General features: G+C 63.6%; 50 protein-coding genes (2 of these 50 running past the window's edge). 16 read left to right on the forward strand and 34 right to left on the reverse strand.

Translation table 11 applies throughout. The annotated features are described in order from the left end of the window. Together bioD and htpX are read left to right on the forward strand one after the other, a co-directional pair. Positions 1-493, forward strand: partial view of a dethiobiotin synthase gene (gene bioD / locus C3418_RS01710; RefSeq protein WP_010674069.1) — the 3' portion only. The gene continues 188 nt to the left of window position 1, outside the view; 493 of the gene's 681 nt are visible here — the last part of the coding sequence; its start codon lies off the left edge, out of view; it ends in the stop codon at positions 491-493. Positions 494-606: 113 nt separating this feature from the next. After that, a complete protein-coding gene (gene htpX, locus C3418_RS01715) occupies positions 607-1479 on the forward strand; it encodes a protease HtpX (RefSeq protein WP_010674070.1) in 873 nt (290 codons plus the stop codon). Positions 1480-1559: 80 nt separating this feature from the next. On the opposite strand, the gene C3418_RS01720 is transcribed toward htpX, so the two are convergent. Continuing rightward, positions 1560-3362: an MOSC N-terminal beta barrel domain-containing protein gene (locus C3418_RS01720; RefSeq protein WP_010674071.1), complete on the reverse strand. Its 1803-nt coding sequence runs from the start codon at positions 3360-3362 to the stop codon at positions 1560-1562. 350 nt (positions 3363-3712) lie between these two features. On the opposite strand from C3418_RS01720, the gene C3418_RS01725 reads away from it, so the two are divergent. Both C3418_RS01725 and nifJ read left to right on the forward strand, forming a co-directional pair. Further along, complete coding sequence (locus C3418_RS01725; protein ID WP_010674072.1) at positions 3713-5359, forward strand: NAD(P)-binding protein; 1647 nt, start codon at positions 3713-3715, stop codon at positions 5357-5359. Next, positions 5356-8931 (forward strand): pyruvate:ferredoxin (flavodoxin) oxidoreductase, encoded by a 3576-nt coding sequence (gene nifJ / locus C3418_RS01730; RefSeq protein WP_010674073.1) that lies wholly within the window; start codon positions 5356-5358, stop codon positions 8929-8931. The genes C3418_RS01725 and nifJ overlap by 4 nt, the downstream gene beginning before the upstream one ends. A gap of 162 nt (positions 8932-9093) precedes the next feature. On the opposite strand, the gene C3418_RS01735 is transcribed toward nifJ, so the two are convergent. From C3418_RS01735 to C3418_RS01760, 6 genes are all read right to left on the reverse strand, one after another. Then, on the reverse strand, positions 9094-9309 hold the full coding sequence (locus C3418_RS01735) for a YdcH family protein (protein ID WP_005313020.1): 216 nt from the start codon (positions 9307-9309) through the stop codon (positions 9094-9096). 276 nt (positions 9310-9585) lie between these two features. Further along, a complete protein-coding gene (locus C3418_RS01740) occupies positions 9586-10176 on the reverse strand; it encodes a hypothetical protein (protein ID WP_010674074.1) in 591 nt (196 codons plus the stop codon). 11 nt (positions 10177-10187) lie between these two features. After that, positions 10188-11534, reverse strand: a complete 1347-nt coding sequence (locus C3418_RS01745; protein ID WP_010674075.1) for an MATE family efflux transporter — start codon at positions 11532-11534, stop codon at positions 10188-10190. A gap of 122 nt (positions 11535-11656) precedes the next feature. Next, positions 11657-13480: a SulP family inorganic anion transporter gene (locus C3418_RS01750; RefSeq protein ID WP_010674076.1), complete on the reverse strand. Its 1824-nt coding sequence runs from the start codon at positions 13478-13480 to the stop codon at positions 11657-11659. A gap of 70 nt (positions 13481-13550) precedes the next feature. Next, positions 13551-14135, reverse strand: a complete 585-nt coding sequence (locus tag C3418_RS01755; protein ID WP_010674077.1) for a nucleotidyltransferase family protein — start codon at positions 14133-14135, stop codon at positions 13551-13553. After that, positions 14125-14382 carry a GNAT family N-acetyltransferase gene (locus C3418_RS01760; protein WP_010674078.1) on the reverse strand — a complete coding sequence of 86 codons (258 nt, stop codon included), beginning with the start codon at positions 14380-14382 and terminating at the stop codon, positions 14125-14127. Before C3418_RS01760 ends, C3418_RS01755 begins: the two co-directional genes overlap by 11 nt. 154 nt (positions 14383-14536) lie before the next feature. Here C3418_RS01760 and cysM point away from each other — a divergent pair, with 154 nt between their 5' ends. Continuing rightward, a complete protein-coding gene (gene cysM, locus C3418_RS01765; RefSeq protein ID WP_010674079.1) occupies positions 14537-15427 on the forward strand; it encodes a cysteine synthase CysM in 891 nt (296 codons plus the stop codon). Positions 15428-15442: 15 nt separating this feature from the next. Here the strand turns inward: cysM and C3418_RS01770 are convergent, their stop codons facing one another. From C3418_RS01770 to C3418_RS01785, 4 genes are read right to left on the reverse strand one after another with little or no spacing between them, the layout of a single operon-like run. Further along, positions 15443-16627: an iron-containing alcohol dehydrogenase gene (locus tag C3418_RS01770; RefSeq protein WP_010674080.1), complete on the reverse strand. Its 1185-nt coding sequence runs from the start codon at positions 16625-16627 to the stop codon at positions 15443-15445. Positions 16628-16643: 16 nt separating this feature from the next. Continuing rightward, positions 16644-17171: a hypothetical protein gene (locus C3418_RS01775; protein WP_010674081.1), complete on the reverse strand. Its 528-nt coding sequence runs from the start codon at positions 17169-17171 to the stop codon at positions 16644-16646. Then, positions 17161-17751 (reverse strand): TetR/AcrR family transcriptional regulator, encoded by a 591-nt coding sequence (locus tag C3418_RS01780; protein WP_010674082.1) that lies wholly within the window; start codon positions 17749-17751, stop codon positions 17161-17163. The genes C3418_RS01775 and C3418_RS01780 overlap by 11 nt, the downstream gene beginning before the upstream one ends. Before the next feature lie 8 nt (positions 17752-17759). Next, complete coding sequence (locus C3418_RS01785) at positions 17760-19190, reverse strand: coniferyl aldehyde dehydrogenase (RefSeq protein WP_010674083.1); 1431 nt, start codon at positions 19188-19190, stop codon at positions 17760-17762. 212 nt (positions 19191-19402) lie between these two features. Here C3418_RS01785 and C3418_RS01790 point away from each other — a divergent pair, with 212 nt between their 5' ends. Next, positions 19403-19696: a hypothetical protein gene (locus tag C3418_RS01790; RefSeq protein WP_010674084.1), complete on the forward strand. Its 294-nt coding sequence runs from the start codon at positions 19403-19405 to the stop codon at positions 19694-19696. Between the two features lie 54 nt (positions 19697-19750). Here the strand turns inward: C3418_RS01790 and C3418_RS01795 are convergent, their stop codons facing one another. The 8 genes from C3418_RS01795 to C3418_RS01830 all read right to left on the reverse strand — a co-directional run bounded on the left by C3418_RS01795 (position 19751) and on the right by C3418_RS01830 (position 27773). Next, positions 19751-20200, reverse strand: a complete 450-nt coding sequence (locus C3418_RS01795; RefSeq protein ID WP_029314241.1) for a C40 family peptidase — start codon at positions 20198-20200, stop codon at positions 19751-19753. A gap of 106 nt (positions 20201-20306) precedes the next feature. Continuing rightward, complete coding sequence (locus tag C3418_RS01800) at positions 20307-21221, reverse strand: hydrogen peroxide-inducible genes activator (RefSeq protein WP_010674086.1); 915 nt, start codon at positions 21219-21221, stop codon at positions 20307-20309. Between the two features lie 299 nt (positions 21222-21520). Next, a complete protein-coding gene (locus tag C3418_RS01805) occupies positions 21521-22486 on the reverse strand; it encodes an alpha-L-glutamate ligase-like protein (RefSeq protein ID WP_010674087.1) in 966 nt (321 codons plus the stop codon). A gap of 3 nt (positions 22487-22489) precedes the next feature. Continuing rightward, positions 22490-24028, reverse strand: coding sequence for an inactive transglutaminase family protein (locus C3418_RS01810; RefSeq protein ID WP_010674088.1), 1539 nt, complete (start codon positions 24026-24028; stop codon positions 22490-22492). A 3-nt stretch (positions 24029-24031) separates the two neighbouring features. Continuing rightward, positions 24032-24790 carry an ATP-dependent zinc protease gene (locus C3418_RS01815; RefSeq protein ID WP_010674089.1) on the reverse strand — a complete coding sequence of 253 codons (759 nt, stop codon included), beginning with the start codon at positions 24788-24790 and terminating at the stop codon, positions 24032-24034. An 82-nt stretch (positions 24791-24872) separates the two neighbouring features. Beyond that, complete coding sequence (cmoB, locus tag C3418_RS01820) at positions 24873-25850, reverse strand: tRNA 5-methoxyuridine(34)/uridine 5-oxyacetic acid(34) synthase CmoB (protein ID WP_010674090.1); 978 nt, start codon at positions 25848-25850, stop codon at positions 24873-24875. 3 nt (positions 25851-25853) lie between these two features. Then, entirely contained in the window at positions 25854-26591 is a 738-nt protein-coding gene (cmoA, locus tag C3418_RS01825; protein ID WP_010674091.1) for a carboxy-S-adenosyl-L-methionine synthase CmoA, read from the reverse strand. Between the two features lie 333 nt (positions 26592-26924). Beyond that, positions 26925-27773 carry a DUF72 domain-containing protein gene (locus tag C3418_RS01830; RefSeq protein WP_010674092.1) on the reverse strand — a complete coding sequence of 283 codons (849 nt, stop codon included), beginning with the start codon at positions 27771-27773 and terminating at the stop codon, positions 26925-26927. Between the two features lie 428 nt (positions 27774-28201). Here C3418_RS01830 and aspS point away from each other — a divergent pair, with 428 nt between their 5' ends. The 3 genes from aspS to C3418_RS01850 all read left to right on the forward strand — a co-directional run bounded on the left by aspS (position 28202) and on the right by C3418_RS01850 (position 32782). Next, a complete protein-coding gene (gene aspS, locus C3418_RS01840) occupies positions 28202-29968 on the forward strand; it encodes an aspartate--tRNA ligase (RefSeq protein WP_010674093.1) in 1767 nt (588 codons plus the stop codon). Positions 29969-30068: 100 nt separating this feature from the next. Then, entirely contained in the window at positions 30069-30809 is a 741-nt protein-coding gene (locus tag C3418_RS01845; RefSeq protein ID WP_010674094.1) for a YebC/PmpR family DNA-binding transcriptional regulator, read from the forward strand. Positions 30810-31156: 347 nt separating this feature from the next. Further along, on the forward strand, positions 31157-32782 hold the full coding sequence (locus C3418_RS01850; protein ID WP_029314244.1) for a phosphoethanolamine transferase: 1626 nt from the start codon (positions 31157-31159) through the stop codon (positions 32780-32782). A gap of 69 nt (positions 32783-32851) precedes the next feature. On the opposite strand, the gene C3418_RS01855 is transcribed toward C3418_RS01850, so the two are convergent. Genes C3418_RS01855 through nagB form a run of 3 tightly spaced genes read right to left on the reverse strand, consistent with a single transcriptional unit; the run spans position 32852 to position 36026 of the window. Continuing rightward, a complete protein-coding gene (locus C3418_RS01855) occupies positions 32852-34066 on the reverse strand; it encodes an ROK family protein (RefSeq protein ID WP_010674096.1) in 1215 nt (404 codons plus the stop codon). Between the two features lie 4 nt (positions 34067-34070). Beyond that, positions 34071-35216, reverse strand: a complete 1146-nt coding sequence (gene nagA / locus C3418_RS01860; RefSeq protein ID WP_010674097.1) for an N-acetylglucosamine-6-phosphate deacetylase — start codon at positions 35214-35216, stop codon at positions 34071-34073. A 9-nt stretch (positions 35217-35225) separates the two neighbouring features. Beyond that, positions 35226-36026, reverse strand: coding sequence for a glucosamine-6-phosphate deaminase (nagB, locus tag C3418_RS01865; RefSeq protein ID WP_010674098.1), 801 nt, complete (start codon positions 36024-36026; stop codon positions 35226-35228). Between the two features lie 272 nt (positions 36027-36298). Between nagB and nagE the strand changes: the two genes are divergently transcribed. The 3 genes from nagE (at position 36299) to glnS (ending at position 42543) form a co-directional block, all read left to right on the forward strand. Then, positions 36299-37753 (forward strand): N-acetylglucosamine-specific PTS transporter subunit IIBC, encoded by a 1455-nt coding sequence (gene nagE, locus C3418_RS01870; RefSeq protein ID WP_010674099.1) that lies wholly within the window; start codon positions 36299-36301, stop codon positions 37751-37753. Between the two features lie 122 nt (positions 37754-37875). Then, positions 37876-40539, forward strand: coding sequence for a beta-N-acetylhexosaminidase (locus C3418_RS01875; protein ID WP_010674100.1), 2664 nt, complete (start codon positions 37876-37878; stop codon positions 40537-40539). A 342-nt stretch (positions 40540-40881) separates the two neighbouring features. Continuing rightward, positions 40882-42543, forward strand: coding sequence for a glutamine--tRNA ligase (glnS, locus tag C3418_RS01880; RefSeq protein WP_010674101.1), 1662 nt, complete (start codon positions 40882-40884; stop codon positions 42541-42543). A gap of 99 nt (positions 42544-42642) precedes the next feature. Here the strand turns inward: glnS and fur are convergent, their stop codons facing one another. Continuing rightward, complete coding sequence (gene fur / locus C3418_RS01885) at positions 42643-43071, reverse strand: ferric iron uptake transcriptional regulator (protein ID WP_010674102.1); 429 nt, start codon at positions 43069-43071, stop codon at positions 42643-42645. 231 nt (positions 43072-43302) lie between these two features. On the opposite strand from fur, the gene C3418_RS01890 reads away from it, so the two are divergent. After that, positions 43303-43776: a DUF4442 domain-containing protein gene (locus tag C3418_RS01890; protein WP_010674103.1), complete on the forward strand. Its 474-nt coding sequence runs from the start codon at positions 43303-43305 to the stop codon at positions 43774-43776. 68 nt (positions 43777-43844) lie between these two features. Here C3418_RS01890 and fldA read toward each other — a convergent pair whose 3' ends face one another. The 4 genes from fldA to C3418_RS01910 are packed head-to-tail and all read right to left on the reverse strand — an operon-like array spanning position 43845 to position 45768. Next, positions 43845-44369: a flavodoxin FldA gene (gene fldA / locus C3418_RS01895; RefSeq protein ID WP_010674104.1), complete on the reverse strand. Its 525-nt coding sequence runs from the start codon at positions 44367-44369 to the stop codon at positions 43845-43847. 40 nt (positions 44370-44409) lie between these two features. Further along, positions 44410-44706: a LexA regulated protein gene (ybfE, locus tag C3418_RS01900; RefSeq protein ID WP_005325670.1), complete on the reverse strand. Its 297-nt coding sequence runs from the start codon at positions 44704-44706 to the stop codon at positions 44410-44412. Between the two features lie 20 nt (positions 44707-44726). Next, positions 44727-44948 (reverse strand): DUF2788 domain-containing protein, encoded by a 222-nt coding sequence (locus C3418_RS01905; protein WP_010674106.1) that lies wholly within the window; start codon positions 44946-44948, stop codon positions 44727-44729. 55 nt (positions 44949-45003) lie between these two features. Further along, complete coding sequence (locus C3418_RS01910; RefSeq protein ID WP_010674107.1) at positions 45004-45768, reverse strand: alpha/beta fold hydrolase; 765 nt, start codon at positions 45766-45768, stop codon at positions 45004-45006. A 290-nt stretch (positions 45769-46058) separates the two neighbouring features. Here C3418_RS01910 and seqA point away from each other — a divergent pair, with 290 nt between their 5' ends. After that, the gene (gene seqA / locus C3418_RS01915; protein ID WP_010674108.1) at positions 46059-46568 is read left to right on the forward strand and encodes a replication initiation negative regulator SeqA; all 510 of its coding nucleotides are present in this window, start codon (positions 46059-46061) and stop codon (positions 46566-46568) included. 53 nt (positions 46569-46621) lie between these two features. After that, positions 46622-48271: a phosphoglucomutase (alpha-D-glucose-1,6-bisphosphate-dependent) gene (gene pgm, locus C3418_RS01920; RefSeq protein ID WP_010674109.1), complete on the forward strand. Its 1650-nt coding sequence runs from the start codon at positions 46622-46624 to the stop codon at positions 48269-48271. 74 nt (positions 48272-48345) lie between these two features. Here pgm and C3418_RS01925 read toward each other — a convergent pair whose 3' ends face one another. Further along, positions 48346-49227, reverse strand: coding sequence for a DMT family transporter (locus C3418_RS01925; protein ID WP_010674110.1), 882 nt, complete (start codon positions 49225-49227; stop codon positions 48346-48348). A gap of 94 nt (positions 49228-49321) precedes the next feature. Between C3418_RS01925 and C3418_RS01930 the strand changes: the two genes are divergently transcribed. After that, a complete protein-coding gene (locus C3418_RS01930; protein WP_010674111.1) occupies positions 49322-49804 on the forward strand; it encodes a MarR family winged helix-turn-helix transcriptional regulator in 483 nt (160 codons plus the stop codon). Positions 49805-49849: 45 nt separating this feature from the next. Here the strand turns inward: C3418_RS01930 and mltB are convergent, their stop codons facing one another. The 6 genes from mltB to C3418_RS01960 all read right to left on the reverse strand — a co-directional run. Beyond that, complete coding sequence (gene mltB / locus C3418_RS01935) at positions 49850-50947, reverse strand: lytic murein transglycosylase B (protein ID WP_010674112.1); 1098 nt, start codon at positions 50945-50947, stop codon at positions 49850-49852. A 94-nt stretch (positions 50948-51041) separates the two neighbouring features. Then, entirely contained in the window at positions 51042-51644 is a 603-nt protein-coding gene (locus tag C3418_RS01940; protein ID WP_010674113.1) for a CDP-alcohol phosphatidyltransferase family protein, read from the reverse strand. Further along, positions 51637-52299 carry an ATP-binding cassette domain-containing protein gene (locus tag C3418_RS01945; RefSeq protein ID WP_010674114.1) on the reverse strand — a complete coding sequence of 221 codons (663 nt, stop codon included), beginning with the start codon at positions 52297-52299 and terminating at the stop codon, positions 51637-51639. Before C3418_RS01945 ends, C3418_RS01940 begins: the two co-directional genes overlap by 8 nt. 4 nt (positions 52300-52303) lie before the next feature. After that, positions 52304-53941, reverse strand: a complete 1638-nt coding sequence (locus C3418_RS01950; RefSeq protein WP_010674115.1) for an ABC transporter permease — start codon at positions 53939-53941, stop codon at positions 52304-52306. 6 nt (positions 53942-53947) lie between these two features. Beyond that, positions 53948-55117, reverse strand: coding sequence for an ABC transporter substrate-binding protein (locus C3418_RS01955; RefSeq protein ID WP_010674116.1), 1170 nt, complete (start codon positions 55115-55117; stop codon positions 53948-53950). A 19-nt stretch (positions 55118-55136) separates the two neighbouring features. Then, positions 55137-56210 carry the 3' end of an FAD-dependent oxidoreductase gene (locus tag C3418_RS01960; RefSeq protein WP_010674117.1) on the reverse strand. Its footprint extends 1083 nt past the window's final position, so the window shows 1074 of its 2157 coding nt (coding positions 1084-2157); its start codon lies beyond the right edge, outside the window — the gene reads right to left on this strand; it ends in the stop codon at positions 55137-55139.

Raw genomic sequence — 56210 nt, forward strand, 5'->3', positions numbered from 1 at the left:
CACGGTTGCGCTGCCCTACGAGCAGGTCAATCCCTATGCCTTCGAGCCGCCCATCGCCCCCCATATCGCCGCCCGTGAGCGGGGGGTGAGCATCCCCTTCGAGGGGCTGTCCGCCGGCTTGCGGGAGATTGAGGGAGCTGGGGCCGATCTCGTCATTGTCGAAGGGGCGGGGGGCTGGTTCCTGCCGCTGGATCATCAGCGTCTGCTCTCGGAGTGGGTCGCCCAGGAGCGGCTGCCGGTGATCCTGGTGGTGGGGGCCAGGCTGGGCTGCCTCAACCATGCCCTGCTCACCGTCAGCGCAATTCGCCAGCAGGGGTTGACCCTGGCGGGCTGGGTCATCAACCGGGTGGATCCGCACATGAGCCGCTACGAGGAGAACCTGGACACCTTGAAAGCCATGTTGCCGGCCCCATTTCTGGGGGAGCTCCCCTTCGTGGACGCGGTGAATGAGGTGGATTTGCACCACTGTCTCGATGTGTCGCCCTTGCTCTGAGGCCAGACATTCAGCAAACATTCATCGAGTCTGTCTATTATTTGGGGCAAGTGTGGCATCGGTCGCCCCTGGGGTGCCCCGAACCATGCATCCATATCTCACAAGGAGTCAATATGAAGCGAATTATGCTATTCCTGGTGACCAACCTGGCCGTCATGCTGGTGCTGGGGGTGGTACTCAATATCCTGTTCTCGGTTCTGGGGATCAACAAGTCCAGCATTTCCGGTCTGTTGGTGTTCTGCGCCGTGTTCGGTTTTGGGGGTTCCTTTATCTCCTTGCTGATGTCCAAGTGGATGGCCAAGCGTAGCTATGGCGTCCAGGTCATCGAGCAGCCCCGCAACGAGACCGAGCACTGGCTGGTGAGCACTGTTGCCCGTCAGGCCCGTGAGGCTGGCATCAAGATGCCGGAAGTGGGGATCTACGACTCCCCCGAGATGAACGCCTTTGCCACCGGCGCCCGCCGTGACGACTCCCTCGTCGCCGTCTCCTCCGGTCTGCTCTACAGCATGAGCCGCGACGAGGCGGAAGCCGTGCTGGCCCACGAGGTGAGCCACGTGGCCAACGGCGACATGGTGACCCTGACCCTGATCCAGGGGGTGGTGAACACCTTCGTGATGTTCTTCGCCCGCATCGTGGCCGGCGTCATCAGCAACTTCTTCAGCTCCAACAACGAGGAAGAGAGCAGCAGCACCGGCGGTTTCGCCTACATGATCACCGTGTTCGTGCTGGAGATGGTGTTCGGCGTGCTCGCCTCCATCATCGTCATGTGGTTCAGCCGTCAGCGCGAGTTCCGTGCCGACGCCGGTGCCGCCAAGCTGGCCGGCCGCGACAAGATGATTGCCGCGCTCCAGCGTCTCGCCCGCGGTGCCGAGCCGCAGATGGAGGGTTCCATGATGGCGTTCGGCATCAACGGCAAGCGCTCCATGAGCGAGCTGTTCATGAGCCACCCGCCCATCGAGCAGCGCATCGCCGCCCTGCGTGGCTGATAGCCAGTCATCTAAATAAAACGGCTGCCCTCGGGCAGCCGTTTTGCATTCCGGGGACGGGGTTTTGTCCCCCGATCACCCTATTTGATCACCAGATCCGTCAGGGGCACGGCGCAGCAGGTGAGGATCTTGCCCTCGGCCCGCTCGGCGGCGCTGATGGCGGGGGCATCGGGGTGATCCACCTCGCCCGAGACCAGGGTCTGCTTGCAACTGCCGCAGATGCCGGCACGGCAGCTCCAGGGCAGCTCTACCCCCTGCTTGTTGGCCTGATCCAGCACGGTGCCCTGGTTGTTGCCCGCAAACTCCCGCTCGCCGATACGCAGTTGCACCGCCTGATGGGGGCGGGCTACCGAGAGCAGGGCCCCGCCAAAGCTCTCCTGGCGGATGCGCCCGGCCGGTACGCCGAGAGCGGTCAGCCGGTTGGCTGCATCGGCCATGAAGCCGTGAGGGCCGCAGATGAACACCTCCCGCTCCTGCAAATCCCGGATCCGGCCCAGATGATCGTCATTCAGACGGCCGCTGAGCCCCTGCCAGTGTTTGTCAGGCTGGCTCAGGATCAGGGTGAGGGTCATTCCCTGCTGCGCCATGGCGTGCAGCTCGCTGGCGGCAGGAATGTCTGCCTCGCTGCGACACAGGTGCATGAAGTGGACGTCATCGAGTTCCCCCCGTAGTGCCAGAGTGCGGGCAATGGAGAGCATGGGGGTGACACCGGATCCCGCCGAGAGCAGCAGCAGCCTGCGCTCGGACCCTAAGTGAAACTCGCCGGCCGGGGGGGCGGCCAGCAGGTGATCGCCCACGCGCAGCTCATGGTGCAGCCAGGGGGAGAGGCGGCCATCGGCCAGCTTCTTGACGCTGATGCTGTAACGCTCGGGCCGCTCCGGCGTGGAGCTCAGGGTGTAGCGGCGTTGAACCCGTGTGCTTTTGATATCGAGGCTGATGGGCAGGTGCTGGCCAGGCAGGTAGTCGGGCAGGGGCTCGCCGTCGGCGGCCTCGAACCAGAAGGTTTCCAGATCCCGGGCCAGGGGTTCCCGGGCGACGCACACCAGCTCCCGCTTTTTCGGGGCCGCGTTGGGGTAGACCGGCGCCCGGGCCCGCTCCAGCACCTCGATCTCGCTGCCTGCGTCAATCCAGCCCTCGTTCAGGGCCACCAGATTCTGGCCGAAGTAGACCTCACCATCTTCGCCACGGCGGTAGTGGGTGAGGGTGGCCAGCGGCTCTTTCAGGGCATTGAAGCGCTCCGTGCCTGCCTCCACCGTGGTCATGATGCAGCGGCTGCACGGCTTGTCCACCCGAAACTCCACCTCGCCGATGCGGATCCGCTTCCAGCCATCCTCTTCAAAGGGGCGGGTGCCGCTCGCCACCAGGTTGGTACGAAATTGGCTCATCTGGTGCAAGGCATCGGATCTCAGGTTGAGATCCTCAAGGGAAGCCTGGCTGATGAGCAGCAAGGGGTAGCCGTCCGCAAAGCTCACCCGGGTGCCGGTCTTCTCCCGAAAACGATCGGATGCCTCCCCGAGCCAGAGCAGGCGCACCGGCTCCCTCGCCACCCGGCTCAGCCACTCATCGGCTTCGGGCCCGGTGTGCAGGGCGGTAAAGCGATCCCCCCAGACACCGGTGTGCTGAGGGGCGCGACTGAACGCCGCCTCCATGAGGGCAAGGGGGGGCAGACCCGGATAGCGCAGTTGCAGCCCCCCCTCGACGGGGGTGGCCACCACCTGCTGCAACTGGGGATGGGTGCGGGCGGTGATAAAGGTGCCATCCGGTTTGACCACCATGTAGCGGCGATCCCCGGCAAGTCCCTCCTGGGTCACCCGGACGCGCTCCAGCGGCATGCCTGCCGTCGATTTGATGGGGTAGAGATGTATGCTGGCGAGGGTCGGCATGTCCTGGTCCTTGTGCTGTGGCGATTCCTGTGAAGAGGGGAAGATAACGATTCCTGTCCCGGGCGGCAATCTTCTCCTGCTGCCCACATCGAGGGCGGCGAGGGGGCTCGGGCGACAGGCCCGAATGGCTGCGGGGTGTGACGGGGATCCGGTTGTGAAGGGGGCGACCCATAAAGCGCAACATTTATTGATCCTGATCCACCATGTCGTACAAAAAACGGCCCATCATCGGGCCAGCTTCCAGTTTCTGACGCTTTCGCTTCTTCCCTCTCCGGCCACCGTCTGCCCAGGCAAAACGGTATCAAGCGCATTCGGATGGGGCCTGTCACACAAAAAGAAGAAAGCAATGTATGAGCAAACAACTGGATATGACCCCACAGCCGGATCTCTCCCAGAAAACGGAAACAGGCCCGGTCCGCACCCGGCTGCCCGTTTGGCGGCCGGCCCTGCCACCTTGCAACCATGCCTGCCCGGCTGGCGAGAACATCCAGGCCTGGCTTGCACTGGCCGAAGCAGGCCGCTTTGAGGCGGCCTGGCAACGACTGATCGAAGAAAATCCCCTGCCTGCAGTCCACGGGCGGGTCTGTTATCACCCCTGCGAAACGGCCTGCAACCGTGCCCAGGTGGATGATGCCGTCTCCATTCACGCCATCGAGCGCTTCCTCGGCGACGAGGCGCTGGCCCGTGGCTGGCAGCCTGCGCCGCCTGCCCCTGCTAGCGGCAAGAAGGTGCTGGTCATTGGCGCCGGTCCCTCCGGCCTCTCCTGCGCCTGGCACCTCAACCGGCTCGGCCATCAGGTGGAGATCCGCGAAGCGGGCCCGCTCGCCGGCGGCATGCTGCGCTTCGGTATTCCCGCTTACCGCCTGCCCCGCGATGTGCTGGATCGGGAGGTGGCCCGCATCGTGGCGGCCGGGGTGACGCTGACTCTCAACCACAAGGTGGAAGACGTGCTCAAAGTGCGCGACGAGGGTGGCTTTGACGCCGTCTTCATGGCCATCGGCGCCCATCTGGCCAAGCGGGTCGATATTCCGGCCCGGGAAGCGGGCAAGATCCTCGATGCGGTGAGTTTCCTCGAACAGGCGAGTCTGGCGGAGGAGAAAGGCTTGCCGCCGCCAAAACTGGGACGGCGGGTGGCCATCTACGGCGGTGGCAACACCGCCATGGACGCGGCCCGTACCGCTCGTCGCCTCGGGGTCGAGGAGGCGATGATCATCTACCGCCGCGACCGGGACCATATGCCGGCCCACGCCTTTGAAGCCTTTGATGCCGAGGAGGAGGGGATCAAGATCAACTGGCTGCGCACCATCCGCCAGCTCGACAGTACCAACATCGAGGTGGAGGTGATGGCGCTGGATGCTGAGGGCAAGCCGGTGCCCACCGGCAAGTTTGAAACCCTGGAAGCGGACTCCCTTATTCTGGCGCTCGGTCAGGAGGTCGACCTCTCTGTGCTGGAGAGCATTCCCGGCGTGCGGGTCAACAAGGAGGGGGTGGTGCAGGTTGGCGAGAACCTGATGACGGATGTGCCGGGTCTGTTTGCCGGTGGCGACATGGTGCCCTCCGAGCGCACCGTCACCATCGCCACCGGCCACGGCAAGAAGGCGGCGCGCCACATGGATGCCTGGCTGCGCGGTCGCCACTACCACAAACCGCTTTCCTATTCATTGGTGGGGCCGGAGCAGTTGCAGCTCTGGTTCCAGACCCACGCCCCGGCCAGCAGCCAGCCGGTCAAACCGCCCTCGGCGCGGGATGACTTTGGCGAGATCATCGGCGGACTGGACGAGACGGCGGCCCGCTACGAGGCGGCGCGCTGCTACTCCTGCGGCAACTGCTTCGAGTGCGACGGCTGCTATGGCAGCTGCCCAGAGCAGGCCATCGCCAAGCTGGGGCCGGGTCTGGGGTATCAGGTGGATGCCGAACGCTGCACCGGCTGTGGTGCCTGCCATGACCAGTGCCCCTGCCACGCCATCGAGCTGTGCCAACCGGAGGAGTCCCAATGAAACATGAACTGATCATGGTTGACGGCAACGAAGCCGCGGCCCGGGTGGCGTACCAGCTGAGCGAAGTGTGTGCCATCTATCCCATCACCCCGAGCTCGACCATGGCCGAACTGGCCGACGCCTGGGCGGCACAGGGGCAGACCAACCTCTGGGGCAACATCCCCACCGTGGTAGAGATGCAGAGCGAAGGGGGGGCGGCCGGCACGGTGCACGGCGCCCTGCAGGCGGGGGCGCTCGCCACCACCTTCACCGCCAGTCAGGGGCTGATGCTGATGCTGCCCAACATGTACAAGATCGCAGGCGAATTGACCTCGGCGGTGTTCCATGTGGCGGCCCGATCCTTGGCGGCGCAGGGGCTCTCGATTTTTGGCGACCATCAGGACGTGATGGCGGCGCGCAGCACCGGCTTTGCCATGCTCGCCTCCGGCTCGGTGCAGGAGGCGCAGGACCTGGCTTTGGTCGCCCACAGCGTCACCCTGCAATGCCGGGTGCCCTTCATCCACTTCTTCGACGGGTTCCGTACCTCCCACGAGGTGAACAAGATCACCGCGCTGCATCGGGATGAGATCCGGGCCCTTATCGACAACGACTGGGTGCGCGCCCACCGTGCGCGGGCGCTCAACCCGGATCATCCGGTGATGCGTGGCACCGCCCAGAACCCGGACACCTATTTCCAGACCCGCGAGAGCGTCAACCCCTTCTACGAGGCGGTGCCGGCGCGGGTGCAGCAGTGCATGGAGAGCCTCGGCGAGCTGACCGGCCGCCACTACCGGCTGGTGGAGTACCACGGCGCAACCGATGCCACCGATGTCATCGTGCTGATGGGCTCGGGGGCGGCCACCGCCCGCACGACGGTGGATTGGCTCAACCGGCAGGATCGCAAGACCGGGGTCTTGGTGGTGCGCCTCTATCGCCCCTTCCCGGTGCAGGCGCTGCTCGATGCCCTGCCCGCGAGCGTTCGCCGCATGGCGGTGCTGGATCGCACAAAGGAGCCGGGGGCCGGTGGCGAGCCGCTGCTGCTGGATGTGCAGAGCGCGCTGATCGACGGTTTGCAGCGCGGCCTTATCAAGCGGTTGCCCTGGCTGAGCGGTGGTCGCTACGGCCTCTCTTCCAAAGAGTTCACCCCCGCCATGTGCGCGGCCGTGTTCGAGGAGCTGGCCTCCGACGCGCCGCGTCCGCGCTTTACCGTGGGGATTGTCGATGATGTGTCGGGCCTCAGTCTGGCCTGGCACCCCATCGGCGATCTGGAGCCTGCCAGCCGGGTGCGGGCACTCTTCTTTGGCCTGGGTGCCGACGGCACAGTGGGCGCCAACAAGAGCAGCATCAAGATCATCGGCGAGCTGGAGGGCTTCCACGCCCAGGGCTACTTCGTCTACGACTCCAAGAAGTCGGGCTCGCGTACCGTCTCCCACCTGCGCTTTGGCCCCGAGCCCATAGACGCCCCCTGGCTTATCGAGCAAGCGAGCTTTATCGGCTGCCACCAGTGGGGCTTTGTGGAATCGGTGGATCTGCTGGAGCACGCCGCCGAGGGGGCGACCCTGCTGCTTAATGCCCCTTATGAGGCTGACCGGGTGTGGGACCAGCTGCCCGAGCGGCTGCGCGCCCGCATCCGCGCCCTCCATATCCGGCTCTACTGCATCGACGGGGATCGGGTGGCCGAGCAAAACGGCATGGGCAATCGCATCAACACCATCATGCAGACCTGCTTCTTCGCCCTGGCCGGGGTGCTGCCGCGGGACGAGGCCATTGCGCTTATCAAGGAGAGCATAGATAAGAGTTATGCCCGCAAGGGGCCTGAGGTGGTCGCGCGCAACTTCGCGGCGGTGGACGACACCCTGGCCCATCTGCACCAGGTGGCGATCCCGGCGGGTGAGGAGCAGATCAGCGACTATCCGCTGCCACTGGCTCCCGGCGGCAGCGAGTTTGTCCAGCGGGTCACAGGCCCGATGCTGGCGGGGCGGGGCGATCTGATCCCCGTCTCCATGCTGCCGGTGGATGGCACTTACCCCACCGCCACCAGCCGCTTCGAGAAGCGGGACATCGCCCGCGAGATCCCGATTTGGCAATCCGAACTCTGCATCCAGTGCGGCAACTGCGTCTTCGTCTGTCCCCATGGGGCGCTGCGGGCCAAGTTCTACCATCAGGACTGGCTGGCAACCGCCCCGGAGGCGGCACAGTCGGTGCCTGTCACCGCCAAGGGCTTCCCCGACAGCCGCTACACATTGCAGCTCTATTCGGAAGATTGCACCGGCTGCGGCCAGTGCGTGCAGGCCTGTCCGGTGCGGGCTGGAGCGGATGCCCGCCATCAAGGCGAGCGCGCCATCGCCATGATGGACAAGGCGCCGCACCTTGCTGGCCAGAAGCAGGCGCTGCGCTGGTTCGAGAGCCTGCCCTGGCCCGCCCGCGAGCGAGTGGATTTCTCCACCGTGCGCGGTGCCCAGTTCCTGGAGCCCCTGTTCGAGTTCTCCGGTGCCTGCGCCGGCTGTGGCGAGACGCCCTATCTCAAGCTGCTGACCCAGCTGTTTGGTGACCGCATGCTGGTGGCCAACGCCACCGGGTGTTCGTCCATCTATGGCGGCAACCTGCCGACCACCCCCTGGGCCAAGAACGCGGAAGGGAAGGGGCCCGCCTGGTCCAACTCATTGTTCGAGGACAACGCCGAGTTTGGCTTTGGTTTTCGTCTCACCGCCGACCAACACCACGGTCAGGCGGTGGCCGCCCTCGAAGCGATGAAGGGGGAGCTGGGCGCAGAGCTGGTCGAGTCGCTGATCAGTGCCCCGCAGCGGCTGGAGTCGGAGATCCGCGCCCAGCGCACCCGGGTGGCGCAAGTGCGGGAGCGGCTGGAAGAGGTGAAATCCGGCAAGGCCCGCGAGCTGCTCTCGCTTATCGATCAGCTGGTGCGCCGCTCGGTCTGGATAGTGGGCGGCGATGGCTGGGCCTATGACATAGGCTCGGCGGGGCTCGATCACGTGCTCGCCTCCGGGCGCGATGTGAACGTGCTGGTGATGGATACCGAGGTCTACTCCAACACCGGCGGCCAGATGTCGAAATCGACCCCGCTCGGCGCCGTCGCCAAGTTCGCGGCGGGAGGCAAGACGCTGGCCAAGAAGGATGTGGCGTTGCAGGCCATCTCCTACGGCAACGTCTATGTTGCCCGCATCGCCTTTGGCGCCAACCCGCAGCAGGCGCTGCAGGCCTTGCGGGAAGCGGAGGCCTATCCGGGCCCGTCGCTGATCATCGCCTACAGCCACTGCATCGCCCACGGCATCGACATGGAGCAGGGATTGGCCCAACAGAAGCGTGCGGTCAATTCGGGCCACTGGCCGCTGATGCGCTACAACCCGGTACTGCGCAGCGCCGGGCAGAACCCCTTCAGCCTCGACAGCCTGCGACCCTCCATCCCGCTCGCCGAATACCGGCAGGAGGAGACCCGTTATCGGGTGCTGGCCCAGAGCCATCCACAGGAGGCCGAGCGGCTGATGCAGGTGGCGCAACAAGTGGCGTGGCAGAAGTGGGCTACCTACGAGGAGATGGCCACCCGCGAAGCCAGCCATTTCCATCCGCTGGTGTGATCATGGGGTGAAACAGGTATGACAAAGCGGGCCATTGGCCCGCTTCGTTTTCCGGTGCCAAGGGAAGTGGCCGTTACCGCGCCTCGTGAGCAGCCAACAAAAAGCCCGGCGTCGGGCCGGGCTGGCAGGATAAGTTGCTTATCCAGGTATTCGTCGAGGCGTCTAGTGTGGATGTTGTTTGAGGATGTCGTATATCTCCTCTTTCAGTTTAAGTTTCTGTTTTTTCAGATCCTTCACCTCGGAGCTGTAGTCGCTGGCGTGGTGTTTCTCCAGCTTTCTGATCTCCGCATCCAGGTCGTTGTGCAAGTCAAACTTCTTCTGGAAATGGACATCACTGCTCTTCAGTTTCGAGATGAGATCTCTGTACTCCGGAAACATGTAATGAAGCCTCCTTGTTGTCGTTTGATTGTGCCTGCAAGACCAAAGTACCCCTTACTGCCGGGGAGAAACGTGATCCCGATCCAATTCGGGGCCACGGATTTGCTGCATAAGAAGGGTGATTTTTAACTGTTTGAATTACAAGATGATTGCCTACTGACCCTGGGGAAGCAGAGGAAAGAAGCGGGATCCGGTTCACATTCGGGAGAGGGAGTCTGCAACGGGGCGGGCAACAGAAAGGGGCGCGAGGCCCCTGACTGGAAACGGGTGAGCCGTTTACTCTTTTTTCTTTTTCTTCTCGGGCAGGGGCTTGCCGTCTCTGGCAATCACCTTGCCTGCCTCGAAACCGATCTGCGCCGCCAGCTCTTCCAGATCCGGCGCCTTGGCCTCGTTGCCGATGGCGTACTGGTAGTTGGCGATGGAGATCTTCTCCGCCACCGGTGTGCCCGGCACGATGGGTTCGCGCCAGCCCTGACCGATGTGGGCCACCAGGGTGCCGTTCATGATGAGCTCGCCGACGATCTCCTGGGTGGGGATGCCTTTGCCGTAGGTGAGGCCCTGCGGGTGCTTCTTGCCTACCAGGGGCTCGGTGCTGGCGGGCATCAGCTTGGTGCGGATCAGCCACTTGGGCGATTTGGTCTTGCCCACCGCCTTGCCGGTCTGGTACTCGTTGATCTTGATGGTCTTGATCATCTGGGCCGTGAACTCCTTGGTCAGGGCCTTCTGGGCTTCGCTGGTCTCGTCGATGACGATGGGGGCCACATACCAGGTCTGGGGAGCCTGCGCCTTGGGGGTCGCCGGGGCGGTTTGCGCCATGGCGAGCGGGCTGAGCAGGATGGCCGTCAACAAGAGTCCGATTTTCTTCATGGTGATTCCGCTTATGTTTCGACAAGAATTTTGTTTTGCCAGCGACGACTGCGCCAGCGCCAGAACATGGCCAGACCGCGCACCCACTCGTCGCAGGCGAGGGCCAGCCAGATGCCTACCAGGCCATAGCCCTGCATGATACCAAGGAAATAGGCCAGGGGAACGGCAATGCCCCACATGGAGACGAGCGCCATGTAGAGCGGGAAACGGGCATCCCCGGTGGCGCGCAGGGCGTTGATCACCACCAGATTGAAGGTGCGACCGGGTTCGAGGATGAGGCTGATGAGGAAGAGCTGCGCCACCTGGGTGATGATGTCGGCGTCGTCGGTGAACAGGCTGATGATGGCGCGGCCGTTGAGGGCGGCGGCGATGGCGATGGCGGCGGTGACGATGAGGCCGAGTTTCAGGCTCTTCATCAGTTGGCGATAGGCCTGATCGAAGCGTCGGGCTCCCGCCAAGTGGCCGATGATGATCTCGTTGCCAAGGCCGATGGAGAGGCCGAACAGCAGGATGAACAGGCAGATCTGGAAGAAGTAGGACTGGGTCGCCAGCGCCTTGTCGCCGAGCAGGCCGACGAAGGCGGTCACCACCATGAACTGCAGCATCCAGGAGAGGTTCTCCCCCGCCGCCGGCAGACCGATGTGCAGCACCTTGTCCAGCATGGCGCGGCTTGGGCGGACGATCTCGGGCAGACGCAGCCGGATGCCAGTCTTGCGCGCCACCAGCCATACCAGCAGCACCACCCCGACGATGCGCCCCGCCACCGTGCTGATGGCGACCCCGGCGACCCCGAGCTGGGGCAGGCCGAACCAGCCATAGAGCAGCAGCAGGTTGCCGACGAAGGTGATGAGGTTGACGATGAGGGTCACGTACATGGCCTGGCGGGTGTGGCCGTGGGCACGCAGGGTGGCGGCCAGGCAGAGGGCCGCCGCCTCCGGCAGCAGGCAAAGCCCGATGATCTGCAGGTAGAGGCTGCCGTCGCTCATCAGGTGGGCAGGCAGGTTCATCAGCGCCAGCATGGTGCCGGCCCCCGCCATGACGCCGACCGCGGCCACCAGTCCCACCAGCAGGTTGAAGCCGATGGCGGTGTGGATGACGACGCGGGCTTTTTCCTTGTCTCCCGCCCCCAGATACTGGGTGATCACCACGCTGGTGCCGATGCTGACGAAGCTGAACAGGGTGATGGCGAGATCGAAGACCTGGTTGCCCACCGCGAGGGCCGCCACCCCCTGATAGGAGACATGGCCCACCATGAAGGTGTTGAGGGCCCCGGTCAGAAAGTGAAGGGCCAGATCGATGAACAGTGGCCAGGTCAGGGCGAAGAGGGAGCCCGGGCCCGCGTGGGATTGAGTCTGCATGGGATATCCAGGTGCTGGCGATGGCCCTCGTCAGGGCCAACTGGAGGGGCATTTAACACCAAGCGGGGGCGGGGTGCAATCCTGGTCGCAGGAGGAGGGGGCCTGTGACCAGGGGATGTGTCTCAGACCGGCGTGGCGCCGGCCTCCTGCTCGCTGGGGCGGGTGAGGCGCGCCGAGTCGGGCAGGTCGTCATCGTGCGGCCAGCGGGTGAGCAGGGCATCCGTGGTGCTCTCCACCCCCTCGTCGTCCCGGAACATCGGCTCCCGGTAGCAGCGGGTCATGCGCAGGGCCTGGTACATGTCGGGGCAGAGGATGATGCCATCCTCGCCGACCCGGATCCCCGCCTGTTTGAACCATTGGCTCATCTGGCCGTGCCGACCGGCCATCACCATGTGGATGCCGCGCCGCTTGAGCTCCTTGTGCAGCTCTCCCACCATGCTCATGACGCTGATGTCCTGATGGGTGAAGCAGGCCACCGCATCCACTACCAGGCACCTGGGATTGTGGGGATCCTGCACCAGCAGTGCCAGCACCCGCCGCTTGAAGTAGGGGGCGTTGAAGTAGGTGAGCGGGGAGTTGAAGCGATAGACCAGGATGCCGGGAATCGCCTTGGCCTGCTCGTTGTCCCCCAGGGTGCGCACCACGCCCTCGTCGTCCATGCCGAGCAGCTGGTCGGTGGGGCGCATCACGTTGCGCAGGAACTGGAACAGCCCCAGCAGCACCGCGAGGGTGATGCCCGGAATGACCCCCATGGTGAGCACGCTGACAAAGGTCACCAGGGCGAGCCAGAAGGCGGCGCGGTCCGAGTCGCGCAGGGCCCAGAGGCCGCGAAAATCCGTGAGCGACAGGGAGGCCATCACCAGCACCACGCCGAGGGCGGCGGTGGGAATGTACTGCAGCGGCGCCGTCAGGTAGAAGGTGACCAGGGCGATGACGGCGGCGGCGATGATGGAGACCAGCTGGCTTTTGCCGCCGTTGGCGTCGTTCACCGCGGTGCGCGAATCCGCCCCGCTGATGGCAAACCCCTGGGAGGCGGCGGCGGCCAGGTTCGCCATGCCCAGCGCCCTAAACTCCTTGTCCGCATCAATCTCGTAGCCGTTCTTGGCGGCGAAGCTGCGGGCGGTGAGCATCATGGAGACGAAGCTCACCATGGCGAGGTTGAGGGCGGGCAGCACCAGCTCACGGATAAGCCCGGGGGGAAAGTCCGGCATCTGGAAGGCGGGCAGCCCCGAGCCGATGGTCCCCAGGGTGGCGATGTCGACGCGGCCGAGATTGAACAGCCACACCAGGGCCGCCGTCACCACCATGGCCACCATGGAGGAGGGCCAGGCCGGTCTGTAACGCTTGGCCAGCAGCAGGGTGAGCAGAGCGGTCAGGCTCATGGCCAGGGTGGGCAGATGGGTCTGGGTAATGTAGCTGGTGCCGTTCAGGATCCGCTCTATCAGGTAGCGCTCGCTGAAGGTGAAGCCGAAGATCTTGGAGAGCTGGCCCACCATGATGGTGATGGCCACCCCGTTGAGCAGCCCCATCAGGATGGGGCGGGAGAGAAAGTCTGCCAGCACCCCCAGTTTGAAGCGGCTGGCTATGAGGCACCAGAAGCCGGTCATGGCGGTCATGGTCATCACCAGTTGCCAGTGACGGGTGGGATCCCCGGCGGCGAGCGGCGTTACCACGGCGGCGATCACCGCGCAGGTGGCGGCATCCGGACCGACGATGAGCTGACGGGAGGTGCCAAAGAGGGCGTACACCACCATGGGCAGGATGCAGGAGTAGAGGCCGACGATGGCGCCTACCCCGGCGAGCTCCGAATAGGCGATGGCCACGGGCAGGGCCACGGCCGCGACCGAGAGGCCAGCGCGAAGATCCGGCATCAGCCAGGCCCGCTGGTATTGCAGCAAGGCGGCGAGCCCCGGCAGCCAGCGCTCGAGAGAGAAGAAGTCGCGCATTATTTAACCCATTGAGTTACAAACATCTTTTTCTTAGTGTGCCCAAGGTTGTCGGCCCTTTGCAATCCGCTCATGGCCAGTTCACCACAAGGTCAGGCCAGATGCGTTGCCACCCCTTGGCCCTGACCCGTTCGCTAAAGATACGGCTCTCCTGGCGACAGCGCGGATTGGGGCTCACCACCAGGGACCAGTTGGGGGCAAAGCCGTAGGGGGCCAGCCACTCGAACGCATCATCTGCCAGCAGGCGGACCCCGATGCAGGTGGGCACCTCTACCCAGTGGCTGAGGGCCGAGAGCGAGCTGGCAAAAGGAGGCACCTGCTGGCGCAGATGCATGCGTGCCTGGTTGCGCACCTCCCACTGCTGGCCCGGCATCCTGGCGGCGAGCCAGGCTTCGTGATCGGCTTCCTTCAATCCAGTCGGATCAGCGTTGTCCAGATAGATAAGATCGATGTCGTTGAGCGGGGTGGGTTCGGCCTTGTCATGGAGGTGATCCCAGATGAGGTTGCGCACAAACCCCGCCCCCAGGGCCCAGTCGGGCAGGGCCAGCTCCCGCGCAGCCCGGAGGCAATCCATGCGCGGGTGATCAGCCCGCAGCAGGGCCTCGGTGCAGGCCCGCAGGTGCGCCTCCCGCAGCGCCGCGGCGTCAACCGGCATTGCGGCGCAACCAGACGTCGATGTAGCTGCAGCTCGGCACTATGGTGAGCCCCTCAGAGAGGGTCCAGTCGTAGAAGCGGCGGGCCAGCTTGTCGGCAATCCCCTGTCCGCGCAGCTCGGGGGGAACCTGGGTGCTGTAGGCGTCCACCTTGGTGGCGTCCAGCCTGCGATAGGCAAGGCGGGAGAGCTTGCCGTCCACGGTGCAGACAAACTGCTGCTGATCGGCCTGGTGAAGGATGTCGCTCATCGGGAGTCCTCTCTGGGTGAATGGGAAGATCAGAACATGGCGGACAGGGTTTGCCAACGCCATTCTTTGCGCCCATGGCGGGCTCGCTTACACTGGCCGGCCTGCGAATGGTCGCAAGGCAAGGTATAGAACATAGAGAGAGGATGGATCCGTCATGGCCTTCGCCACCCTGGACGATCTGATAGGCAACACCCCGCTGCTGGCGCTGCGCCGCATCAATCCGCACCCCGGCGTCACCCTGCTGGTGAAGCTGGAGGGCAACAACCCCGCCGGCTCCGTCAAGGACAGGGCGGCGCTGAACCTCATCAGGCAGGCAGAGGCGAGTGGTCACTTAGCGCCAGGAGCCCGGCTCATCGAGGCTACCTCCGGCAATACCGGCATCGCGCTGGCCATGGTGGCGGCGTCCCGGGGTTACCGGATGCGGCTCATCATGCCGAGCAACATGAGCCAGGAGCGGCGCGACGCCATGCAGGCCTACGGCGCCGAGCTGGTGCTGGTGGAAGAGGGCATGGAAGCGGCGCGAGACCTCGCCCTGGCCATGCAGGCGCGGGGGGAGGGGCTGGTGCTGGATCAGTTCAACAACCCCGCCAACCCGGATGCCCACTACCGCTCCACCGGCCCCGAGATCTGGCGCCAGAGCGGCGGGGCGGTCACTCACTTCGTCTCGGCCATGGGCACCACGGGCACCATCATGGGGGTTTCCCGCTACCTCAAGGAGCAGAACCCGGCGGTGGCGGTGATCGGCCTGCAACCGGCCGAGGGGAGCCAGATCCCCGGCATTCGCCGCTGGCCCGAGGCCTACCGGCCCGCCATCTTCGAGCCTGCGCGGGTTGATGGGGTGCTGGATGTGACACTGGAAGAGTCCCTCGTCATGATGCGCCGCCTGGCGCGGGAGGAGGGGATCTGCTGCGGTGTCAGCTCGGGTGGCGCCGTGGCCGGGGCCTTGCGGGTGGCGGCAGAGATCGGGCAGGGGGTGGTGGTGGCGATCATCTGCGATCGGGGGGATCGCTACCTCTCCACCGGGGTCTTCACCCCCGATGTCTGATGGGCAAGGGGCCCGCTACTCCCAGGCCCGCTCCAGCAGGACCAGCAGCTGGTCCCTGTCCGCATCCTTGCGGTTGTAGAGCAGGGCGCCATCGTTGATGGCGAGATCCCGGATCCCGGGCAGCAGCGCCTTGTCGGTGAGGCCCGCCTCCCGCAGGGTGCGTGGCAGCTTGACCGTCTGCCACAGGGTATCGCGCAGTGCCTGCAACGCCTCGATGGTGGCCTGGGGTCTCCCCTCGGCCGGGGTCGCGGCAAAGCGCTCCGGCCCCACCAGGGGCAGCAGCAGGCGGGCGAGCTCGGGGTCGATGTCGGGCCTGTTGTAGTCGAGCACGGTGGGCAGGAAGAGGTTCATACAGAGGCCATGGGGCAGGTGGCAGCGCGCCCCCAGACTGTGGCCGAGGGCGTGCACCAGCCCCACCATGGAGTTGGAAAACGCCATGCCCGCCAGGGTGGAGCCCTCTGCCAGTTGCAGCCGCAGGCCCTTGTCCGTCGGGTGGACCAGCACCCTGGGCAGGGCGGTGGCAATCTTCTCCACCGCCATCAGGGCCAGGGCGTCACTGACCGGGTTCTTGCCGTTGCCGATGAAGGCCTCGATGGCGTGGGTCATGGCATCCATGGCGGTGGCGGCGGTGATGGGCAGCGGCAGCCCCAGGGTGAAGCGGGGATCCAGCACCGCCAGCCGGGGCAGCAGGAAGGGGGAGGTGAAGGGCACCTTGCGCCCGCTCCCTTCGTCCTTGATCACCGCCACCAGGGTCACTTCGGAGCCGGTCCCCGCCGTGGTGGGGACCACCGCCAAGGGGTTGAGGGGACGGGTCAGGCAATCCGCTCCGGCATAGTCGAGCAGCCGCTCGCCCCCCAGGGTCGCCAGTATGTTCACCGCCTTGGCGGTGTCGATGACGGAGCCGCCGCCAAGGGCGAGCAGGCTGTCACAGCCCAGCTCCCGGTAGTGGCGGGCGATCCGCTCCACCACGGCGGTGGAGGAGTCCGCCGGGATCTCGTCCCAGATGGCGGCGACCGGCAAGGCCCCTTCGGCCATCACATCGGCCAGCAGGGTGGCGAGCCCGCTGCCGCTGACCCCCTTGTCGGTGAGCAGCAGCGGGCGGCCAGCCCCCAATCCCCTCAGGGCATCCGGCAACAGCTCCAGTGCCTGCTCCCCCGCCATCAGCTTGACCGGACAGAAAAAATCGTAATAACGGCTCATCCCGTTCTCCTCGTGTTCAACCGGTCAGCAGACCCAGATAGATGTGGCAGGCCCGCGCGAGCTTGCGATGCGGGTCCGGGTAGTGGCGAAGCAGGGGCCGCGCGATGAAGGCGGGCAGGATCAGGCTCTGCAACTGCTCAAGCGCCCGCACCAGGTGCATGGCCGCGTCGAGATCCCCCTCCACCAGCAGCCGGTTTTCGCAAAAAGCCTGGTTGATGCCGAGGCGAAAGCTGAGGGCGCGAAAGGCGACGGCGGGGTGCTTGAAGCGCACCCGCAGGGGGGGGGGGCCGTCATGGGCACAGGTCGAGTGCGCCTTGCCAGCCTCCTCACCGCAGTGCCAGCGCCCCGCGAACTTGTAGAGACTCAGCCCCCGGGTCATGCCGTTTACCTCCAGCCTGATGGTGAGGCCGTCCGGCAGGGGGGCAAGCTCGCGGCGCACCGCCTCGTCGACCCGGGCGGCGCGGCACAGAGTGCGGCCGATGATCCAGAGCAGGCTGCCAATCCAGAGGCGTCTGCCGGTGGCAAGCAGGGCGTCAGGGCGCATGGGAACCTCCGCTGATGGCGGACCAGAAGAGGGTGAAGGCGCTCTCCTGCCAGTGGGGGTCTTCTCCCAGTTCAGGCTGATCGACAAAGAGGGAGGCGCAGGCCAGAAACTGGCCCTGGCACACCTCCAGCATCAGGGCCGGCGGGGCCGACATCAGCTCGCCACTGGCCTGGCCCCGGGCGAGCAGGCTCGGCAGAAAATGCAAGGTCTCCGCCAGGATCTGGCTGCGCAGGGGCCGGGCCAGCAGGGGGGAGTGGAAAAAGCCCAGCACGAACCTGAGCTCACGGGGGTGGGCCTGCATCCAGCCCATGGCCTGGTGCCAGTAGTGGCGGGCCTGCTCCTGGAGCGGCAGGGCAGCATCGGCCTCGGTGATGGCGGCGCCAAGGCGCAGTTTGATGTCCTGGTAGAGGCTCTGGATCAGCACCTCCTTGCTGGGAAAGTGATGAAACAGGGTGCCATTGGCCACCCCGGCCGCCTTGGCGATGCGGGCGGTGGCGGCGCCCTGCAGGCCATCCTCCGCGCACAGGGCCAGGGCGGCATCCAGGATCTGGCGGCGTTTGTCGGTCATGGTCTCTCGCATCTCGCCTCCTAGCGCAGGAACAGGGCCATCATCAGCCGCTGGTACCAGCGCCGATAGGGGGGGTGAATGAGGGAGCCTGTGCTGAAGCGCCCACGGCGCAGCACGGTCTTGGCCTTGGAGAAGGTGAGAAACCCCTCGCGGCCGTGATAGTGGCCCATGCCGGAGGGACCGATGCCGCCGAAGGGGGCATCGTCCGCCGCCACCTGGAACAGACTCTCGTTGATGGCCATGCCCCCGGCGTGGGTCTCCCGGATGAGGCGGCGCTGCAGCGTCTCGTCCAGGCTCATCAGATAGAGCGCCAGGGGGCGCGGCCGGGCCGCTACATAGGCCAGGGCCTCCTCGATGTCGTCATAGGGCACCAGGGGCAGCAGGGGGCCGAAGATCTCCTGCTGCATCACCTGGCAGTGGCCGGGCACCTCGGTCAGCAGGTGGGGCACCAGCTTGCGGGTGGCGTCATCCCGGGCGGGCGTGACGCAGGGGTGGAGCTGGGCGCCGGCCTGCCTCGCCTCCTCCAGCCAGGCGGTGAGCCGCTCGTACTGGGGGGCGTTGATGATGGCGCCATAATCCGGGCTCTCGATCCCCTGGGGGTAGAGGCGGCGAAAATGGGCCTGATAGGCCTCGATGAAGGCCTGCTCCTGCCCCCTCGGCAGCAGCACGTAGTCGGGGGCCACGCAGATCTGGCCGGCGTTGAGGCTCTTGCCGAAGATCATCCGCTCCACCGCCAGGGCCAGGGGCATGTCGGGGGCGATGAGACAGGGGCTCTTGCCGCCGAGCTCCAGGGTGAGGGGGGTGAGCTGGGGGGCGGCCGCGGCCATCACCAGCCGACCCACCGCCGTGGAGCCGGTGAAGATGAGATGGTCGAAGGGGAGGGCGCTGAAAGCGGCCGCGATCCCCGCATCCCCCTCGATGACCACCACCTCGTCACCGCCGAGGGCCTCATCGAGCAGGGTGCGCAGCACGGCGTTGGTGTTAGGGGTGAACTCGGAGAGCTTGATCATGGCGCGGTTGCCGGCGGCGAGGGCGCCGATGAGGGGCCCGAGGCTCAGCATCACCGGGAAATTCCAGGGCACCATGATGCCGACCACGCCGAGGGGCTGATAGTGCACCTCGACCCTGGCGGGGGCCAGCAGCAGGCCGGAATGACGGCGCTCCGGTTTCATCCACCCCTTGAGCCGTTTCAGGGTGTAGTTGATCTGCATGACGCAGGGGAGCACATCGGCGATCAGGCTGTCGTAATCGCTGCGCTGGCCGTAGTCCCGGGCCAGGGCCTGACACAGTGCCTGCTTGTGGCGCAGCAGCCCCTGCTTGAGGGCATCAAGTCTGGCGAGGCGGGACGCCAGATCCGGCATGGGGGTGGCCTGGCTGGCCTGCCTGAGCCGATGCAGTTGCTCGGAGAGGGAGAACTTGTCCGGTGAGGCGGGGGTGACGGTGGTGTCCATGGCATGCTCCGCACGAAAAGTGACCGACTGATTAGTCGGTCCAAATCTAGCGATTCGTTGCCGACTTGTAAACCGGGCGAGGGCAGAGGGTGGCTGCCAGTGGGCAGCGTTGTCCGGAACTGTGTCCGGGCTCCCATTTTTGAGGCATCCGGATTGGTCTTATATCTAATAAGGGGTAATTGTGAGTCACCAACTCGGAGGGAGAACCGCACATGACCAGGGAATTGCATAGCCTGCTGGCCCGGCTGGATGACGTGATCGCGCGCATGCCGGACAGTTTCAATACCTATGAGTTTGCCCAGAAGCTGGCGCTGCAACATCAGCAGGAGTATTTCGCCGCGGGCCACTCCCTGGCGGGCCAGGAGAAGAACCTGCTGCGCCTGCTCCACGAGAAGATTGCCCTGGCGCTGGCGAGCCATGAGGGCGTCATCGAGGGGGCCCTGCTGCCCTGCATGACCCCCTGGGGAGAGCGCGCCACCTCGCCCCGCTGGCACCGCAAGCACTGACCAGGCAACAACATGAAAAGGCCCCTCGGGGCCTTTTCATGTTTGGGGTCGCGCCTACTGGACCAGCCTGCGGGCCTGCCAGTAGCGGCTGTTCCAGTAGACGTTGTCGAGGCGCGAGCGGATCACGCCCTTGCTGGTGGAGGCGTGGATGAACTCACCTGCCCCGGTGTAGACCCCGACGTGGTACTGCTGCCAGCCGGTCTTGAAGAAGACCAGATCCCCGTGCTGGAGACGGTATCTGTCCACCGGGCGGCCGAGGCTCGCCTGGGATTCCGTGGTGCGGGGCAGGGTGAAGCCCAGCACCTGGCTGTAGGCGAGCTGGGTGAAGGCGGAGCAGTCGAGACCGGCGCGGCTGGTACCGCCCATGCGATAGGGCACGCCGCGCCACTGCTGATAAAAGTTGTCGAATGCGCCGCTCTGGCGCACGGGAGGGGGAGGCTCCGGCGTGCTGGAGCAGGCGGCGAGAAGCAGGGCCAGCAGGGGCAGCAGCAAGGTGCGAAACATCTCAACTCCTTGATAGGGCACGGGGTTCATCATAGACGATGATCCTGCCTGGAACCTGAATGACAACGGCATTGAGGAGTGGTCGCCTGTGGGGGCAGCCACCGGATCACCCCGCCGGTTTGGGGGTAATGAGCGGCGTCAGCAGCTCGGCAATCTTGTAGAAGGTCTGCACCCGGGTGGTGCTGGGGCGCCACACCAGGCCTATCTCCCGATAGGGTTTCTCACCGGGCAGGGGAATGGCCACCAGGTCCGTGTTGTCGAGGATGCCCGCATCTATGGCCATCTGGGGCAGGAAGGTGGTGCCAAGACCGGCCCCCACCATCTGCACCAGGGTGTGCAGACTGGTGGCGGCGAACGGGTTGATCTTGCTCTTGTCCCGCAGCCGGCAGGCGCTCACCGCGTGCTCCGTCAGGCAGTGCTCCCGCTCCAGCAGGAAGATGCTCTGGTTGGGCAGCTCCTTGTAGTCGAACGGCATGTGCAGGCCCGCCGCCATGTGGGAGGGCATCACCATGTGGAAGGGATCCTGGCCGACGGTCTTGCTGTGGAAGCCGCCGATCTCCACCGGCAGCGCCAGGATCAGCAGATCGAGCTGCCCCTGCTCCAGCTGCTTGAGCAGATTGGTGGTGGTGTCTTCCCGCAGCAGCAGCTCCAGATCCGGATAGGCCTTGCCGCACACCTGCAGCAGCTTGCTCAGCAGGAAGGGGGCGATGGTGGGGATGCAGCCCAGGCGCACCGTGCCGTGCATGACGCCCCCCTGCTGCTGTCCCAGCTCCATCAGATCCCGGGCGTCGGAGAGCAGGTTGCGCGCCCGCGCCACGATTTCCATGCCGACCGGCGTCATGATGAAGCTCTTGTGATCCCGCTCCACCAGTTGCAGGTTCATCATGTCCTCCAGGGTCTGGATCCCGGTACTCAGGGTCGACTGGCTGACATGGCAGGCCTTGGCGGCGCGGTTGAAATTCTTGTGCTCGTCCAGAGCGACCAGATACTGGAGCTGCTTCAGGCTGGGCCAACGTTGCATAGGAGAAACCCGATCGATGCTATCTATTTGATTTGATTAATCTACCATCGAGAAGCCCCGTTGTCGCCGACAAATCGGTGCCCCCTGGCAGGCGCACTGCCTCACGCACATGGGGTGGCCTGCTCCGATGGGCAGGCCACCCCTCATCGGTCAGGAGCTTATCCCCTTGTACCGCGTCATTGAAGGGGCGCCGCCATGGGATGTGACGGGGATCGGCCTTCGGGCGGGGCGCCCTGCGAGCAGGAGCGGCCATAAAAAAAACGCGCCTGTGGGCGCGTTTTTGCAGAAGGGGGGGCGGACTATTCGTCGAAGATACCGAAGTGATCCTTGGCGAAGTTGACCCGCTGCTCCACGTTCATCTTGACCTGACCCAACTTCTCGATGGTCTTGAGGTTGGGCACCAGGCCGCGACCGTTGGCGATCTGGATGGCGAGGCCCGGACGGGCGTTGAGCTCCAGCAGCATGGGGCCGCGGAACTTGTCCAGCACCATGTCGGTCCCGATGTAGCCAAGACCGGACATCTCGTAGCAGGAGGCCGCCAGGTTGAGCAGGGTGTCCCAGTGGGGCACCTTCAGATCGTAGAGATCCAGGCCGGTGTCCGGGTGGTGGCGCAGCGGGTTGCCAAACTGCACCGCCCGCAGGGCGCGGCCGGTGCGCAGGCACAGGCCCACCCCCACGGCGCCCTGGTGCAGGTTCGCCTTGCCATCGGAAGCCGAGGTGGAGAGGCGCATCATGGCCATCACCGGGAACCCCTTGAAGATGATCACCCGGGCATCGGGGACCCCTTCGAAGGAGTAGCCGTCGAACACGTCGTCGAAGTTGATGAGCCCTTCCACCAGCGCCACGTCGGGCTTGCCGCCGAGGGAATAGAGCCCCGCCAGGATGTTGGAGACATGGCGCTCCAGATCCTGGCCGTTGGCGGCGCTGCCGTTGGGCTTGTAGAAGAGGCCGTCCTCCTGGCGCAGGATCACCAGGATCCCCTTGCCGCCGGAGCCGCGGGCCGGCTTGATGCAGAAGCCCGGCCAGTCCTTCACCAGCGCGGTGATGCGAGTCACGTCGTGCTGCTCGCGGATGGTGCCGATGAGTTCAGGCACCGTCACCCCCGCATCCAGCGCGATGCGCTTGGTCTTGAGCTTGTCATCCACCAGCGGATAGAGGCGGCGCGGGTTGTAGCGGCTGATGTAGGAGTGGTTGCGCTTGTTCATGCCGAGGATGCCAGCCTGGGACAGGCTCCACGGACTGGTGTATTTCTGCCAGAACCACATCTGTTACTTGTCCTTACCCGGGGTGGCACCAGACTTCATCTCGTCCACCAGCGGCTTGAAGCGCTTGAGCTCGCTCAGCTTGTAGCCGGTGTAGTTACCCATCAACAGCACGGTCGCCATCAGCACCAGCTGCAGGCCCAGGAAGTTGAAGGTGAGGTGACGAATGAGCTCGTTGTCCATGGCCAGGTAGGCGATGACCGCCACCAGCAGGGAGCCGCCGCCCTGGCGGAACACCTCTTTGGGACCCTCTTCTTCCCACAGGATGGACATGCGTTCGATGGTCCAGGAGAGGATGATCATCGGGAAGAAGGTGATCTTCATGCCGTCGGTCAGCCCCAGCTTGAAGGCGAACGCCGAGAAGATGCCGATCATCGAGATCACCATGATGATGATCGCCGATATTCGGGCGACCAGCAGCAGGTTCAGCCTCGAGAGGTAGGAGCGGATCACCAGGCCGGTGCCGACGATCAGCAGGAAGCCGATGAGGCCGGTGACCAGCGAGGTCTGGATGAAGGCGACCGCGATCAGCACCGGCATGAAGGTGCCGGAGGTCTTGATCCCCACGATGACCCGCAGGAACACCACCATGAGCACGCCGATGGGGATGAGCAGCAGACCCTTGAACAGGGCTTGCTCTTCCAGGGGCAGGCTGTGGATGGAGAAGTTCATCATCTCGGATTTTTCGAACTTCTGGGCCAGGGCCACGTTGACCGGTTGCTCCTGCTCGATCATCGAGAAGGTGACGCGGGAGTTGTGACCGCCGGTGACGTCCAGGAGGGCGCCGGAGTTGTACTCCCACAGCAGCAGGTTGGCCGGTTGACCCTGTTCACCGCTTTGCGGGTTGAACAGCTTGTAGTCGGTCGGGCTGTTGAAGACCTGCAGGTAATCCACCAGCTCCTGACGGCGACGGCCATCTTCCAGGCTGAGGGCGTGAACCACCCGGGCCGGGACGTCCGCGTTGTTGAGCAGCTCGGCAATCAGATTGGCGCGGCTCTTGTGGGACTTGAGCAGCTCGGCGTTCTGTTCCTGCTTCTCGATCTCCTTGATGATCTCGCGGGTCAGGGTGTAACCGTCGGCGGAGCGCTCCTGGGCGCGCTCCAGGATCTGCTTCATGGCCGTGGCGTAGGGCTCGCTCTCGATCTGCTTCTCGATGGCGGGCGGCTGCGGGTTGGCGGCGGGCTTGGCATGGGCATCGGCCATCATGTCGACCCGGTAGTAGAGCTCCTGACGGCCGGAGGCGGTGCGGATGGACCACTCGGCGCGGGCATCCCCGTCTTTTTCCACGAACGACAGGCCATAGCCCGGGCTCGCGGCGTTCTCGTTCATCAGGGTGAAGCCAGGCTGGGTGCCCGGAATGGCCAGGGAGGCGATCACCGGCTCGCCGGTGGCCTCGAACTCGAGCTTGGCTTCGATGGACCAGATCTGGCGCTTTTCACCCGGCGTGAGCGGGACGTCCAGCGCGATGTGATGATAGAAGGTCATCCCCAGGCCGACGATGTAGAGCAGGGCGACCAGCAGATAGAACGGCTTACGGGAAACCATGGATTATTTCACATCCTTGAGCTTGGGTTTGGGTTGGATATATTCGCGGGCCACGTCGACCACGGCGATGTCTTTGAGGAATTCACGGCCCAGCAGCACGGGGAAGGTCATGTCGCTGCGGTCCTTCAGGGTAAATTCGGCCTTCTCGGTCATGTCGCCGATGCGCACGGCGAGGCGAACCACGGGGCGACGGTCGAGATCGTCGGCGGAAGCCTGACGGACCCGCACGTGACGCACCAGGGGCGCTTCAATCTGGATCTTGTCGTCCATCTCCTGGTGGCTCAGGAAGAAGCGCACCCAGTTCTTGCCGTTGCGCTCGAAGATGGTGATCTCCTGGGCGCTGATGGAGGAGGTGGTGGCGCCGGTGTCGACCCGGGCCTGGAAGGCGTCGTTGGCGGCGTCAACCCAGATCCACTCCGCTTCACCCACCAGCAGCTTGCCATCGACGGTGTGGCCCTGGCTCGGCGCCGGGCACTTCTCGGTGGGAATGGGCATGGCCTTGGGCGGCTCGGGAGGCAGGGTAGCCAGCTTGCTGTCGACTTTCTTCACGGACTCTTTCATGTTGGTGACATCGGTGTTGAGCTGAACCAGCAGGTGCTGTTGCTGCACATACTGCTTCTGTTGCTGTTCCATGGATGTTTGCAGACGTTGCTCGCTCAACGAGATCTCGTTGCGCAGCTCGGCCAGCGTCAGGGTCGGGGCCGGGGGGGCTTTTTCCATACTGACACACCCGCCGAGACTGAGCAGGGAGAGCAGGGTCATTCCTTTTAATTTGCTTTTCATGTCATTCATTTAACTGTGCTTCCTGGAATTGGGTCAGTGTAACTTCCACAGCCGCCATCGGCTAGTCTTTGGCCTTTCTGGCGATCAGTACGGCACGTTTGGGTGCCGGGTATCCTTCGACCGTGAGCGCAGGATTGTGTGGATCCAGATAGTCACTCAGGGACTCGTTAATCATCCAGTCGGTACGACGCTGTTCGTCGGTGCTGGTCATATTCTCGTCGACGATGCGCACATCGGTGAACCCGCAGCGCTCGACCCAGCGTGTGAGGGCCGCGCTCGAGGGGAGGAACCAGACGTTGCGCATCTTGCCGTAGCGATCGGAGGGCATCAGCACCTGGTTTTCGTCGCCGTCCACCACCAGGGTCTCGAGCACCAGCTCCCCATCGTCTTTGAGCTGGTTGCGCAACTGCTCGATGTGCTCGATGGGAGACTTGCGATGATAGAGCACTCCCATGGAGAAGACGGTGTCAAAGGCCCGCAGCGCCGGCAGCTCCTGGATACCGAGGGGCAGCAGGTGGGCGCGCTGGTCGTTGCCTGCGAAGTGGCGAATGGCTTCGAACTGGCAGAGGAACAGCGGGCTCGGGTCGATGCCGACCGCCAGTTTCGCCCCTTCCCCCACCATGCGCCAGAGGTGGTAGCCGCTGCCGCAGCCCACGTCCAGCACGTAGCGGCCCTGGAGCGGGCTGATGTGGGGCAGCACCCGATCCCACTTCCAGTCGGAGCGCCACTCGGTGTCGATGTGGATGCCGTGCACATGGAAGGGGCCCTTGCGCCAGGGCATGAGCTGGCGCAACAGGCTCTCGGTCTTCTTGCGCTCACCCTCTCCCAGGCTATCGGGGCCGCCGATGGCGACCCGCTCTTTGAGCTCGATCCGGTCGGGGGCCACGACGGGCAGCTTGGCGAGGGCGCGGTTCCAGCGCGGCAGATCCCCGTGCAGGTTGTCGTGCTGCCAGGCGTGCAGCTGGGCGGGCAGGGTGTGCAGCCAGTGGCTCAACCGGTTCTTGGCGATCAGTTGATAAAAATGGGCGAAATCGATCATGGCTTAGTTGGTGTCGCTGGCTTTGATGGCAATCATGGAGCCGAAGTTGAAGCACTGGAACCAGAGGTCCAGGTGGGTGAAGCCGGCGTCCCGCAGGCGCGCCTGATGAACCGCCAGGGTGTCGGTGCGCATCACGTTCTCAAGGGCGGTGCGCTTCTGGCTGATTTCCAGCTCGCTGTAGCCGTTGGCCCGCTTGAAGTCGAGGTGCAAGTCGATGAGCAGCTCGTTGACCTGCTCGTCATCGAAGCGGAACTTCTCGCTCAGGATGAGGATGCCGCCGGGGCGCAGGCCGTCAAAGATGCGCGCGATGAGGGCGGCCCGCTTCTCGGGGGCGACGAACTGCAGGGTGAAGTTGAGCACCACCACGGAGGCGTTCTCGATGGGGATGTCGCAGATGTCCGCCTCCACCAGCTCCACCGGCACCTCGGACTTGAAGCCCGAGAGGTGAGCGCGGGCCCGCTCGATCATGGGGTGGGAGAGATCCACCGCCGTGATCTGGCAGCCGGGCTGGGTGACGTGGCGGCGCATGGCCTGGGTCGCGGCGCCGAGGGAGCAGCCGAGATCGTAGAGGCGGCTCTGGGGCTGGGCGTAGCGGGCGGCCATCATGCCGATGGCGGAGATGATGTTGCTGTAACCGGGCACCGAGCGCTGGATCATGTCGGGGAAGACGTCGACGACCTGCTCGTCAAAGCAGAAGTCTCCCAGACGGGCAATGGGGGCGGCAAAAATCTGATCGTGCATGCTGACGCAACCTGACAGCCGGTGTGGTGGGCGGCTGTTTTATTCAATTGAATCTTGGGTGGACGGGCATCGAAATGGCGTCGTCACCGGTTGACGAACGGGGTGGCTTGCTCCGGGATCCTTCGGGCTGCCCCTGTTCGCAACGGGCCATGGTCCGGGCCCTCAGGGTGCCGGGCTGGGGTGGGCAACGCATTGCCATGCACCCAGGCCCGGGACCTTACTTGGGGCGCTAGTGTAGAGGAAAGGCGGGCGTTTGTCTTGACGCCAACCCCGGTGGGACCACAAAAAAAGCGGCTTTTTTTGGGGATGGAGAAGGGGCGGGGAGGGGGCCGCTCAAAAGGGCAGCACCCCCTGGCGGGCGCGATCGTTTTCTCCCGGCCAGGGGGCCATCTCCTGGCCGAGCAGGCGGCTGATCTGCCGTGCGAGTTCGGGGGCCCGGGCATTGTCGGCGGTGTGAACAAAGAGGTAGAGATCCTTGCCCTCCTGAAGCCATTGTTTCCAATGTGGCAACCATGGTGGCAAAAATGGGTGATTGTCCTCGATTTGAGGCAAACCAATCAGGCGCACCACCGGGGCACCCCCCGTGGCCAGCAGATGGACCGGCAACCTGGGTTTCTTGCCCTGGGCATCGATCATGGCGGCCGTGGTGGCGGGCACCGAGAAGAGCGGGCGGCTGTCGAGCATGATGCGATTGATGCCCCGCGCCATCAGCATCCGGTTGAGGGCCCGTTCCGCCTCCCCCTTGGCGAAGAAATCGGGGTGGCGCACCTCGAGGGCATAGGTGAAATCCTGGGGCAGCCGCGCGAAGAAGGCATCCAGACGGGCCAGCCCCTCTGGCCCGAAGCGGGCGGGCAGTTGCAGCTTGAGCAGCCCCAGCTTGTCATGCAGGGGGGCCAGCAGGCGGATGAAGGCCGTCACCTGTTTGTCCGCGCTCACCAGATCGCTCTGGTGGCTGATCTCCTTGGGAAACTTGAAGCTGAAGCGAAAGTGGTCGGGGACCGCATCGGCCCAGCGCTGCACCGTCTCCGGGGTCGGCGAGGCGTAGAAGGTGGTGTTGCCCTCCACGGAGTTGAACACCCGGGCATAGTCGGCGAGGTGCTCGGCGGGCCTGGCATTCATCCCCAGCAACTGGCCGGGCCAGGCCGGGTGTGACCACTGGGGCAGGCCCAAATAGAGGCTCATGATGGTTCCTGTCGGCAGGTTGGCGCACTTTTGCCCTCCTTTTTGCGCCAGAACAACAAAAAACAGGGTAAAGGGGGCTGCGGGCCATTTTACCCAAATGGAGGTTTTCCTCTATAATGCCAACCCTTTTGTTTGCCACATTGTCGTAATGCGCGCGACCGAGCCCCCGGGTGACGATGATCGCGGCCCGGCAGTGGCCAGACAACGACGCCAGCCGATACCCCGGCGCCCACTCGTCATCCCGGTCGGGAGCGGGGGCATGCCTGGGGCGGCGGCAAGAATCCGGCTCGGGGAGCCGGATGACCCGAGACAGATTTCAAACCGGGCAAGAAGCAGGATCTGGCCAGCTGTGAGACAGACGGTGCTTGCCAGTCGTGCCCGGCGACCCAGGATGAACCGTCTCTCTACCATTTCGAAGGAAGAAGTCCATGCGCTCTATCTATTGCGGACAGGTCAATGAGGCCCATGCCGGGCAGACCATTACATTGTGCGGTTGGGTCCATCGTCGTCGTGATCTCGGCGGCCTCATCTTTATCGACATGCGCGACCGCGAGGGCATCGTGCAGGTGTTCTTCGATCCGGACAAGCCGGACGCCTTTGCCCTGGCCTCCGAGCTGCGCGGCGAGTTCTGCATCCAGGTGACCGGCGTGGTGCGTACCCGCCCCGACTCCCAGCGCAACAGCGACATGGCCACCGGTGCCATCGAGGTGTTCGCCCACGAGCTCACCATCATCAACCGTGCCGAGCCGCTGCCCCTTGACTTCAACCAGGTCAACAGCGAAGAGGTGAGCCTCAAGTACCGCTACCTGGACCTGCGTCGTCCCGAGATGGCCAAGTACCTGAAGACCCGTGCCAAGGCCAGTGCCTTCGTGCGCCGCTTCATGGACGAGCACGGCTTCCTCGACATCGAGACCCCGATGCTGACCAAGGCGACCCCGGAAGGGGCCCGTGATTACCTGGTGCCGAGCCGCGTGCACAAGGGCAAGTTCTACGCCCTGCCGCAGTCCCCCCAGCTGTTCAAGCAGTTGCTGATGATGTCCGGTTTCGACCGCTACTACCAGATCGTCAAGTGCTTCCGCGACGAAGACCTGCGTGCCGACCGCCAGCCGGAATTCACCCAGATCGACGTGGAGACCTCCTTCATGACCGCGCCCCAGGTGCGTGAAATCATGGAAGAGATGATCCGCAAGCTCTGGCTGCACATCCTGAACGTGGACCTGGGTGACTTCCCCATCATGACCTTCGACGAAGCCATGCGCCGCTTCGGCTCCGACAAGCCGGACCTGCGCCTGCCCATGGAGCTGGTGGACGTGGCAGATCTCTTGACCGAGGTGGAGTTCGCCGTGTTCGCCGGTCCTGCCAAGGATCCGAAAGGCCGTGTGGCGGCCCTGAAGGTACCGGGCGGCGCGGAGCTGTCTCGCAAGCAGATCGACGAGTACACCAAGTTCGTCGGCATCTACGGTGCCAAGGGCCTGGCCTGGATGAAGGTCAACGACGCCGGGAGCGGCCTCGAAGGGGTGCAGTCCCCGGTGGCCAAGTTCCTCTCTGACGCCATCGTGCGCGAGATCCTGGCCCGCACCGGCGCGATGGATGGCGACATCATCTTCTTCGGCGCCGACTCCAAGAAAGTGGTGTGCGATGCCATGGGCGCCCTGCGCCTGAAGGTGGGCCGCGATCTGGGCCTGGTGGAGAACGTCTGGAAGCCGCTCTGGGTCATCGACTTCCCCATGTTCGAAGAGGATGGCGAAGGCGGCCTGGCGGCCATGCACCACCCCTTCACTGCCCCGAGCAACCTGGGCCCGGCCGAGCTGAAAGCGAACCCGGTGGGCGCTTACGCCAACGCCTACGACATGGTGATCAACGGTTACGAAGTGGGTGGCGGCTCTGTGCGTATCCACAACAGCGAGATGCAGTCCACCGTGTTCGACATCCTGGGGATCACCCCGGACGAGCAACGCCTGAAGTTCGGCTTCCTGCTGGATGCCCTGAAATACGGCACCCCGCCCCACGCCGGCCTGGCCTTCGGTCTGGACCGCCTCAGCATGCTGCTGACCGGCACCGACAACATCCGGGATGTCATCGCCTTCCCGAAAACCACGGCGGCCGCCTGTCTGATGACAGACGCCCCGAGCTTTGCCAACCCGGCCCAACTGGGCGAGCTGGCGATTGCGACCACCGTCAAGGGTGACGAATAAGCCGTTATCGGCAACAAAGGCCGCAGCGATGCGGCCTTTCCCGTTTCCCCCTGGGCGCAACCAGTGTTACTGAAATTTCCAACTATAACGGAGAGTCCCTATGGCAGGTCACAGTAAATGGGCCAACATCAAACACCGCAAGGCGGCGCAAGACGCCAAGCGCGGCAAGATCTTCACCAAGCTGATCCGCGAAATTACTACCTCCGCGCGTCTGGGTGATGCCGATCCTGCCAACAACCCCCGCCTGCGTGCGGCGGTGGCGGCAGCCCTGACCAGCAACATGACCCGCGACACCATCAACCGCGCCATCGCCCGTGGGGCCGGCGGCGGTGACGGTGAGCAGCTCGAGACCATCGTGTACGAAGGGTACGGCCCGGCCGGTTCCGCCGTCATGGTGGAGTGCCTGACCGACAACCGCAACCGTACCGTGGCCGAAGTGCGTCACGCCTTCAGCAAGTGCGGCGGCAACCTGGGGACCGACGGCTCCGTGGCCTATCTGTTCACCAAGAAGGGGGTGCTGACCTTCGTGGGCGCCGATGAAGACGCTCTGATGGACGCCGCGCTGGAAGCCGGTGCCGACGACGTGGTGACCGAAGAAGATGGCACCATCGAGGTCTACACCACCCCGAACGACTTCGGCACCGTGCTGGACGGTCTGGAAGCCGCCGGCTTCAAGCCCGAGAGCGCCGAAGTGACCATGATCCCCTCCACCGAGGCGGAACTGGATGCCGAGACCGCGCCCAAGCTGATGCGCCTCATCGACATGCTGGAAGATCTGGACGACGTGCAGGAGGTGTACCACAACGGCTCCATCTCCGACGAGATCGCCGCGACCCTGTGATCCCCCAGAGCAAGAGGGAGGAGGCCACAACGGTCCTCTTCCCCGGCTCCGGCGAGATCACCGGCCGCTCGCGACCCTGTTCAGGTTCGCGAACACACAGGTGCGACACCTTGTTCACCTTCGCAAAAACGGCAGCCCGGGCTGCCGTTTTTTTATGTGCCAGACCGAGCACCTCCCCTTGTGGTTCGATTTCCTCTCTTAATGTTCGCTTAAGTTTGCCGTCCTAGGATGACCCCGTATCTGGACCTCCCTGGCTCTTGTCCTGTTTTTCAGGGTCGAGTGTCGGGATGGTCACCACGAAGCCTGCTGGCAGGTTGTTAGTTCCACTGGTTTGTCGGAGTCTCTCTATGCGTCTCACTCTGGGAGTGATGAAGGTCAATCTGTTGCTGGTGCTGCTGTTTGCACTGGTCTTCAACTGGCCCATTTTCCTGCACTTTTATCGCATTCTCAGCGCCCTTGAACACGTCAAGGCGGGGTTTGTCCTCTCCATTCCCCTGGTACTGGTGGCGGCCCTCAACGCGGTGTTCCTGCCCTTTACCTTCCGTTATCTGCTCAAGCCCTTCTTCGCCTTGCTCATCCTGACCGGCTCCCTGGTCAGCTACGCCATGCTCAAGTACGGGGTGATCTTCGACATGGGCATGATGCAAAACATCATCGAGACCAACAGCGGGGAGGCGGGCTCCTACCTCAACGGTTCCGTGGTGCTCTGGTTCCTGCTGACCGGCCTGTTGCCGGTGCTGGTCCTGCTGTGGGTGAAGATTGAGTATCCCCGTCCCTGGTACAAGGGGCTGGGTCTGCGCCTCGGTTCCATCGCCCTCTCCTTGCTGTTTCTGGTGGGGGCTGCCGCCCTTTATTACCAGGATTACGCCTCGGTCGGGCGCAACAACAAGTCCCTCGGCAAGGAGATAGTGCCCGCCAACTATGTGCACGGGCTCTACAAGTACGCCCGGGATGTGGTCTTCGCCACTCCCATTCCCTACCAGCAGATCGGCACCGATGCCAGGGTGATCGGCCAGCACGAGAAGCCGACCCTGATGTTCCTGGTGGTGGGGGAGACGGCTCGCAGCCAGAACTACTCCCTCAACGGCTACAAGAAGGAGACCAACGGCTTCACCGAGAAGGAGGCCAATGTCGTCTCGTTCAGGAACGTGCGCTCCTGCGGCACCGCCACTGCGCTCTCCGTGCCCTGCATGTTCTCGAACATGACCCGGCGTGGCTATGACGAGGCCAGGGCCCAGTCCCAGGACGGCTTGCTAGACGTGCTGCAACATGCCGGGATCTCGGTGCTCTGGAAGGAAAACGACGGCGGCTGCAAGGGGGTGTGCAAAAACGTCCCCACCATCGAGATTGAGCCCAAGGCATTCCCCGCATACTGCTCCGGCAATGCCTGTCATGACGAGGTGCTGTTGCAGGGGCTGGATCAGCAGATCGCCGACATGCAGGGCAAGCAGGGCAGCAAGCTGGTGGCCTTCCACCTGATGGGCAGCCACGGTCCGACCTACTATCGCCGCTACCCGGCCGCCGATCGCGTCTTCCTGCCGGACTGCCCGCGCAGCGACATCGAGAACTGCAGCAACGAAGAGCTGGTGAACACCTATGACAACACCATCCGCTACACCGACAAGGTGCTGGCCCAGCTCATCGACAAGCTCAAGAGCCTGGAGAGCCAGTACAACGTGGGGCTGGTCTATCTGTCGGATCACGGCGAATCCCTCGGCGCCATGGGGCTCTATCTGCACGGCACCCCCTACAAGTTCGCACCGGACGATCAGACCCGGGTGCCGCTCCTGACCTGGTTCTCTCCCCAGTTGCAGGCAGACCGTCAGCTCAATCTGGATTGCCTGCAACAGGAGGCAGCCAGCAAGCGCTTCTCCCACGACAACCTGTTCCACTCCATGCTCGGCATCATGGACGTGCAGACCCAGGTCTATGACGGCAAGCTGGATCTGTTCAAACCGTGCCGGGCGGGGTGAACCGGCGAAAACAGACCATAAAAAAACGGCAGCCACTGGCTGCCGTTTTCGTATCCGAAGGGGTAGGCCTTACTTCTGCTCCATGATGATCTGCAGCAGATCCCCTTCCAGCAGGGAGCGCTTGACCAGGGCGAAGCCGCCGATGGTGGGCTGGTTCTGGAAGCGCGCCTTCACGATGGGCAGGCCGCGATGGAAACTTGGCAGAGACTGGTGCTCGACACAGCGGCGGATGGCCGGGATCAGGATCTCTTCGGCGGCGGTGATTTCACCGGCGATGAGCACCTTCTGGGGGTTGAACAGGTTGACCGTGATGGCGATGGCGCGCCCCAGGTGCTCCCCCACGTTCTCGATCACGCTGCGGGCCAGCTCGTCACCGGCCACCGCCGCCTTGCACACCTCCTGGATGGTGATGTGCTTCTCTTGCAGCGAACTCAGGTGACCGCGGCTGATGAGCTCCTTCACCTTGTCGACGATGGCCTCGTTGGAGGCGATGGTCTCGAGGCAGCCGAAGTTGCCGCAGTGGCAGCGCTTGCCAAGGGGTTCGACCTGGATGTGGCCTATTTCGCCGACGTTGCGGTTCTGGCCGAGAAACACCTTGCCCTTGGTGATGATGCCCGAGCCCGTCCCCTGGTGGACACTCACCAGGATGGAGTCCATGCAGTCGCGGGACTCGCCGAAGAAGTGTTCGGCCAGCGCCAGCGAACGGGTGTCGTTGCCCACGTAGCAGGGGAGGTTGAAGTGGTGCTCCAGGAGCTTGGCGAGCCCCAGGTTGCGGATCTGGTAGGTGGGGGTGTAGATGACCATGCCGGATTCCGGGTTGACCAGACCCGGCATGGTCAGCGCGATGCTAATGAGGTTGCGGCTGCGATCCTGATTGGCGTCGATGAAGGCGCCAATCTCCCGCAGCAGCATGTCCACCACGGGTTGCTGCTCGATCTCGGTCACCTGGGTGATGTGCTGATCGAGCTCCTTGCCGTCGAGGTCATACAGGGAGAGCTGCAGGTAGCCGCGACCCAGCTTGGCGGACACAAACTGGAAGCGATGCTTGATGGTGGTCAGGGAGATGGCGCGGCGCCCGCCGGTGGAGGCTTGCGGCGAGGTTTCCCTGATGAGGCCGTGCTCGATCAGTTGCCGGGTTATCTTGGTCACGCTGGCCGGGGCCAGCTGACTCAACTCAGCAATTTTGACCCGCGAGATGGGCCCCTGCAGGTCAATGAGGCGATAGACGACCGCACTGTTTACCTGCTTGATAAGATCTACGTTTGCTATTTGTCCGCCAGTCATAGTGTCACTGTGTTGTGTAGTGTCCGTTAACCACGGTCCCGCAGACCGCGAAGGCCTGATCAAAGACGGTGAGGTTGGCAATTTTTCCGACCTGGATACTACCGAGACGCGAGTCCCATCCAATGGCGCGAGCGGGGTAAAGGGTGGCCATTCTCAGTGCTTCGTCGAGCGGCAATCCGACCTGTTTGACCAGATTTTCCACCCCTTCGATCATGGTGAGGGCGGAGCCGCCGAGTGTACCATTCTCATCGACGCACTGACCATCGCGGAAATAGACGGTTGCGCCGCAAAAATCAAATTTCTCAAAGCCTTCCGGTGCGCCCGCCGCCGCGGTGGCATCGGTGACCAGCACCAGCCGCTCCCCCAGTATCCTGTGCGCCAGGCGCACGTTGGCCCAGTGTACGTGGTGGCCGTCGACGATGATGCCCGCATAGACATCCTTGCGATCGTAGATGGCACCGACCACGCCGGGCTCGCGACCATTCAGGGTCGGGGTCATGGCGTTGTAGAGGTGGGTGGCAAAGCGCATGCCGTTGTCAAAGCCCGCCATGGCCTGATCGTAGTTGGCGGCGGTGTGGCCGGCGGAGACCAGGATGCCGGCCTCCACCAGACGGCGGATGTGCTCGGGCTTGTTGCGCTCTGGCGCCAGGGTGATCTTGGCGATGGCGTCCGCGTTGTCGCAGAAGAAGTCGATCATCTCGTCGGCGGGCTGGCGGATCTGTTCGGCCGGGTGGATCCCCTTGCGCTTGAGGTTGGTGTAGGGCCCTTCCAGATGGACGCCAAGCACCTCGTTGGGGTGGGCGGCCATGTAGTCGCGGGTGACGGCGACGGCCTGCTTCATGTCCGCATCCGGGCTGGTGATCAGGGTCGGCAGGAAGCTGGTTGTCCCGGATTTCAGGTTGGCCGCCTGCATGGTGGCCAGGGTGTCCGTGGTGATGTGACCGTTGAACATGACGCCACCGCAGCCGTTGAGCTGGACGTCGATGAAGCCGGCGCTGAGGTTGGCGCCCTGGAGGTCAATCTGCTCGATGCCGGCGGGCAGTTCTGCCTGGCGGGAGATGGCGACAATCTTGTCGCCATCGATGACCACGCCATAACCGGTCAGCACGCAGCTGCCGGTGTAGAGAGTGCAATTAGTCAGAGCGTACATGGGAGCTCCTCAGAGGTGCTTGATATTGTCGGCTTCCAGTTGCTGGAAGTAGCGCACCGTCTTGACCTTCAACTCCATGGTAGAGGGCTCGTCGCACACGACGATGCCTTTCGGATGCAGTTGCAGGGTGGAGATGGTCCACATGTGGTTGACGCTGCCCTCCACGGTGGCCTGCAGGGCCTGGGCCTTGGCGTGACCGACCACCAGGATCAGGATCTCTTCGGCGTCCATCAGGGTGCCGACACCCACGGTCAGGGCCAGCTTGGGCACCTGCTCCATGTCGCCGCCAAAGAAGCGGGAGTTGGCGATGCGGGTGTCTTCGGTCAGGGTCTTGACCCGGGTACGGGAAGCCAGGGAAGAGGCCGGTTCGTTGAAGGCGATGTGACCGTCGTTGCCGACGCCGCCCATGAACAGGTGGATTTTGCCGTAGGACTTGATCTTGTCTTCGTAGCGCTGGCACTCGGCCACCAGATCCTCGGCGTTGCCATTGAGGATGTTGATGTTTTCCGGGCGAATGTCCACGTGATTGAAGAAGTTGTTGTGCATGAAGCTGTGGTAGCTCTCCGGATGTTCCTTGGGCAGCCCCACATACTCGTCCATGTTGAAGGTGACCACGTTCTGGAAGCTCACCTCGCCGGCTTTATGCAGCTCAATCAGGCGCTTGTAGGTGTTGAGCGGGGTGCCGCCAGTGGGCAGACCCAGCACGAAGGGGCGCTCGGCAGTGGGTTTGAACGCATTGATGCGGTCAACGATGTAACGGGCAGACCAGAGACCCACCTGGCTGGCAGACTTCAACGGGATCAGGCGCATTCTATATACCTCAGTACGGTTGCCGCACAGGGAGTGACGGCAAGGGACCAGACACGGATTCAAGTTGTTTTATAGCGTAAATAAAGATTGCGAACTAAGCCACATCTATCGGCTACCTTTATCTCTGTTGAGTGATAATGATCACGAAAGCCGGTTTATTAATTTGCGCAGCGAAATAAAACACATAGACTGCCAATCAAGCCTTGATGGCTTATGCGTCGAACGTGATAAGCACTTAATTTCTAGAAAAACACCAACTAAGGAGAGGAACCGTGAACATTCTCGGTTATTTGCAAAAGATCGGCCGTGCCCTGATGGTGCCGGTAGCGGTATTGCCTGCCGCCGCGATCCTGATGGGGATTGGCTACTGGATTGACCCGAACGGTTGGGGTGGCGGAAGCCCTCTGGCTGCGTTTCTGATCAAGGCGGGCGCCGCCATCATCGACAGTATGCCCATTCTGTTCGCCGTCGGCGTCGCTTACGGCATGTCCAAGGATAAAGACGGTTCCGCCGCGCTGGCCGGTCTGGTCGGCTTCCTGGTGGTCACCACCCTGCTGAGCCCGGGCGCCGTGGCCCAGATCAAGGGTATCCCGGCCGACCAGGTGCCGGCAGCCTTTGCCAAGATCAGCAACCAGTTCGTCGGCATCCTGTGTGGTGTCATCGCCGCTGAGCTGTACAACCGCTTCAGCAGCGTGGAGCTGCACAAGGCGCTGGCCTTCTTCTCCGGTCGTCGTCTGGTGCCGATCGTGACCTCCGTGGTGATGATCGTCGTCTCCTTCATCCTGATGGCCGTCTGGCCGGTCATCTACGGTGGCCTGGTGAGCTTCGGTGAATCCATCGTCAGCATGGGCTCTACCGGTGCCGGCATCTATGCCTTCTTCAACCGTCTGCTGATCCCGGTCGGTCTGCACCACGCCCTGAACTCCGTGTTCTGGTTCGACGTGGCCGGCATCAACGACATCCCGAACTTCCTGGGTGGCCAATCCTCCATCGACGCCGGCAAGGCTGTCGTGGGCGTGACCGGCATGTACCAGGCAGGCTTCTTCCCCATCATGATGTTCGGTCTGCCGGGTGCCGCACTGGCCATCTACCACAGCGCGAAGAAAGAGAACAAAGAGAAGGTTGCGTCCATCATGATCGCTGCCGCCTTTGCCGCCTTCTTCACCGGGGTGACCGAGCCGCTCGAGTTCTCCTTCATGTTCGTGGCGCCGGTACTGTACGTCATCCATGCCCTGCTGACCGGTATCTCCGTGTTCATCGCAGCCTCCATGCACTGGATCGCCGGTTTCGGCTTCAGTGCCGGTCTGGTGGATATGGTGCTCTCCAGCCGCAACCCGCTGGCGACCCAGTGGTACATGCTGCTGGTACAGGGTCTGGTCTTCTTCGGCCTCTACTACGTGGTCTTCCGCGCAGTGATCGCCAAGTTCAACCTGAAAACCCCGGGCCGTGAAGATGACGAAGCCGTGCCGGTACAGGCTCAAACCACCGATCGCACCGAGCTGGCCAAGCAGTATCTGGAAGTGCTGGGTGGTCAGGACAACCTGGTGACCATCGATGCCTGCATCACCCGTCTGCGTCTGACCCTGAAAGACCGCAGCATCGTTGACGAGCGCAAGCTCAAAGCCCTGGGCGCGGCCGGTGTGGTCAAGCTCGGTGAGCAGAACCTGCAGGTGATTCTGGGCCCATTGGCCGAGATCATCGCCGGTGAGATGAAAGCCCTGCGTTAATCGAGCGACTCGCTCACCTCAAGTCTAAGTCCATTGTTGACATAACTAAGGGCCCCGCCTCGGGGCCCCATATAAAAAAAGCCAAGAAAATCCAACCTTTACTTCAAATGAGAGCAGCAGTTATGAACTTGAAACATTCTCTGTTAGCCATTGCCATGTCTACCGTTTTCGCCGGTCCCGCACTTGCAGCCGATGCTGCCAGGCAAGCGGTGGTCGACGCCCTCGCCAGCAACCTCGTCGTCAAGTACGAAGTCGTCACCAATGACGGTGCCGGCGCCGGTCTTGACTGCCAGGCGCTGGGCTCCGAGTGGGCAAGCTGCGGCGTTGCCAAGCTGCACCTGACCAATACCGGTGCCGACGTCACCTCCAAGGACTGGAGCATCTATGTCTCCTCCATCCGCCGCATCCAGCGGGTGGACAACGACCAGTTCACCATCACCCACCTGACCGGCGACCTCTATCGTTTGACGCCGACCGAGAAGTTCCAGGGCTTTGCCAAGGACGCCACGGTCGAGGTGCCCCTGGTGGTGGAATACTGGGTATTGTTCGAATCTGACATCATGCCGAACTGGTATGTCGCCAGTGAAGGGGCCGAGCCGAAAGTGCTGGCCAGCATGAGCAACATCGACGATGCCAGCACCTACGAGAAGCCGATGCCGGCCGATGGCTGGAAGCGCACCAAGGATGACAACAACATCCTGATGAACAGCGAGACCCGTTTCGCGGCCAACCAGACCAGCACCCTGCTGCCTGCCGGCAAGATTGACGACCGCATCCTGCCAAGCCCGATGAAGCAGGTGGTCAAGGCCGGTCCGCAGGTCGACTTCTCCACCATCAAGCTCAATGCCCTTGACCTGCCGAGCGATCGCGCCGAGGCCCTGAAGGCTCAACTGACCAAGCTGGGTGTTACCCTCTCCGACACCGGCTACCCGGTCACCATCAAGCTCGGCAGCAAGCTCAAGCAGGCCGAAGGCTACGACATGACCATCGGCAAGAAGGGCACCGTCATTCAGGGGCACGACGTTGACGGCGCCTTCTGGGGCGCCCAGTCCCTGATCTCCCTGCTGGGCGTTGACGACAAGCTGGTGAGCCAGATGAGCGTCGAGGATGCGCCACGCTTTGAATACCGCGGCATGCAGACCGACGTGGCCCGTCACTTCAGAAGCCCCGAGACCCTGAAGAAGCTGGTTGACCAGATGTCCGCCATGAAGCTCAACGTGCTGCACCTGGGGCTGACCAACGATGAAGGCTGGCGTCTGGAGATCCCGGGCCTGCCGGAGCTGACCGACGTCGGCAGCCAGCGTTGCCATGACGAGTCCGAAACCAAGTGCCTGATGCCGCAGCTTGGCTCCGGCCCCACCAGCGACAACCAGGGCTCCGGTTTCTACAGCAAGGCGGACTACATCGACCTGGTGCGTTACGCCAAGGCCCGCGGTGTGACCGTGATCCCCGAGATCAACATGCCGGCCCACGCCCGTGCCGCCGTGGTCTCCATGGAGGCACGCTACAAGCGTCTGATGAGCGAGGGCAAAGAAGCCGAGGCGAACCAGTTCCGTCTGACTGACCCGGCCGATACCTCCAACGTCACTTCGGTGCAGTTCTACGACAAGATGTCCTTCATCAACCCCTGCCAGCCGGGTGCCGCCACCTTCGTGGCCAAGGTGATGGACGAAGTGGCCCAGATGCACCAGGCCGCCGGCCAGCCGCTGACCGCCTGGCACTACGGTGGTGACGAGGCGAAGAACATCATGCAGGGCGGTGGTTACCAGGATCCGGCCGTCACCAAGAAAGAAGATCTGGTGGCCTGGAAGGGCAATGTCGACTCCAGCAAGCAGGACAAGCCGTTCGGCAAGTCCCCCATGTGCCAGAAGATGATCGACGATGGCAAGATCAAGGACGTAGCCGAGCTGCCGGTTTACTTCGCCAAGGAAGTGGGCGAGATGGTCAAGGGCCACGGCTTCTCCACCCTGCAGGCCTGGGAAGATGGTCTGAAATACGCCAACAGTGCCAAGGAGTTCGCCACCGACAACACCCGTGTCAACTTCTGGGAAACCCTCTACTGGGGTGGCTTCAACGAAGCGATGAAGTGGGCGCACAAGGGTTATGACGTGGTGCTCTCCAACCCGGATTACCTCTACTTCGATTTCCCGAACGAGGTACACCCGGCTGAGCGTGGCTACTACTGGGCAACCCGCTTCAACGACACCCGCAAGGTGTTCGCTTTCGCCCCGGAAAACCTGCCGCAGAACGCCGAGACCTCGGTTGACCGCGACGGCAACGCTTTCGTGGCCAAGGGTGACCAGGATCCGGTCAAGTTCAAGGGGATCTCCGGTCAGCAATGGAGTGAAACCGTGCGTACCGATGCGCAATACGAGTACATGGTTTACCCGCGCATCTTCTCCATGGCTGAGCGTGCCTGGCACAAGGGCGGCTTCGAGCTGGACTATGTGAAAGGTCGCGAGTTCTCCGGCGAGACCAAGCATGTCAACAAGGCCACCCTGAACAAGGAGTGGAACCAGTTTGCCAACGTGCTGGGTCAGCGCGTGCTGCCGAAACTGGACCAGGCCGGGGTGGAATATCGCCTCTCCGTACCGGGTGCCAAGGTGGTGAACGGTGTGCTGGAAGCGAACGTGGATCTGCCGGGTCTGCCCATCCAGTACAGCCTGGACGGCACAACCTGGACTGCCTACGACGCTGCCGCCAAGCCGACCGTGGATGGCAAGGTCTGGCTGCGTACCACCAGCTTCGATGGCAAGCGCACCAGCCGCGTCACCGAGCTGAACTGATAGCTAGCCTTCAATCCATAACGCAAGGTGGGTCGCAAGACCCGCCTTTCCCAAGGTCGATGGCCATCGGGTTTGGGAAAGGTTGACTCTGCGTGTGAACCTTTGTTGTGTGTGTTTTGTCTGTTTTTCATCACTTGAGACCCCGCCCCGTGCGGGGCTTTTTTTGACCAGGATCTCTGCAATTTCTCCCGTTTCGCCGTTTTTGGTGCGCCAATGACCCGAATTGGCCAAATTCAGGTTGAGGCAGGGCGCGTAATGAGGGATCATACCCGGCTTGACGGCGGGGGTATGAGGGTGCCAGCCGGCACAACGTCCGCCAGTGACGCATTTTTGAGGTGAGCCATGAGTCAGGCGAACAGCCCAACTAACTTTATTCGTCAGATCATTGATGAAGATCTGGCCAGCGGTAAGCACAGCAGCGTGCATACCCGTTTCCCGCCGGAGCCGAACGGTTATCTCCATATCGGCCACGCCAAATCCATCTGCCTGAACTTCGGCATCGCCCGCGACTATCAGGGTCAGTGCAACCTGCGTTTCGATGACACCAACCCGGCGAAGGAAGACATCGAGTTCGTGGAGTCCATCAAGCAGGACGTCCAGTGGCTGGGCTTCCAGTGGAGCGGCGAGATCTGCTACTCCTCCGACTATTTCCACAAGCTGCACGGCTACGCCATCGAGCTCATCGAGAAGGGACTGGCCTATGTGGACGAGCTCTCCCCGGAGCAGATGCGCGAATACCGCGGCACCCTGACCGCCCCTGGCAAGAACAGCCCGTTCCGCGATCGCAGCGTGGAAGAAAACCTGGCCCTGTTCGCCAAGATGAAGAACGGTGAGATGGCCGAAGGGAGCGCCTGCCTGCGCGCCAAGATCGACATGGCATCCCCCTTCATGGTGATGCGCGATCCCGTCATCTATCGCATCAAGTTTGCCCACCACCACCAGACCGGTGACGAGTGGTGCATCTACCCGATGTATGACTTCACCCATTGCATCTCGGACGCCCTAGAGGGGATCACCCACTCCCTGTGTACCCTGGAGTTCCAGGACAACCGTCGCCTGTATGACTGGGTGCTGGACAACATCAGCATCGACTGTCACCCCCGTCAGTACGAGTTCTCCCGTCTGAACCTCGAATACACCGTCATGTCCAAGCGCAAGCTGAACCTGCTGGTGACCGAGGGGCACGTGAACGGCTGGGATGATCCGCGCATGCTGACCGTCTCCGGTCTGCGCCGCCGTGGTTACACCCCGGCCTCCATCCGCGAGTTCTGCAAGCGCATCGGTGTGACCAAGCAGGACAACATCGTTGAGATGAGCATGCTGGAAGCCTGCATCCGCGACGATCTCAACGAGAACGCCCCGCGCGCCATGGCCGTGCTGCACCCGGTGAAGGTGGTGATCGAGAACCTGGCGGCGGACGAGGTGCTGACGGCGCCTGCGCACCCGAACAAGCCGGAGATGGGGACCCGTGAGCTGCATTTCTCCCGCGAAATCTTCATCGACGAGGCGGACTTCAAAGAGGAAGCCAACAAGCAGTTCAAGCGTCTGGTGCTGGGCAAGGAAGTGCGCCTGCGCAACGCCTACGTCATCAAGGCCGAACGGGTCGAGAAGGATGCCGACGGCAAGGTCACCTGCATCTACTGCTCTTACGACCCCGAGACCCTGGGCAAGGATCCGGCGGACGGCCGCAAGGTGAAAGGGGTGATCCACTGGGTCAGCGCCACTCACTCCCTGCCGGCCGAAGTGCGTCTCTACGACCGTCTGTTCAAGGTGCCGAACCCGGGCGCCGAGGATGACTTCGAAGCGGCTCTGAATCCGGAATCCCTGGTGATCATCGAAGGGGCCCGGGTGGAAGCTTCCCTGAAGGATGCCAAGCCGGAGTTTGCCTACCAGTTCGAGCGTGAAGGTTACTTCTGCGCCGACAACAAGCTCTCCAGCGCCGAGCGCCTGGTGTTCAACCGCACCGTGGCCCTGCGTGACGTCTGGGGCAAGGCCGAGGCCTGATAGAAGAGGGCAGGGGAAACCCTGCCGCTTCTGGTCCGGATTGCGGACATAAAAAAGCCAGCATCATGCTGGCTTTTTTATTGTGCCGACCCGGCCGAATCAATCGTCGTGCTTGCAGTCACCGTTGGCGCAGTGGCCATACAGGTAAAGGCTGTGGTTGGTCAGGCGGATGTTGTGCGCCTTGGCGATGTCGCGCTGGCGCTGTTCGATCACCTCGTCGGAGAACTCGATCACCTTGCCGCAGTCGAGGCAGACCAGGTGGTCGTGGTGCTCCTGGGTGGCCAGCTCGAACACCGACTTGCCCCCTTCGAAATGGTGACGGGTGACGATACCGGCATCATCAAACTGGTTGAGAACGCGATAAACGGTAGCGAGACCAATCTCCTCGCCCTGATCGATCAGCCGTTTGTACAGATCTTCCGCACTGGTGTGCTGGCAGTCCGGCTGTTGCAGGATTTCCAGGATCTTGACACGGGGCAAGGTGATCTTGAGCCCGGCCTTTTTTAACGCTTGGTTGTTGTCTGCCATTTCTATTTATTCGCATTCTCGAAGGTGTGGTTATTCTGATTGACTGCCGCTGTAATGGCAACCACGAACTCGCTTGGCCTGTCATTATAGGTCGTAGCCAAGTTAAAAATAAACCCAGCAATTCAAGGGCTTTAGCTCATCAAGCCCGTCATGGGAATATTCAGGCCCGCTTGCTCGACCAGAGAATGTTGATACTATGTGACTTCTTTATAGTCTGGTCGGATGAGATCCATGGATTGGCTTTTCGGCAATGCCGCCTGGGTGCGCTGCGCCCTCAACGCCTGGCCCCCCTTCTGGGGTGCAGGCATCAAGATAGAAACCCTGAGCCCCGATTTCCGCTTCTGCCGGGTCACTCTCAAGTCCCGCTGGTGGAACAAGAATGCCAACCGGACCCAGTTTGGTGGCAGCATGTTCGCCATGACGGATCCCATCTACCCGTTGATGCTGATGGGATATTTCAAGAACCGCTACTACGTGTGGGACAAGGCGGGCAGCATCAATTTCATCAAGCCGGGCAAGGGCAAACTGGTGGCGGAGTTCACCCTGAGCGACGCCAAGCTGGCATCGATCGTGGCGGCGACCGAGGGGGGGGAGAAGCACTTTCCCGAGTTCGAGGTGCAGGTGCAGGATGGCCAGGGCGAGCTGGTGGCCCAGGTGAAGCGCACCCTCTATGTCAGATCCAAGCCCCAGCACAGGGGGGGCTGAATGCCTGCTGCAGATGCAACAAGGGCCCCGTCGGGGCCCTTGTTGCATGAAGAGGGAGGGAGATCAGATCACTCCAGCTCGCCCAGGCACATCTCTTCGTGCAGCTGTTTGCACCAGCCCTTGACGCGCTCTGCAGTCAGCTCGGGTTGGCGATCTTCGTCGATGCCCAGGCCCACGAAGTGCTTGTCATCCACGAGCGCCTTGGAGGCTTCGAACTCGTAGCTCGCGGTCGGCCAGTGGCCGATGATGATGGCGCCCTTGGCTTCGACGATGTCACGCAGGGTGCCCATGGCGTCGAGGAAGTACTCGGCATAGTCTTCCTGATCGCCGCATCCGAAGATGGCCACCAGCTTGTTGTTGAAGTCGATCTCTTCGAGTTCGGGGAAGAAGTCGTCCCAATCGGCCTGGGCTTCGCCGTAGTACCAAGTCGGGATGCCGAACATCAGCAGATCGAAGCTGTCGATGTCGGCCTTGCTGCTCTTGGCAATGTCACGGACTTCAATCAGTTGTTTGCCCAGTTCTTTCTGGATCATCTTGGCGACAGCTTCGGTATTACCGGTATCGCTGCCGAAAAACAGACCTACACTAGCCATAGTGTTTCGTTACCCGTATCTGGTGTTGATGCTTGACGGTTCAGATTGCGATGCCTGCTGCATGAGCAGACTCGATCTGTTGCTTCAGGATAGATTGGATCAGCTCGGCTCGGCTGACGTTCTGTTGCAGCGCAAGTTGGTTCAGGCGCTCCAGCAACTCGGCTTCCACCTTTAACTCGACCCGTTTCAGCCCGTTCTCACGATCGCGCTTGAGCTGGTTGCGCTTGTTGATCTTGAGCTGGGTCTCGCGGGGGAGTGGATTGGTCTTTGGCCTGCCGGGGCGCTTCTCAGTTGCGAACAGATCCAGTGTTGTTCGATCAGTTTGCTGTTTGGCCATACATCACAGATGAAAAGTAGTTAGCCGATCCCTGAGCCTTCCCAGCCCATTTCGATCAGCCCCTTGGCGACAAAACCCGCGCAACCCAGAAACAGCACCAGCCAGACGATGAAGCGGCCGAAGCGGGGCACATTGCCCCGTTTGAGCACGTCCTGAATGGCCAGACCAATCAGCAGGAAGATGGCCACGAAGAACAGTTTCAGGCCCAGACTCTCGATGAGATCGATGTGTTCACTCAGCATGGATTGCGCGCACTCCTTAAGACGGGCGCACTATATCACAAAGGATTTGAAACTGTTAACCGCCTGTCGACAGGAAATCCACAACCAGTTTGTTGAACAAAACCGGCTTTTCCGCGTGCAGCCAGTGACCCGTGCCGGCGATGACGCGGGCCTTGGCGGCCGGGAACTGGGCCATCGCGGCCCCGGTGTATTCGGGCAGCATATAGTCGGAGTCGCCCCCCTTGATGAAGAGTGTCGCGCCTTCGAAGCGGCGTTCATCGTCGGGCCAGCCCATGATGTTGGCGTAGTTGCGCTCAAGGGCCGGCACGTTGAAACGCCACCCCCATCCAGACTCCCCTTTGGCGAAGGATTTGAGCAGGAACTGGCGCACCCCGGCGATCTCGATGTGCTCGGCCAGCATGGCTTCCGCCTCGCTGCGGCTCAGGGGGGGCGTGGCCAGCGTGGCATTGAGCCCGGCAAACACGTTCTTGTGGCGGGCGTGGGGATAGGCCACCGGGGCGATGTCCGCCACCACCAGCTTGCTGACCCTGTGTGGGGCCTGCTTGGCGACCTGCATGGCGACCTTGCCCCCCATGGAGTGGCCCACCAGGGCCACCTGTTCAAGTCCAAGATGGTCCAGCAGGGCCAGGATGTCCGCCGCCTGAGCCGGGTAGCTCATCTCGTCCGAGTGAAAGGAGGCACCGTGATTGCGCAGATCGATGCTGATGACCCGGTATTGTTCGCAGAGGGGGCGCGCCAGCAGGCCGAGGTTGTCCAGGCTGCCAAAGAGGCCATGGATCAGCACGACAGTCGGGCCTTCGCCCTGTTCCTTGAAGTTCAATCGTGGGTATTGTTGCAAAATGACACCTTATCGGTCGTGGGCTCTATCGCCATAATTTTTAACACACTGAAAGAAAAGGATTTCATTCCTGGTGGGGGATTTTTTTGTGGTTTTTTTTCAAAAATATCTCCCCGGGATCGGCTATCAGTGCGGGGGATCACACACTTGGCCCGTCATTATGCCGTATTCTCAAGGAGATTCATGCACATCTGTCCGCCCCTTGCTTGGGCTGCCGGGTCTGCCTATGTATAATCGCCGCATCCGAATTTCGACGAGTCCAGCGCATCCCTATGAAAACCATCGAGCTTGATGACGATCTCTACTTCTTTATCGCGAGCCAGACCCGGCACATCGGCGAGAGTGCGTCCGATATCCTGCGTCGCCTGCTGGAGCAACCCGCCCAGGCTGGCACGGCAACCGTGGCGGCCGCGCCTGCGATGCAACCGCAACCCGTGGCCGATGCCATGGGGCTGGAGGCGTTGCTGGATTCCGGCGAGCTTCAGAAAGAAGAGAAGTCCATCAACCGCTTCATGCTGGTATTGAGCACCCTCTATCGGGACAACCCGGAAGGCTTCACCCAGGCGACCGAGATAAAAGGGCGCAAGCGCGTCTATTTTTCCCGTGACCCGGAAGCGCTGCGTGCCAGTGGCAGCACCACCAAGCCCAAGCCGGTACCGGAGACCCCGTTCTGGGTGATCACCAATACCAATACCAGCCGCAAGCAGAACATGGTGGCCCAGCTCATGAACAGCATGGGTTATGACGAGGATCTGACGGCTCGGGTGTGCGGCGCCGTTTAACCCATCAATGACTTCAGGCCTTGCCGGGCAAGGCTCAGCTCAAGGAAAACGCCATGGCACAGCATTCCCACGCCGGTCAGCCGGCTCGTCTTTGCGATCTGACCAACATTCCCCGTCTGGTCAGCGCCTACTACCTCAACAAGCCGGACATGAGCCGCCCTGAGCAGCGGGTCGCCTTCGGCACCTCCGGTCACCGTGGTAGCGCCCTGCACAGCGCCTTCACCGAATCCCACATTCTGGCGGTGACCCAGGCTCTGGTGGAGTACCGCCAGCAGGCCGGTATCACGGGGCCGCTGTTCGTCGGCATGGATACCCATGCCCTGTCTGAATCCGCCTTTGCCAGCGCGGTGGAAGTGCTGGCGGCCAACGGTGTCGAGACCCGCATTCAGGCCGGCCTCGGCTTCACGCCGACCCCGGTCATCTCCCATGCCATCCTGCGCCACAACGCAGGCAAACCCGTGGCCCAGGCGGACGGCGTCGTGATCACCCCGTCCCACAACCCGCCGGAAGATGGTGGCTTCAAATACAACCCGCCCCACGGCGGTCCTGCCGAAGGCGAGATCACCAAGTGGGTGGAAGACCGCGCCAACGCGATTCTGGAAGCGGGTCTGGCCGGCGTGAAGCGGATGCCGTTTGCCGAGGCCCTCAAGAGCCCGTTCGTGGTGGAACACGACTATGTCACCCCTTATGTGGATGATCTCGAAAACGTGCTGGATCTGGCCGCCATCAAGCAGGCTGGCATCAAGATCGGCGTGGATCCGCTGGGTGGCTCCGGCGTCGCCTACTGGGACGTCATCGCCAGGCGCTACGGTCTGGACATCGAGGTGGTGAACTACAAGGTCGACCCGACCTTCTCCTTCATGACCCTGGACAAAGACGGCAAGATCCGGATGGACTGTTCCAGCCCGTTCGCCATGGCGAGCCTGATTGCCCTGAAAGACAAGTTCGACATCGCCCTTGGCAATGACCCTGACTACGACCGTCACGGCATCGTCACCAAGGCGGGCCTGATGAATCCGAACCACTATCTGGCGGTGGCCATCCAGTATCTGTTCACCCACAGAACCGGCTGGCCCAAGGGGGCGGCCGTCGGCAAGACGCTGGTCTCCTCTTCCATGATCGACCGGGTGGCCGGCGAGATCGGTCGCACCCTCAAAGAGGTGCCGGTCGGCTTCAAGTGGTTCGTGGACGGTCTCTACAGCGGCGAGTTCGGCTTTGGCGGCGAGGAGAGCGCGGGTGCCTCCTTCCTGCGCAAGGACGGTACCGTCTGGACCACCGACAAGGATGGCTTCATCCTGGCGCTGCTGGCGGCCGAGATCCTGGCGGTGACCGGCAAGGATCCCCAGGCCCACTACGATGCGCTCGAAGCCAGGTTCGGCCGCTCCAGCTACCGCCGCATCGATGCTCCGGCCAACAGCGCCCAGAAGGCGGTGCTCTCCAAGCTGGATCCGGCCCTGGTGGAAGCCTCCACCCTGGCTGGTGAGCCCATCCTCGCCAAGCTGACCAAGGCGCCCGGCAACGATGCCGCCATCGGCGGCCTGAAAGTGGTGACCGAGAATGGCTGGTTCGCGGCACGCCCCTCCGGTACCGAGTCCATCTACAAGATCTACATGGAGAGCTTCAAGGGGGAGGCGCACCTGGACCTCATCCAGCAGGAAGCCCAGCAGATCGTCTCCGCCGCCCTGGCCAAGGCCGGCGTCTGACCCTTACGGCAACAACCCATGTGAAAGAGGAGCCCTGGTGGCTCCTCTTCTTTTTGTGTCGGGTTGACTGCGGATCAGCCGTTGTCGACGCTGCCGGTGGCGGCCTTGCGGTTCCGCCAGCGCTTGAGGAAGGAGCGGGCCGGCAGCTTCATCAGGAAGAGAGAGAGCAGAATGATGCCGATGCCGAGCCACTGACGGCCATCTAGGGTTTCTCCCACCATCAGCACACCGCAGGAGACCGCCACCATGGGATTGGTGAGGGCCAGCATCCCCATCACCTCCGGGCCATGGCGTTTGAGTCCCCAGAGCCAGGCCCAGTAGGCCAGAGCCGTATTGAGGATCACCAGCCAGATAAGCCCGGGAGTGGCGTCAGCCCGGGGCAGGGGCATGGGGCCGGCCAGCCACCAGGCCAGCGGGATCAGCATCAGGCCGCCCAGCAGCAGCTGCCAAGCGGTCAGGGCCAGCAGATCATCCACCGGCCAGCGTTGCATCCAGCGGCTCGACTGGCCGATGAGCAGGGTGGCGAGCAGGGCGCACGCCACGCCGACGGGATCCAGATTGGCAGAGGGATTGAGCAACAAGAGCACCCCGACGAGCCCCATCACCCCCAGCAACAGCCACTTGATCGTCGGTCTGACACCGTCTTGCAGCCAGGCCAGCCCCATCAGGATGAGGGGCAGCGTCGCTCCCAACGTACCCGCCACGGCGCCGGGCAGGCGAAACGCCGCCACGAACAGCAGGGCGAAGAAGGCGGTGATGTTGCAAAATGCCAGCAGGAACTGCTTGCTCCAGACGAGAGGCGGTCTGCGGGGATGGAGCAACAGCAGCAGCACCCCGGCGGGGAGGGCGCGCCACACGGCCACCCAGTAGGGGGAGTAGTCGGTCAGGTAGAGACTGACGACGGCATAGGTGCTGCCCCAGAGCAGGGGGGCGAGCAGGGCGATCAGCAGCGGCATGGTTATCTCGCAACAAAGTATCTTTAAGTAAAGATACATTAGCCGCGAGTTGGTTTATTATCAAGTATCTTCATGTGAAGATAATGGAGCCCGAATGGAGAGTGATCATGTAGATCAACTGCTGGCCCAGTGGGCCCGGCAGCGCCCGGACCTCGACTGCTCCCCCATGGGGGTGCTGGGGCGGGTGGCGCGCATGGCGGCGATCGCCGGGCGCGAAGTGAGCGAGACCCTCAAGGAGTGCGGTCTGCTGGGGTCTGATTTCGATATCCTGGCTACCCTGCGTCGGGCCGGTGAGCCGCTGACTCCGACCGCGCTCTACCAGTCCGCCATGCTGAGTTCAGGTGCCATGACAGCCCGGCTCGACAAGCTGGAGCAGCGTGGCCTGATAAGACGTGAAGCCTCCCCGGATGACAGGCGCAGCCTGCTGGTCTGCCTGACGGAGCCGGGGCGGGAGCTGGTTGACCATGCGGTGGAACAGCACGTGGCGAACGAGCGCCGCCTGCTGGCCCCATTGAGCCTGGTCGAACAGGAGCAGCTGGCCGCCCTGCTCAAACGCTGGCTGCTGGAAAACGAATAAAAAAAACGGGCCTGCGGGCCCGTTTTCGTTGGCATTGAGGCTGACTCAGTAGCCGCCTCTGGCATCCCTGACGGCAAGGCCAAGCTGCCATACCGCCATGGCGTAGTGGGTGCTGTGGTTGTAGCGGGTGATGGCGTAGAAGTTCGGCAAGCCGTACCAGTACTGGTAACCGGTGCCGACATCCAGACGCAGCAGGCTCGCCTCCTTGTGATTGCCAAGGGATCCGGTTGGGGTCAACCCGGCACCGCGCAGGGTGGCTACCGGGTAGCGGGTCTGGAAGCCGTGCTCATAGCCCGGCAGCTGTCCCTGGCCGCGTACTGCCACCGGCTGCCCTTTCTCCCAGCCGTGGGCCTTGAAGTAGTTGGCCACGCTGCCGATGGCATCCACCGGATCCCACAGGTTGGTGTGGCCGTTGCCGTTGAAGTCCACCGCGTAGTTGCGAAAACTCGACGGCATGAACTGGCCGTAGCCCATGGCCCCGGCATAGGAGCCCTTGGGTTCGGTGGGATCCATCCCCTCATCCCGGGTCATCACCAGGAAGGCTTCCAGCTCGCCGGTGAAGAAGTCGGCGCGGCGCGGGTAGTCAAATGCCAGGGTCGCCAGGGCGTCGAGAATGCGGGTCTTGCCCATCACCCGACCCCAGCGGGTTTCCACCCCGATGATGCCGACGATGATCTCGGGTGGCACCCCGTAGATCTGCTGCGCCCGGTTGAGTTCACTCTCGTATTCACGCCAGAAGTTGACGCCGTTCTGCACGTTGTCCGGGGTGATGAACTTGGCGCGGTAGCGATTCCAGGCGCCGGTCGGACCGGTGGGCGGCCTGGTGGTGGGGGCTTGGGCGTCCATCAGCTTGATGATCCAGTCATAACGCTCGGCCTGGGCCAGTACCCGGTGCAGCTCGGCGCTGTCGAAGCCGTGCTTTTGCACCATCCGCTGCACGAAGTTGTCCACGTTGGAACGATTGGCGAAGTCCCCCTTGCTGACCCCGGGCTGGCTCACCTGCCCGTAGAAGGGTTTGCTCGGCGGCGTCTGGTTGATGAAGGCGCTGTTGGGTTGGGGTTTGACCACGGGCTTGGGCGCCGGCGTGCTGCTGCAGCCGTAGATCAGGGGAAACAGGGAGAGGACACAGACAAGGCGACGCATAGGGTTCTCGTGAGCCTGAAAAAGAGTGCCGTCATGGTAAAACATTGGCGTGCAGGCGCAAGTGCTCCGTGCCAGCGTGCCCCCCGGGATCCCGTCAGCGCAGGGTGTGGTAGCCGCTCCAGATCCGGGTCAGGGTCGTGATGGCACAGAGCAGGGCGAAACCGTAGGCCAGTGGCACGAAGGCGGCGGGCCAGAGGCACATGATCACGAAGAGGGCGATGGTTTCGCTCCCCTCGGTGAGCCCGCCCAGATAGTAGAGGGATTTGTGGTGGTAGACGGGGCTCTCGATGCCCCGTTTGCCCGCCATGATGGCAAAGGCCAGAAAGCTCGATCCCGTGCCCATGAAGGCGAACAGCAGGGTGGCGGCGGCCAGGGCGTTGGCCGGGTCGGCAAGGGCAAAGCCCAGCACCACGGCGGCGTAGAAGATGAAATCCAGCGTGATGTCGAGAAACCCGCCGCAGTCGGTGATGCCCGTATCCCGCGCCACGGCGCCATCCAGCCCGTCCAGCAGCCGGTTGAGCAGAATCGCCGCCAACGCCCACTGATAGCAGCCAAAGGCCAGCAGCGGCGGCGCCAGCATGCCGATGAGAAAGCCGGCGAGACTCACCTGGTTGGCGCTCACCCCGGCCCGGCACAGGGGGCGGGCGAGTGCGGTGAGGGGGCGGCGGATAACCGGGATCAGGTGGCGATCAAACAAGGTGGTGCTCCTCTTCGGGGCTGGCTGGGGGGATCAGTTGCAAGATGGTGCCCGGTGCATCCTCTTCGTCGTGGGTCACCAGCAGGGCGGGGATGGCCTGCGTGCGCAGGCGCTCGAACACCAGGGTTCTGAATGCCGCCCGCAGCGGCTTGTCGAGGCGGGAGAAGGGCTCGTCCAGCAGCAATGCCCTGGGCTCGGCCAGCAGGGCACGCAGCAGGCTGACGCGGGCTTTCTGGCCGCCGGAGAGCGCCCCTGGCAGCTTGTCCGCCTGAGCCTTCAGCCCGACCTCGGCCAGCGCCTCGCGGGCCCGGGTCTGCCTTGCAGCCATCCCCTTGAGATGCGCCGGCATGCCGAACATCAGATTTTCTGCCACCGTCAGGTGGGCAAACAGCAGGTCATCCTGAAACAGGATGCCGACCCCCCTCTCCTGGGGGGGCAGCGGGGTGAGGCGATGTGTGCCGAGCAGGATGTCCCCGGTCAGCCGGATGGGCCCCCCGGGTGGCAGCACTCCCGCTAGCGCAGCCAGCAGGGAGCTCTTGCCACAGCCGCTCGGTCCCATCAGGGTGAGCACCTCGCCCGGGGCAACCCTGAGGGGGGGGAGCGTCAGCAGGGGGGCACCGTTGAGGAAGAGGGTGAGTGCGGAGGTGTGCAGCATCGGGTCAGGGCCTCAGGGCGGGGTTGATGCGCCGCGGCAGCCAGAGCGCCAGGGCATAGATGAAAAGGGGCAGCAGCAGTTGCAGCAGGCCGTAGAGCCCCGCCAGCCGCCGGTTGAGGCCGCTGCCGATGGCCACCGCCTCCGTGGTGATGGTGACGACCCGCCCGCCGCCGAACAGCAGGGTCGGCAGGTATTGGGCCAGGCTCACCGCCGCCCCGACACCGAAGGCGAACAGCAGGGGACGGGCGAGCAGGGGACCCTTGACTCGCCACCAGGCCCCCCAGGGGCTGGCCCCGAGCGTGAGGGCCACCCGGGTGAGGCGCTCGTCGAACTGGCGATAGGGGCCGTGCAGGCAGAGATAGACGTATGGAAAGACGAAGATCAACTGGCTCCAGAGTACCCAGCCAGGGCCTATGCCAGTGAATCCCAGCCCGTCGGTCTGAAGGCGCAATCCAAACAGCAGGCTGGCCTGGGGCAGCAGCAGAGGCAGGCAGACAAGCCAGAGGGTGCGAGTGGCGCGGCGTGCAGGCAACGCCTCGAGGCAAAGCACCGCCAGCAGCAGGGAGAGCGCGGCGCAGAGCAGGGCCAGCCACAGACTCTGCCACAGCAGCGGGCCCAGGCTCGGCAGCAGAGCCAGCCAGTGGTGGCTACTCCATTCACTCGGCCAGAGGGCGGGAAAGGACCAGCGCCGGGTCAGGGACCAGAGCAGCAGGGCGGCGAGCACCAGCAGATTGGTCAGGAGCAGCCCCCACACGCCGATGCGGGCAATGAATGCGGGCCAGGGCGAGGCGGGGGCGCGTCGCCCATCCAGCCAGCGTGCCTTGCCGAGGGTGAGGTGGGTCCGCTCCAGCAGCCTGAGGGCGCCAAGCAGCAGCAGGTTGAGGGCGAGCAGCAAGAGGGCGCCGCTGGCACTGGCGCCGCGCCAGGCGGGGTCGGCATCCTGATACCAGAGCCAGAGTCGCACCGCCAGGGGCGGCGGGGCATCCGGCCCCAGCAGCAGGGCGAGATCCACTACCGCCAGGCCATAGGCGGCGACCGCGTAGAAGGGCAGTCGCAGGGCGGGCCAGAGGGCGGGCAGCAGCAGGCGCCACCAGATCCGGGGGGCGCTGAAGCCGAGGCAGGCCCCCAGCCACTGCTGGCGCGCCACCTTGGCGGGATCCAGTGCCGCCAGCGCCATCAGCAGCAGGAAGGGGGTCTCCTTGAGGATGAGCACCACGATGAGGCCAAGCCCCCAGGGATCCTTGAGGGTTTGCCAGTCCGGGGGCTGATGGGTGAGGTCAAGCAGGGGGGCGACGAGGCGCAGCAGCCAGCCGGAGGGAGCGATCAGAAAGGCGATGCCGATGGCAAAGGCGACGTGGGGAAGCGCCAGCAGGGGGGAGAGCAGGCGGCGCAGCCAGCGCATCCAGGGACGCCCGTCCCCCTGGGCGAGCAGCAGGGCGGTGGCGCCGAGGGCCCCCAGGGTGGAGGCCCCCGCCACCCAGAGGCTCAACCCTGCGGAGTGCCAGAGTCCGGGCTGGGGGAGCAAGAGGGATAGATTGGCGGGGGAGAGCCCCTCGATGACCAGCAACAGCAGGCCCCCGGCGAGCGGGATCCCCAGCATCAAAAAGGGCAGCAGGAGGAGAAGAGGGGCGCGCGCCTGCATGATGGATCAGTGGCCGTAGCGCTCGGCCCAGGCCGCTTCCAGCCGGGTCTGCCAGCTGGGGTGGGGCTCTGCCACTCCCTTGAAGCGCAATGCCGGACGGGTCTGGCCTGGCAGCGCCTCCTGGCGCAGCACGCTGGGATCCCCCCAGAAGGCGGGGTCGCTCTTGCGTGCCTGGGCGGCGGGGCTCAGCAGGAAGTTGACCACCACCTTGGCCCCGGCCCGGGCGGAGGCATTGAAGGGGATGGCGAGGAAATGGCTGTTGGTGAGCGCCCCTTTTTCCATGGCGATGGCCTGGACGGTGGGGGGCAGGGTGCCGTTTTGCACCGAACTCTGGGCTTCCCCCGGGTTGAAGCTGATGGCCATGGCCAGCTCGCCGTCATCGAGCAACTGCCTGGTTTCGGCGGCGCCGGTGGGGAAGAGCCTGCCCTTTCGCCAGAGCGCGGGGTGAAGCTGGTCGAGCCAGGCCCAGAGCGGGGCGGTGATGCGAAGGAAGTCGGCATCGGTCGCCTCCCGATAGAGGGGCGCCGGATCTGGTGTCAGCTCCAGCAGGATCTGCTTGAGAAAGCTAGAGCCGTGAAACTGGGGAGGCTTGGGGTAGGTGAAGCGGCCGGGGTGAGCCTTGGTCCAGGCCAGCAGGGCGGCCGCCGAGGTGGGAGGAACGTCTACCTGGTCGCCATCCACCATCAGATTGAGCTGGCCTATGCCCCAGGGGGCCTCCAGCCCCTCGACCGGCACGGTGAAGTCTTCACTCACCGGCAGGGCGGTGTCCACCAGGGCCATGTTGGGCAGCTCGTCGGTAAAGGGGGCCCCCAGCAGGCCCTGCTCCTTGAGCGCCTTGAAGTTCTCGCCGTTGACCCAGAGCAGGTCGATGGGGCCGTTCGACGTCTTGCCAGCCTGCTTGCCGGCCAGCAACTGGCTCACGCTCTGGGCGATGTCATCCACCTTCACCTGCACCAGCTCGACCTGGTACTGGCGAGCGATCTCCTGCCTGGCCCACACCAGGTAGGCGTTGATCTCGGGGCTGCCCCCCCAGGCGTTGAAGTAGACGGTCTGCCCCCTGGCGGCCAGCAGGGTCTGCTGCCACGACGCGTCATTGGCGTGGAGCGGGGAGGTCAGCAGCAGGGGGACAGCGGCCATCAGGGGACGGAGCAGGGCGCGAAGTCGGGTCGTGAACATGATGGTTGCCTCGTCAGAGTCAGGCGCCGCGGCGCCAGCGGTGATAACGGGCCAGCAGCGCCAGCAGGCGCCCGGGCTGGCGGGCACGGCGCCAGGCGCCAGCCACGTACTTGTTCCCCTCCATCAGGGTGGGGTAGGGGTGAACGGTGGCGAGGATCTTGCCAAGTCCCAGGCGGTGGCGCATGGCGAGGGCAAACTCGGCGATCCGCTCGCCGGCGTGAGCACCCACTATGGTGGCCCCGAGTATCCTGTCACGGCCCGGCACCGTCAGCACCTCGACAAAGCCCCCTGACTCGCCGTCAGCGATGGCTCTGTCCAGCTCGGCCATCTCGAAGCGGGTCGACTCGAAGGGGATGCCTCGGGCCCGAGCCTCTTTCTGGTTGAGGCCGACCCTGGCTATCTCCGGACTGGTATAGGTGGCCGCCGGCATGACCCTGTAGTCTGCCCGAAAGCGCCTGAACTGGCCAAAGAGGGCGTTGATGGCGGCATACCAGGCCTGATGGGCGGCAAAATGGGTGAACTGGTAGGGGCCGGCAACGTCCCCCACCGCCAGGATGCTGGGGTAGTTGGTGGCGAGGAAGCTGTCGATGGCCAGGGTGCCGCCGGGGGCCAGTTCAACCCCCAGCGCCTCCAGCCCGAAACCGCTCACGTTGGCCTCCCGGCCAAGGGCCAGCAGCAGCTGGTCCCCCTCAACCACCAGCGTCTCGTCCCCCCGGCGCAGGTGCAGCCGGATGGGCAGGTTGGTGCCTTTACCGTCCATATACTCGGCCGAGGTAGCCTGCCAGCCGAGGTGCAGGGTGACGCCGTCGTGCTCCAGCTGGGCGGCCAGGGCCCCGGCGACGTCCCTATCTTCCCGGGGCAGCAGCTGAGGGCCTTGCTCCACCAGGGTGACGGGGATACCGAGCAGGGCCAGGCTCTGGGCCAGCTCGCAGCCGATGGGGCCCCCTCCCAGCACCAGCAGATGGCGGGGGGGCTCGCGCAGTCGCTGCCAGATAGTGTCGGAGGTGAGGTAGGGAACCCTGTCCAGCCCCGGCAGTGCGGGTAACCGGGGGCGGGCGCCGGTGGCGATCACGATATGACGGCTGGTCAGGCG

It is taken from the genome of Aeromonas sp. ASNIH8, from assembly GCF_002919855.1.
Lineage (GTDB): Bacteria > Pseudomonadota > Gammaproteobacteria > Enterobacterales > Aeromonadaceae > Aeromonas > Aeromonas caviae.

What these genes read in the sequence shown, in the direction of transcription:
- htpX (WP_010674070.1), top strand. Translation starts at nt 607, where the DNA reads ATGAAGCGAATTATGCTATTCCTGGTGACCAACCTGGCCGTCATGCTG.
- C3418_RS01720 (WP_010674071.1), bottom strand. Translation starts at nt 3,362, where the DNA reads ATGCCGACCCTCGCCAGCATACATCTCTACCCCATCAAATCGACGGCA.
- C3418_RS01725 (WP_010674072.1), top strand. Translation starts at nt 3,713, where the DNA reads ATGAGCAAACAACTGGATATGACCCCACAGCCGGATCTCTCCCAGAAA.
- nifJ (WP_010674073.1), top strand. Translation starts at nt 5,356, where the DNA reads ATGAAACATGAACTGATCATGGTTGACGGCAACGAAGCCGCGGCCCGG.
- C3418_RS01735 (WP_005313020.1), bottom strand. Translation starts at nt 9,309, where the DNA reads ATGTTTCCGGAGTACAGAGATCTCATCTCGAAACTGAAGAGCAGTGAT.
- C3418_RS01740 (WP_010674074.1), bottom strand. Translation starts at nt 10,176, where the DNA reads ATGAAGAAAATCGGACTCTTGTTGACGGCCATCCTGCTCAGCCCGCTC.
- C3418_RS01745 (WP_010674075.1), bottom strand. Translation starts at nt 11,534, where the DNA reads ATGCAGACTCAATCCCACGCGGGCCCGGGCTCCCTCTTCGCCCTGACC.
- C3418_RS01750 (WP_010674076.1), bottom strand. Translation starts at nt 13,480, where the DNA reads ATGCGCGACTTCTTCTCTCTCGAGCGCTGGCTGCCGGGGCTCGCCGCC.
- C3418_RS01755 (WP_010674077.1), bottom strand. Translation starts at nt 14,135, where the DNA reads ATGCCGGTTGACGCCGCGGCGCTGCGGGAGGCGCACCTGCGGGCCTGC.
- C3418_RS01760 (WP_010674078.1), bottom strand. Translation starts at nt 14,382, where the DNA reads ATGAGCGACATCCTTCACCAGGCCGATCAGCAGCAGTTTGTCTGCACC.
- cysM (WP_010674079.1), top strand. Translation starts at nt 14,537, where the DNA reads ATGGCCTTCGCCACCCTGGACGATCTGATAGGCAACACCCCGCTGCTG.
- C3418_RS01770 (WP_010674080.1), bottom strand. Translation starts at nt 16,627, where the DNA reads ATGAGCCGTTATTACGATTTTTTCTGTCCGGTCAAGCTGATGGCGGGG.
- C3418_RS01775 (WP_010674081.1), bottom strand. Translation starts at nt 17,171, where the DNA reads ATGCGCCCTGACGCCCTGCTTGCCACCGGCAGACGCCTCTGGATTGGC.
- C3418_RS01780 (WP_010674082.1), bottom strand. Translation starts at nt 17,751, where the DNA reads ATGCGAGAGACCATGACCGACAAACGCCGCCAGATCCTGGATGCCGCC.
- C3418_RS01785 (WP_010674083.1), bottom strand. Translation starts at nt 19,190, where the DNA reads ATGGACACCACCGTCACCCCCGCCTCACCGGACAAGTTCTCCCTCTCC.
- C3418_RS01790 (WP_010674084.1), top strand. Translation starts at nt 19,403, where the DNA reads ATGACCAGGGAATTGCATAGCCTGCTGGCCCGGCTGGATGACGTGATC.
- C3418_RS01795 (WP_029314241.1), bottom strand. Translation starts at nt 20,200, where the DNA reads ATGTTTCGCACCTTGCTGCTGCCCCTGCTGGCCCTGCTTCTCGCCGCC.
- C3418_RS01800 (WP_010674086.1), bottom strand. Translation starts at nt 21,221, where the DNA reads ATGCAACGTTGGCCCAGCCTGAAGCAGCTCCAGTATCTGGTCGCTCTG.
- C3418_RS01805 (WP_010674087.1), bottom strand. Translation starts at nt 22,486, where the DNA reads ATGTGGTTCTGGCAGAAATACACCAGTCCGTGGAGCCTGTCCCAGGCT.
- C3418_RS01810 (WP_010674088.1), bottom strand. Translation starts at nt 24,028, where the DNA reads ATGGTTTCCCGTAAGCCGTTCTATCTGCTGGTCGCCCTGCTCTACATC.
- C3418_RS01815 (WP_010674089.1), bottom strand. Translation starts at nt 24,790, where the DNA reads ATGACCCTGCTCTCCCTGCTCAGTCTCGGCGGGTGTGTCAGTATGGAA.
- cmoB (WP_010674090.1), bottom strand. Translation starts at nt 25,850, where the DNA reads ATGATCGATTTCGCCCATTTTTATCAACTGATCGCCAAGAACCGGTTG.
- cmoA (WP_010674091.1), bottom strand. Translation starts at nt 26,591, where the DNA reads ATGCACGATCAGATTTTTGCCGCCCCCATTGCCCGTCTGGGAGACTTC.
- C3418_RS01830 (WP_010674092.1), bottom strand. Translation starts at nt 27,773, where the DNA reads ATGAGCCTCTATTTGGGCCTGCCCCAGTGGTCACACCCGGCCTGGCCC.
- aspS (WP_010674093.1), top strand. Translation starts at nt 28,202, where the DNA reads ATGCGCTCTATCTATTGCGGACAGGTCAATGAGGCCCATGCCGGGCAG.
- C3418_RS01845 (WP_010674094.1), top strand. Translation starts at nt 30,069, where the DNA reads ATGGCAGGTCACAGTAAATGGGCCAACATCAAACACCGCAAGGCGGCG.
- C3418_RS01850 (WP_029314244.1), top strand. Translation starts at nt 31,157, where the DNA reads ATGCGTCTCACTCTGGGAGTGATGAAGGTCAATCTGTTGCTGGTGCTG.
- C3418_RS01855 (WP_010674096.1), bottom strand. Translation starts at nt 34,066, where the DNA reads ATGACTGGCGGACAAATAGCAAACGTAGATCTTATCAAGCAGGTAAAC.
- nagA (WP_010674097.1), bottom strand. Translation starts at nt 35,216, where the DNA reads ATGTACGCTCTGACTAATTGCACTCTCTACACCGGCAGCTGCGTGCTG.
- nagB (WP_010674098.1), bottom strand. Translation starts at nt 36,026, where the DNA reads ATGCGCCTGATCCCGTTGAAGTCTGCCAGCCAGGTGGGTCTCTGGTCT.
- C3418_RS01875 (WP_010674100.1), top strand. Translation starts at nt 37,876, where the DNA reads ATGAACTTGAAACATTCTCTGTTAGCCATTGCCATGTCTACCGTTTTC.
- glnS (WP_010674101.1), top strand. Translation starts at nt 40,882, where the DNA reads ATGAGTCAGGCGAACAGCCCAACTAACTTTATTCGTCAGATCATTGAT.
- fur (WP_010674102.1), bottom strand. Translation starts at nt 43,071, where the DNA reads ATGGCAGACAACAACCAAGCGTTAAAAAAGGCCGGGCTCAAGATCACC.
- C3418_RS01890 (WP_010674103.1), top strand. Translation starts at nt 43,303, where the DNA reads ATGGATTGGCTTTTCGGCAATGCCGCCTGGGTGCGCTGCGCCCTCAAC.
- fldA (WP_010674104.1), bottom strand. Translation starts at nt 44,369, where the DNA reads ATGGCTAGTGTAGGTCTGTTTTTCGGCAGCGATACCGGTAATACCGAA.
- ybfE (WP_005325670.1), bottom strand. Translation starts at nt 44,706, where the DNA reads ATGGCCAAACAGCAAACTGATCGAACAACACTGGATCTGTTCGCAACT.
- C3418_RS01905 (WP_010674106.1), bottom strand. Translation starts at nt 44,948, where the DNA reads ATGCTGAGTGAACACATCGATCTCATCGAGAGTCTGGGCCTGAAACTG.
- seqA (WP_010674108.1), top strand. Translation starts at nt 46,059, where the DNA reads ATGAAAACCATCGAGCTTGATGACGATCTCTACTTCTTTATCGCGAGC.
- pgm (WP_010674109.1), top strand. Translation starts at nt 46,622, where the DNA reads ATGGCACAGCATTCCCACGCCGGTCAGCCGGCTCGTCTTTGCGATCTG.
- C3418_RS01925 (WP_010674110.1), bottom strand. Translation starts at nt 49,227, where the DNA reads ATGCCGCTGCTGATCGCCCTGCTCGCCCCCCTGCTCTGGGGCAGCACC.
- C3418_RS01930 (WP_010674111.1), top strand. Translation starts at nt 49,322, where the DNA reads ATGGAGAGTGATCATGTAGATCAACTGCTGGCCCAGTGGGCCCGGCAG.
- mltB (WP_010674112.1), bottom strand. Translation starts at nt 50,947, where the DNA reads ATGCGTCGCCTTGTCTGTGTCCTCTCCCTGTTTCCCCTGATCTACGGC.
- C3418_RS01945 (WP_010674114.1), bottom strand. Translation starts at nt 52,299, where the DNA reads ATGCTGCACACCTCCGCACTCACCCTCTTCCTCAACGGTGCCCCCCTG.
- C3418_RS01950 (WP_010674115.1), bottom strand. Translation starts at nt 53,941, where the DNA reads ATGCAGGCGCGCGCCCCTCTTCTCCTCCTGCTGCCCTTTTTGATGCTG.
- C3418_RS01955 (WP_010674116.1), bottom strand. Translation starts at nt 55,117, where the DNA reads ATGTTCACGACCCGACTTCGCGCCCTGCTCCGTCCCCTGATGGCCGCT.